Source organism: Roseibium sp. R5 (assembly GCF_055755305.1).
This window is the reverse complement of sequence record NZ_CM146910.1, coordinates 2223767-2281437: the sequence shown is the minus strand read 5'-3', so window position 1 is coordinate 2281437 and position 57671 is coordinate 2223767. Positions and strand designations below refer to the sequence as shown.

Here is a 57671-nt window from a genome sequence, read left to right as displayed (position 1 = left end):
TCACAAGGAGCGCGCGGGGTTGCATGTTCGCAAGGTCGGCCTCCGTAATGATGCCGTGCGTTTCTGGCTTCAACCGAACATGCAGGCTGACAATATCTGATGAGTTGAAAAACACCTCCCGGCTTTCGGCAACCCTTGCACCATCCTTGATCGCGCGCTCGCGGCCGGCGTCAGATGCCCACCATTGGACGTTCATTCCGATGGCTTCAGCATAGCTTGCAACGGCTTTGGCAATCCGGCCATAGCCATAGAGCCCGAGCGTTCTGCCCCGCAGAGTTCGTCCGACACCCATTTGCCATTCTCCGGCACGGACCGACGCCACCTGCTGTGGGATCTGGCGATAACTTGCCAAAATCAACGCCAAAGTCATCTCTGCTGCAGCGTAAGACGGTGTCCCGGAATGCATGTTGGAACACAAGAGAACGCCGTTGGCAGTGCAGGCCTCAACATCGATGTGCGGATAGACACTGCGCTGCGAAATCAATTTCAGATTCGGCAACCGCTCCAGCAAATCAGCAGTTATTCTGGTGCGTTCGCGAAACAGAACAACTGCATCAGCTTCCTGGAGCCTTTCGGAAAGCGCACCAACGTCTTCGATATGGTCGGTCCAGACAGTGACCTCGTGTTCCTTCAATTTTTGAAAACAAGGCAAACCGCGCAGCGTATCGAACCAGTCATCCAGTATGTGCACTTTCATTGATGTCACGCTCCAAACCAAAAGCTCAATTCTGTTGTTTCGGGATCAAATTGGTCAATTTCTCTGCCATACTGACCCGGGAATGAAGACTTCGCCGGTCGCAAGCTTGCGCGCGGTCCGCAAAAGACCAGCAGAGATGACTTCAAAGCGACCGTTTTCATCTTTGTAGTCAATCACGACTTCCATCCTACCCATTGGGTGCTCCAGTTTGAGGTCAGCTGGTGCACCTGGGCGCGGCTCCAACAAACCTTCAGCCACCGTGCCAGGCGCCAAAAGACAAGCAGCAAGACACTGCGACCCGGTGACTGCCAGGGTCGGATGACATTTCCAAGGCATGAAATACCGGACACAGGCAGAACCACCGCCCTTGGACGGAGCAAGCAGGCCGAATTTCGGCGTAACTGATTTGGTCACATCCCCGAGGCCCATACGCTCACCCGCAATCAGGCGAATAGCCTCCATCTTCGCAAAAAGGTCTGTGTTGGCATCAAGGTCCGCGGCACTTTCATACCCGGTGATCCCAAAATCGGACGCAAGGCCGATCACCATCGGCATGGCGACATCCATGCACGAAACGGTCACACCATTGATGACTTCCGTCCTGCTGCCGGTGGGAAAAAGAGCGCCAGTCAGGCTGCCTTCGACTTTCATGAACCGTAACTGGATTGGCGCCGCAGTACCGGGCACACCATCGATTGCGGCATTGCCATCATACTGCACAACGCCGCCGGGTGTTTGCACAAGTTCGGAAACCAGCGTCCCCGTATTGACGGCACGGATCCGCACTTCGGTGACATCACCGGCTGGTTCCACAAGACCCATTTCAATGGCTGCAGGTCCTACACCGACCAGAATGTTGCCGCAGGACGGCTTGTAGTCGACCAGTTTTTCCTCAACACCGACCTGAGCAAAAAAGTAGTCGACGTCGGCCCAATCGTCGTCCGATTTCGACAACATCGCGATTTTCGTGGTCACGGCAGTTCCGCCGCCGATGCCGTCGATGTTGAACGGATGCCCAGCACCAACGATCGATGTCAGAACGTTAGAAAGGTCATCCAGACTTTCCGGCAGATCGCTTCGCTTAAGGTAAGGACCGCGGGAAGACCCTCCACGCATGAAAATGAATGGGGTGGAAGTTTGCATCATGACCTCACCTCCTCATGAGATAGATGGCAGTACTTTTGAATGCGGATGCCCCGGGCGTGCTGGCGGCCAAAAGCGTCAACGGACCTAGCCAATGAAGCCCTGTTCAGAAGGACGCTTTTGGGTTGGATGAAACTCATGTCAGTGGCCACGGCAGCTTCACAACGGACTGAAGCAGTCCCGGCGGGAAGTCCCGGTTCAACAGCCAGGCCATGCCGCACATGAACGCGATTCCGCAGGCGGCGTAGCCAATCGCGTAGACCCAGTTTCGACCGGCTCTGAACCGAATGAACGCAACAAGAAACGCGCTGAGGGCAAGGATGAAACCGACCAGGGACGTAAGCAGCAAGAGCCCCGCAAACCAGGCGAGTGTTTGCCAGAGACCTCGCTGATTGCCATCTGCGTTGCCCACTTCGCCATCACAAAAGAGAGGATCGGATTCCGGCCGGAAACGCATCTGGAAAAGCAGGATCACACAGCCGACAATGGAAACGAGGCCGACGAACTGCGGGAAGACCCGGTCAGCGGACGCATAGTCCGGAATGAGCGAGGCATTGGTGAAAGCAAAGACCAGGTAACCCAGAACCGCCAGCAGGAAGATGAACGGCGCGCGCTTGGTTCCGTTCGGGATATCGCCCTCTGCGCGGATATTCTTTGACTGCTTGAGGCCGACGACAACAGAGACGACGGTAATGATGATCAAAATGATCACAATGGGCGAGAAGATGTAGTCGATCCCCTCCGCGAACCCTTTCCGGAAACGGGAAGCCGCGATCTGGACAGCCTGGTTTGTGTAGGTCTCAGCCGGATTTGACAGAACAAACCCGATCAAAAATGCCGGGCGAGACCAGTCGAACCGCCGCATCAAGATGCCGAGAAGGCCAATGGCAAACAGTGCCACAAGATCCATCAGGTTCTGGCCGGATTGAAACGCGGCAAACGAGATGATCATGAAAAGGAACGGCGCAAGCAATGCGAACGGGATCGTTGTGAGGCGCGCAATCACCCCGGATCCCCCAATGCAGATGATTGTTCCAACCACGTTGGCGAGTGCGAGCAGCCAGACGATCGCATAGGTGACATCAAGATTGTTCTTGAGCATCGACGGCCCGACTTCAATCTGCCCGGATCCGAGCAAAGCAACGGCCCCGATGAAAACGGCCATGGATCCGGACCCCGGGATGCCAAACAGGAGCGTCGGCACAAGGCCGCCGCCCTCTTTGGCATTGTTGGAGCTTTCCGGACCGATCACGCCCCGGATGTCACCCTTGCCGAACTTGGATTTGTCCTTCGATGTCTGCACCGTGTGGCCGTAGGCGATCCAATCCACGACAGACCCGCCAAGACCAGGAATGACGCCGACGGTCACACCGATCAACGAACACCGGATACTGAGCCAGATGTTTGAAAACCAATCACGCACACCATGGAGCCAGCCACCACCGAGCATGGAACGTTCAGAAATTGCCCGGTCCTGGCGCAGCAGAGCAACAATTTCGGGTATCGCGAAGATGCCAAGGCCGACGATGACGAGCTTCAGCCCGTCCGTCAGATACGGCATGTCGTAGGTTGCCATCCGTAATGCCCCGGCGCTGTCGCCTTCGCCGATGGTGCCAACCATCAACCCGAGGCCTGCAGCAACGATGCCTTTGATTGCAACTTGCCCTGCCAGAATGCCGACCATGGACAGCCCGAACAGGGTGATCATCAGAAGTTCAGGAGTGCGAAATTCCAGAACGACGGGTCGGGCAACAAGTATGAAAACAGTCAGAAACGCAGCCCCGACCAATCCGCCGAACAACGACGATGCGAAGGCAGCGGACAAGGCACGCGCTGCCTCCCCTTTCTTTGCAAGCGGAAATCCGTCGAGAACAGTTGCCTGCGACGCGGACGATCCGGGAATGCCCATCAACACCGACGCGAATGTATCGGACGTGGGAACCACGGCGACCATGCCGATCATGAGCGCAAGCCCCAAAACCGGGTCCATCCCGAACATGAAGGGCAGCAGCAGCGACAGGCCCGCAATTCCGCCAAGACCCGGGAAAACGCCGATACAGAGGCCCATGACCACCCCGAGAACCAGGTAGCCGAGAACCGCAGGTTGGAAAATCATCGCAGACGCCTGGGCGAGCGCAGGCATAGCGGTACCGAGAATGTCCACTGGATCGTCTCTGATTTTAATTTGGGAAATGAGCCCGCCCGATCACAACCGGGCGGGCATTTGGAAAAGCGCCGTTATTTCAAAGATACGCCGTAGCAATCCTGAAGCCATCCAACGACAAATTCTTTCGCGCTGGCCGGCACTTCAGTTGCACTTTTGAGAGCTGCATCCGCTTTGGCCCCTGTCATCTGCGGATACTTGCCGAGACGCCCAGCGGAGATTTCGGCGAAATCACCGCGCGCTTTGACAGCTTCAAACGCCTTGGCATAGGTGTTGATCGCGTCCTCCGATGCTCCGTTTGGCAAGAACACCATTTTCTGCGCGGGGAAACCTGCGATGAAGAACGCCTTCCAGGCATCCCACTTTTCACCGCTTGTTTCGCAACCATCGGTTGCCTCGCAGACTTCCTTGAAAGTCGGCATGTCTGGGAAGGTCGGATCTCGGACAATATTGCCCTCATCATCCAAGGCACCCCAGCTCATCATCGGAACGGCTGTTCCAGCTTCAACGAGAGGCGTCACACCTTTCAGGTAGGATGACGACGTTTGGTAGTCGATGTTGGCTTCGCCCCGCTCGAACATCAAACGGCCGTCGCCGCGGCCTTTGATACCGAACACTGGCTCAACATTGAGACCTAGCATTTCCCAGGCGAGAAGGGGAACGAGATCAAGACGGGTAGCGCCTTGTGATCCATAGATGAAGTCTGTTTCGCGTAGCGCGCTCGCATCGTTGCCGTTCATCTTTTCGGCAAGATCCGGCGGCAGGTAGGCAACGCCACCTGTGCCTGATGCGAGAACCACATTCCAATCCTTGTACTCGTACCGGACACGCGGATCGCCGAGCAGATATGGAAACTGCGTTGAGCCTGAAGACCCGAAAATCAGCGTTCCGTCACTGTCAGAGTATTCTTGTCCCTGGAACCAGTTGGCACCCTTTGTGGATCCGGCACCTGGCATGAACTTCACAACCACGGTCGGCTGTCCGGGCAGCGCTTCACTCAAAAGAGGTGCGTAGAAGTTTGCCCATTTTGCAGACCCACCCGTTTCAGAAAACGGGATAACCCACTCAACAGTTTTTCCGGTGAGATCGAGACCTTCCGCAAGCACCTGAGAAGGGGCAAGGGCGCAGGTAGCAAATGCCACACTCAGCGCAAGGCGCTGTGTAAGCTTCTTCAAAACCATAATTTCCTCCCAATGGCGCAGCAGTTTTGGTTTGACTGCCGCACATTCAGGCCACTCAAAAGCAGCTTGATGCCCTCAGATTTCCCTGCGAAGCTTGCAATAAGCTTTCATCGAAAAGAAAAAGAAACAAGTGATGCGGATTGCCCTCGTCGAAGACAACGTCAACCTTGCAAAGGGAATTGCCTATCAGCTCCGGGACGCCGGGCACTCGGTGGATGTGCTTCACCACGGCGACGATGCTGATACTTTCCTGAGGCAGGAAACAGGCGATCTCGTTATTTTGGATATCAACTTACCAGGTAAAAGCGGCCTGGACCTTCTTGCAGATCTCCGGGAACGGAGTGACCCGCGCCCGGTCATACTTCTGACTGCCCGGTCTGAAACACAGGATCGGGTAAAGGGGTTGGATGCAGGCGCAGACGACTACCTAGTAAAGCCATTCGAAATGGAAGAACTGGCCGCGCGCATCCGCGCACTCGGACGCAGAAACACGGCTGTATCTCCATCTCTGGTGAATGTGGGACCTCTGAAATTCGACGCGGGTAGCATGCAGTTGTTTGACGGTGATGTTGCACTGGAGGTCCCGAGGCGGGAACTGTCCTTGCTCTCCGCTTTGATCCAGGCAAACGGGCGCACCCTGTCAAAGGCCAGTCTGCTGGATCAGCTTTATGGAGCTGGAAGTGAAACCGATGAAAAGGTGATCGAAGTCTATGTCTCGCGCCTGAGAAAACGGCTTTCGTCGTTCGACATCAACATCCAGGTTCATCGCGGAATTGGATATTCGTTGAACAGAGCGTCCTGATGAAACGGTCCTATTCCCTACGCCTACGGCTGACCCTGATCATCCTCCTACCTCTTTTGTTGGTCGCGGGGCTCGCCGGCGTCTGGCAGCTTAACAATGCGCGCTCAACGGCGAGCGACGTATTCGACCGCAGCCTGCAGTCTGCAGCTCTTGCCGTTACCAACGACGTCGCGCTTTCCGGCGGTGATGCCTTGGTTGCCAACACGCGAAAAATCCTTTCGGATACCTCCGGCGGGCGGGTTTACTATCACGTCTACGCGCCAGATGGCGTAATAGTGGCCGGCTATGCGACGCCTCCAGTTGGCATCCCTACCAGTGCAGATGGTGACCTCAGCCCGGTTTACTTCGACGGTGAGTATCTCGGACGGGAGGTGCGCGGGTACCGAATGCGGACTCGAATGCAGGTCGATGGTTTCAGCGGAGTTTTCACGACGACTGTTTGGCAGGATGTCTCAATACGCGCTGCATTTGTCCGGGATCTGACCTTGAGGTCCCTCGCGGTGATTTCATCAATTATCCTGTCACTCGCATTGATCGTCTGGTTTGGCATTCGTATCGGTTTGTGGCCGCTCAGCGATTTACAACAGGCCATCGACTTGAGATCAGGTGAAGATCTCAAACCGATCCGGCGCCCGGTACCGGTGGAAGTGCAAGGCATCGTGCAAACACTAAACCGTCTGCTGGGGCAGGTTTCAGAAGCGATGGCAACTCAAAACGAATTCATCTCGAATGCCGCGCACCAACTGCGCAATCCCATCGCTGGTGTGTTGGCACTTGCGGAAGCCGTGAGATCCGCCAAATCGGAAGACGCAATGCGTGAAAGGGCGGAAGACCTCGTCAACGCTGTAAAAGACACAAGTCTTCTCGCTCAAAAACTGCTCACTTACGAACGCGCAAAGGCCATTGACCAAACGTCGCTAGAAGAAGCTTTCTCGGTCAATAAGTTGCTTGACCCTCTGGTGTCTGAGTACCGGAACCGCTTCCCGCCGGACGTCGAGATCATCTGGACACCAGCTACAGAAGACGTTCGCATTACCGGTGACCGGACAATGATCCGTGAAGCTGTGTCTAATCTCATCGACAACGCCTTCCGGCATGGCGGACCAAAGCTCGACACCATAACTGTCAGCTTTGAACGACTGGGCCCGGACCTTTCGATTACCATTGCTGACAACGGGGTGGGTCTAACGCCTGACCAGATCCGCACCGCTCGCATGCGGTTCGGGCAAGTTTCCGAAAACAGCGGTGGGAGCGGCTTGGGTCTTCCAATTGTGGAACGGGTCGCTGAACGTCACGGTGGCCGGTTGGAGCTCAAGGATCAAAACCCGGGGCTTGTGGTGCGAATGACTATCTCTGTAGGGACTTGCGCCTCTTCCAGTCAGCCCGCTGATTTCACTCCTGCGCAGCTTTCCGCTGCTCATCCCGAATGAGCGCAGCCAGCCGGTAAAACCCGTGGGCCATTTTTGTGTAGGGCGTCAGCAGGAAAAAGCTGAGCACCGATCCGAGGTGAATTGCAAGCATCAGCGGCATGATTTGCGTTCCGCCAAGCCAGTACAGCAGCAGGCCACTGAGAGCCACCAGGAAAAGGAGGAGGACAAAGCCCATTTCCCCGCCCCAGGCGGACGACGCTCCAAGGTTCCTGTCCGCCTTAAATTTTAGGCGTGCAAGCTCCACCGTTCCGAGAACCATCAGGATGCCACCTGGAACACCGAGTAATTTGGGAAGCGACCAGAGCGGGTAAGGTGCTGGCATATTGAAGACATAGTGAAGAATGGTCCCGGCCGATGTGGCTGCAAAGCAAAGAAGAAAGCCATACATCACTGCTTGGTGTGCCAGTCTCCGCGCATTGGAAAACTTGTCTTCGTCCTCGAAATTGCAGCCATCACCGTGTCCACCAGCTAGGTTTTTCATGTTGGCTGCCGATCCAAACGCACCGACGATGTGGGCCAGCGTGATACGTTTTCCGTCCGTGCCTTCCCAATATCGCCGAAGACCGATCGCAATGCTGAAAAGGGGAAACAGAAATGCCGGCAAGAAGATCGCCACCATCGCATTGTGGGAAAGCACTGCATAAAACCCGTCGCCGCCGGCAGATCCAAGCGTCCGCATCGCGAGAAACAAAACCGCGAAACCCAGAACAGTGGCGACAGCGATCATCACACCGTTTTTTTGAAAGATTTGCGCCAGTGGACCAGGCCAGGCGAAGCGCTCCCAACTGTCCTGACGAACTTCGGCCAAGGCCTTCGGAAGATTAAGATCGAACTCGTGCGGCGCAGTGTACTGGCAGGCATAATAGCAGCCCCGGCAGTTGTGACAGAGGTTTGCAAGCTGCGTGAGATTACCGTCTGTAAAAAACCGCTCTTGATGGAGCGCGGGAAAGACGGAGCAATACCCCTCGCAGTATCGGCATGCATTGCAGATTTCCGCTTGGCGGCGTGCTTCCTGGAGAAGATCAGTTTGCATAGTTTGCTGCCTCCCTTCCGGCAATGCGTCCGAAGACCGTCCCAATGGTCATGCCGAAACCGGCGAGGTACCCCTGCCCCAGGATGGAGCCGGCCATGGTTTCACCAGCTGCCCAAAGATTTGTGATAGGGCCATCTTGTGTGCTGCATTGCGCGTTCTCGTCGACCTTGAGGCCGAGATAGGTGAAGGTCACACCGGTCTTGAGACTGTATCCATAATAGGGGGGCTCATCGATCGGCCGGGCCCAATTCGTTTTCGGCAGGTTGATGCCGGTGGTCTTTACCCCGTCCAATTCTGTCGGATGGAACTTCGTCGTGTCTCCGCATGCCGCATTGAAAGTCTCAACCGTGTCTTTCAACTCCACAGGTGGCAGACCCAACTTTTCGGCCAGCTCTTCAAGCGTATCGGCCTTGATTGGTGGAAAGACGGACGGCATGAACAAGTCCAAAGACTTGGAATCGATGATCACATAGCCCACCTGGTCCGGCTGATTGGCGACCAGTCGCCCCCAAATCGCATAACGTTTCGGCCAGACGTCCTCGCCCTCGTCATAAAACCGTTCGGCATTCTTGTTGACCACGATGGAAAACGGAACACAGTCCAGACGCGTTACGATACCGCCGTCATATTTTGGCGCCCGTCCGTCGATTGCCACGGCATGACATTGGGTCGGATCACCAACTGATTGAACGCCCTGGTCCAGTAAATCTGCAAGAACGACACCCCGGTTATAAGGCGTTCCCCGGATCAGGAAATTCTTCGCAGGCGGCCCCCACGCACGCGTGAGCCAGTCCGTGTCTGCCTGAAATCCACCAGATGCGACAACGACGGCCTTGGGGGCGATCCGTTTGTTTTCGCCCTCATGCTCATAGTCGAGATGCGCAATCCGGTTCCCGTCCAATTCAAGATGCGTGACATTGGCCTCGTAAAGAACTTCAACGCCAAGTTCTTCGGCGGTCCGGTAATATGCATTCACCAGTGACTTGCCGCCCCCCAGAAAAAACGCGTTGGTGCGTGCAAGCGACAAGGTACCTGACAAAGAGGGCTGAAACCGAACGCCGTGCTCTTCCATCCAAGGCAAGCACTCTTCCGAAGTTCGGATGGCTAGCCGAGCAAGATGCTCATCTGTTTTTCCGTCGGTCACTTTTAGAAGGTCTTCAAAATACTCTTCTTCCAAATAGTCTTCAACAAGCGGGCCAAGCGGGCCTGAATGCATGCAACGGAAGTTGCGCGTGTGCCGGGAGTTGCCGCCTCGATAAGCCTTTGGCGCAGTCTCGAAAATGACGACGCGCGCGCCCAGTTCAGCGGCCGTGATTGCGGCGCACAAAGCAGCGTTCCCTCCGCCAATTACAGCCAGATCGTAGCCATGCTTCATGTCAGAAACCCTTTCCCGACCAGAGTAGGACAGCAGACATTGATTTGACTAATGATGATAGTTTCATAACTATTGCAAAATGCGCATCAATTACGATTTTACTGACTTGGAAGCCTTTTTGGCAGTGATGGAAACCGCGTCTTTTCATCATGCCGCTGAGCGTTTGAACCTGTCGCAGTCAGCGATCACCCGTCGCATTCAAAAGCTGGAAGAGGTTCTCGGCTCCCCCTTGTTCGAGCGAACCACGCGGCTTGTGAAACCGACTCTCGCGGCCAAACGCCTTTTTCCACGCGCCGAAGCGATATTGGATGGTGCCGAGGAAGCAACACGTGCAATGCGGGATGAGAGTGTCGCTTTCTCTCATCAACGAAATGCTGTGATAACGCTGGCAATGATCCCGACATTGATTGTTCCCCTTCTTCTTCCTGCACTGCGGATGGTTCAGGCAAAAGGTCTCGATCCACGTGTTCGAGTTCTGGATCATGCCGCAAATCAAGTTGCAGAAGCCGTCGCGCAGGGTGACGCCGATTTTGGCGTGTGTTCGGCGGGCGTAGCAGAACCCAACACGCTTTTTGAACCCCTTTTCGAAGACGAGATTGCCGTTGCAATACCTCCCGATCACAGATTTGCAGGCCGTGAGCATGTCTTGTGGTCAGATCTGCATCGTGAACCGCTAATTCTACCGGCCCGCGGAACAGGCAACCGACTCCTGATCGACGATGCAATGGCAGAAAACAGGCTTTCTGCCGCTTGGACGTATGAAGTTGGCCGAACAACCACTGCTATGGAGCTCGCACGCGCGGGTCTCGGATTGGCGCTGTTGCCGCGCACCGGGATGTATTCAGGAATAGGAAAACAACTTGATTTCAAAAACCTTCGCAGCCCGACCGTTAAGCGCCCAGTTGGTCTATTGTCACGGTTATCAGGCTCCGACAGCCCAACTGTTGCTGAACTGAAAACAGCCCTAAACAGCTGTGCAGCTGATCTAAGACGGCGACCTTAGGCGGGCCAGAAACCTATTCGCTGGTATTCAAACGTAGCTGCGTTCCTCCAAACGAACATGAACAATCATCCAGCCTGCCCCCTGGAATAGTTCTTACTTAATGATGCTTTCAGAACCGGGATTGCATCGTTGATCAAGACAGCGAACTCATTTCCAGACGTACTTTTGTCATTCGCTTGACCAATTTCAGCTACGCAAACTAATGTAATGTAAAAAATTGTCGCGCGGAAACATATGCAGATGTTTTTTTTCCGAAAATCAGCGGCTCATGATGCGAATGTACTGGAAAGGCAGAACAAGTGGTCGAGCGGAAGCTGAAGAATATGGAGGAGTTTGCAGCTGTCAGCGGCATCTCCCGGCCAACGCTCTCAAAGTATTTCAACAATCCCGAGAGCGTCCGCCAAACGACACGGTTGCGCATCGAAGACGCCCTGCAAAAATACGATTTCAGGCCAAACATTTTCGCGATGAACCAGAACCGCAAGCTGACCAAGAATGTCGGCATTGTGGTCCCTTTCCTTGCCGACCCGTTCTTCACGGAAATAGCAAGGAAGTTGGAGCAACGCTGTCTGGAGGCCGGGTTTCACCCAACCCTTTATAGTGCCCACGGCCAACAGCAGCTTGAGAATGAAATCCTTGATAGCCTTCGGTCTTTGAAACCGGCCGGGGTCCTGCTCGCACCGCTCGGCCGGGCGTCAGACAAACTGTCCGTTGAAAAATTCTGCCAGGATGTTCCGACAGTTCTGTTTGACAGTAACATTGAAGGCATCGGAGAAGCCTTTGTGGGATCTGACAATTTCAGTTTTGTCTCCCAGACTGTCGACTATCTTACCCGAACGGGTGAGCCACCAAGTTTCTTTGAAATGCGCACGCCAGCCAACCCGAACGCCAACAAACGGCGTGCGGCATATGAACAGCTGATGGCCGAGCGCAATCTCGAGCCGCGCATTCTGAAGATCGAGGGTGAGGGCTGGGCATTCGAACAAATTGGGCGGGACGGTGCGCTTCGCATTTTGGAAACCGGCGGATTTCCGACCAACACCGTATTGTGCAGCAACGATCGCCTGGCGATCGGCCTGCTATCCGCCTGTTATGAGAAAGGCTTGCGGGTCGGGCGCGGCGCTGGCTGCGCCTTAAGGGTTGCCTCTCACGACGACCACCCATTTTCAAAGTTCACCTGCCCGTCTTTGACAACGGCTGCCCATGATTATGACAGCGTTTCGGACCACGCCTTTAAGACCCTCAACAATCTTATAGAAGCGGGCGGGCGATTTGCACGCCGTGAAGAAACCGTCTTCTCAGCGCGCCTGGTCTTACGCAGTTCTGCGTAGCAAAAATTTTACGCGCGTAAATTTTTTATTGACTCGCCGTTACGGTAGCGCTTAGGGTTGGCCCAACATCCAGCCAAGGGAGGAGATCGGATGTACATAAAGAACGCACTTTGTGCGACGACTGCGCTTGTCGTGTTGACCGCAGCAGCAGCGCAAGCAGAAACACTCACCATCGCTACTGTGAACAACGGTGACATGATCCGCATGCAGGGTTACACCGACGATTTCACTGCAAAGACTGGCCATACCGTCGAGTGGGTCACTTTGGAGGAAAACGTACTGCGTCAGCGAGTGACCACCGACATTTCAACGAAGGGCGGCGCTTTCGACATCATGACCATTGGCATGTACGAAACGCCAATCTGGGGTGCCAACGGCTGGCTCGTTCCACTTGACGATCTCTCCGAAGAATATGATGCCGCTGACATCCTGCCCGCCATGGCTGGTGGTCTGAGCCACGACGGAACGCTTTATGCCGCTCCGTTTTATGGCGAAAGCTCCATGATCATGTACCGTACAGATCTGATGGCCAAAGCTGGTCTGGAAATGCCAGACGCGCCGACTTGGGATTTCGTCAGAGAAGCGGCTGCGGCTATGACCGACCGTGACAACGAAATCAACGGCATCTGCCTTCGCGGCAAGGCTGGCTGGGGTGAAGGCGGCGCATTCATCACAGCGATGTCGAATTCGTTCGGTGCACGTTGGTTTGACATGGACTGGAACGCTCAGTTCGATACCGAACAATGGGCCAATACGCTGAACTTTTACAAAGACATGATGGATGCCTCCGGCCCTCCAGGCTATGCGACCAACGGCTTTAATGAAAACCTGTCGCTCTTCCAGCAGGGCAAATGCGGCATGTGGATTGATGCCACGGTGGCAGCATCCTTTGTAACAAATCCGAACGACTCGACCGTGGCTGACTCTGTCGGCTTCGCTTTGGCCCCTGATACAGGGCTTGGCAAACGTTCGAACTGGCTGTGGGCCTGGGCGCTGGCAATTCCTGCCGGCACTCAAAAGGAAGCAGCTGCAAAAGAGTTCATCGAATGGGCTACGTCCAAATCCTACATTGAACTCGTAGCTGCCAAAGAAGGTTGGGCCAACGTTCCTCCAGGTGCACGGACGTCTCTGTACGAGACCCCAGAGTATCAGGCCGTACCGTTCGCCAAGATGACCTTGGATTCAATCCTGTCAGCTGATCCGAACAACTCGACCGTCGAACCGAGCCCATACGTTGGCATCCAGTTCGCTGCCATCCCGGAGTTTGCCGGTATCGCAACTGAAGTGAGCCAAGAGTTCTCGGCTGCCTATGCAGGTCAACAGACCGTCGAAGAGGCATTGGCCAAAGCTCAAGCTCTGACCAACGATGCAATGGAAGCCGCCGGCTACCGATAAGCTCGCGGTAACTTCCAGTTCCGGAGGGCGGGTTCGCCCGTCCTTCGGCCTCCTTCTGCCATTTCATTTTAAAGATATATTTCGAGACGGACCCGCGTCCGTCAACAGAGGAGATGTGTCATGGCCACTCAGCAATCACGTTCTGCCGCCCGGATGATGATGGCACCAGCAGTCGTTCTGCTCTTGGGCTGGATGCTGATCCCGTTGTGCATGACGCTGTTCTTTTCCTTCAAGAAATACCTGCCGCTGCGCGGCGACTCCATGGCCAACGGGTTGGAATGGGTCGGATTTACCAACTATGTCAGGTTCGTGAGTTCAAGCTCGTTTTGGCCCAGCATTCAGACCACGCTGATCATTGTCGGAGGCGTTCTGGTCATCACAATTGCCTTGGGAATTGCATTGGCGATCTTGCTGGATCAGCCAATGTGGGGTCAGGGCATTGTCCGAATTCTGGTTATTGCGCCTTTCTTCGTGATGCCCACCGTATCCGCGCTGGTCTGGAAAAACATGTTCATGGATCCGGTCAACGGCATCCTTGCACATCTCTGGAAGTTTTTTGGCGCCGAACCGATACAATGGTTGAGCCAGGCGTCCCTGCCATCGCTGATCATGATCGTCTCCTGGCAGTGGCTGCCATTCGCGACGCTGATCTTGCTGACTGCTATTCAGTCTCTCGACAGCGAGCAGCTGGAGGCCGCTGAAATGGACGGCGCCCCAGTCCACAAACGCTTCTTTTTCATCGTTCTTCCGCATCTGGCGCGAGCAATCACCATCGTGACCTTGATCCAGACCATCTTTTTGCTGGCGATTTTCGCGGAAATCTTCGTCACCACCGGCGGTGCCTTTGGCACCAAGACATTGTCTTACCTGATCTTCCAGCGGGTGCTGGAAAGCCAGAACGTTGGTCTCGGCTCTGCAGGTGGTGTCTACGCCATCATACTCGCCAATATCGTTGCGATCTTCCTGATGCGCATCGTCGGCAAAAACCTTGACGCGTGAGGAGTAATCAAATGGCCCGCGCAGTTACAACAAACCGGAAAATGATCAACACAGCCGTCGCCTGGTTGATAGGTTTGCTGATTTTCTTTCCGATCCTCTGGACGATCCTCACCAGCTTCAAAACCGAAGCACAGGCAATCGCCGATCCTCCGATATTTTTGTTCTTTGACTGGACCTTGGAGAACTATTCGGTGGTACAGGAGCGCTCGAACTACATGCGTTTCCTATGGAACTCCATATTCCTGGCTGGCGGCTCCACGATTTTGGGACTTATCATTGCAGTTCCGGCTGCTTGGTCGATGGCCTTCGTTCCTTCAAAGCGCACCAAGGACATCCTGTTGTGGATGCTGTCCACCAAGATGTTGCCGGCAGTTGGCGTGCTCTACCCGATCTACCTGCTCTTCATCCAGTTGGGCCTTCTTGACAGCCGCATCGGACTGACAATCGTCCTGATGTTGATCAACCTGCCGATCATAGTCTGGATGCTCTACACGTACTTCAAGGAAATCCCGGGCGAGATCCTGGAAGCCGCCCGGATGGATGGCGCAGGACTGAAGGAAGAACTCCTCTACATTCTCACCCCCATGGCCATACCGGGCATTGCGTCGACCATGTTGTTGAACTTCATCCTGGCCTGGAACGAAGCCTTCTGGACGCTCAACCTGACCGCCGTCAATGCGGCGCCATTGACAGCGTTTATCGCCAGCTACTCCAGCCCCGAGGGCCTGTTTTTCGCCAAGCTCAGCGCGGCCTCGACCATGGCGATCGCCCCCATCCTGATCCTTGGCTGGTTCAGCCAAAAACAACTCGTTCGCGGCCTGACATTCGGCGCGGTTAAGTAGGGAACACTGTCATGGGACAAATAACACTCAAGCAGGTGACCAAGAGGTTCGGCAACGTCGAAGTCATTCCCTCGCTCGATCTCGAAATCGGGGACGGAGAATTCACGGTCTTTGTCGGCCCATCCGGATGCGGCAAATCCACATTGCTCCGGCTGATTGCCGGTCTGGAAGACACGACCTCCGGACAGATCCTGATCGACGGGCAGGATGCGACCAGCGTCCCACCGGCCAAACGGGGTCTGGCGATGGTCTTCCAATCCTATGCGCTTTATCCGCATATGTCGGTCCGCAAGAACATTGCTTTTCCCCTGCGCATGGCAAAGCTCGACAAGGCCGAACAAGACCGCAGGGTCGAACAGGCCGCCGCTGTCCTGAACCTCACCGATTATCTCGACCGGCGCCCCGGCCAACTCTCCGGCGGGCAGCGCCAGCGTGTTGCAATCGGCCGGGCAATTGTCCGCGAACCATCCGCTTTCCTCTTTGACGAACCCTTGTCGAACCTTGATGCGGCTCTGCGGGTTGGCATGCGGCTGGAAATCTCTGAACTGCACGAACGTCTCAAGACAACGATGATTTACGTGACTCACGATCAGGTGGAAGCCATGACCATGGCGGACAAGATTGTTGTTTTGCGCGCCGGACACATCGAGCAGGTCGGGTCTCCACTTGAGCTTTACAAAAACCCGCGCAACCAGTTCGTAGCCGGGTTCATCGGCTCACCTAAAATGAACTTCATTGAAGGCGAAGAGGCCGCCAAGCACGGTGCCCACACCATTGGCATTCGGCCGGAACATATTTCGGTTTCCGAGACTGAAGGCTTGTGGTCCGGCGTTGTGAGCGTCTCCGAACACCTGGGCTCCGATACCTTCTTTCATGTTCACAACACCGGACTGGCAGACAGCATAACGGTGCGGGCCGATGGAGAAGTCGGATTCCGTCATGGAGACCGGATCCATATGACCCCACGCGACGATGTCATTCACAAGTTCGATGCCAACGGGTTGAGGCTTTCATGAAACGGCTGGACGGTAAAACCGCTCTGATCACGGGCGCAGCCCGTGGGATCGGCCTCGCCTTTGCAAAGGCCTATGTTGCCGAAGGCGCGAAGGTGGCCATTGCGGACATTGACAGCGCCCGAGCCCATCAGGCGGCAGCCGACCTGGGACCGGCAGCCATCGCCGTAGAAATGGATGTTACCCGGCAGGAAAGCATTGATACGGCCGTCAGCGAGACAGTGTCGCAACTCGGCCAAATCGATATCCTGATCAACAACGCAGCGATTTTCTCAGCAGCGCCCGTCGTCGAGATTGATCGCGCTGACTTCGCCAGGGTTTTTGACATCAATGTCGCCGGAACCCTGTTCACCCTACAGGCGGTGGCCAGGCATATGATTGAGCGCGGCGGCGGTGGCAAGATCATCAATATGGCGAGCCAGGCAGGCCGCCGGGGCGAGCCGCTGGTTGCGGTTTACTGTGCGAGCAAAGCCGCCATCATCAGCCTAACCCAGTCGGCGGCCCTCAATCTGATCGAGCATGGCATCAATGTGAACGCGATCGCGCCGGGTGTTGTCGACGGCGAGCACTGGGATGGCGTCGATGCGTTCTTTGCCAAATATGAAAACAAGGCGCCCGGTCAAAAGAAAAGGGAAGTCGGCGAGGCTGTCCCCTTTGGCCGGATGGGAACGGCAGAAGACCTCACGGGCATGGCCGTGTTTCTCGCAAGTGAAGACGCCAATTACATCCTTGCACAGACGTACAATGTGGATGGCGGGCAATGGATGAGCTGATCACTCTTTCAGATGCGACGTTGACCGCGGTTTCGTCCGGGGTCACCAAGCCAGGATATGATCGCTCTGCCCTAAGACCCGGAATTGTCCATATCGGTGTCGGCAATTTCCATCGGGCTCATCAGGCCTGGTATCTGCATCGCTTGATGCAGGAAGGGCACGCCCACGACTGGGCCATTATCGGTGCAGGCGTTCGGCCGTATGATGCGGCAATGCGGGACAAGCTCATTGCCCAAGATTGCCTGACGACGCTGGTTGAACTGAACCCTTCGAAAACGTCTGCAGAAATCGTTGGATCCATGATCGACTACCTGCCGATTACCGCGGACAACAAACCCCTCATTCAGAAAATGGCTGACCCGGCCATACGCATCGTTGCCTTAACGGTCACCGAAGGCGGTTACTACACCGATCCGGTCACGAAGGAATTCGATGCCCGGCATGCGGATATCCAGCACGATGCGCAGCATCCGGAAACGCCAAAGACCGCCTTTGGCGCTTTGGTAGCAGCTTTAAAGCGCCGGCGAGATCAGGGGCACGGCCCTTTTACCGGACTAAGTTGCGACAATCTCTTGGCCAATGGCCAGATCCTGCGTCAGACCGTGTTGGGACTCGCCCGTCTTTCGGATCCGGATCTAGCGGACTGGATTGATGCAAACTGCACCTTTCCAAACTCCATGGTCGATTGCATTGTTCCAGCAACCGGCCCTCGGGAGATCGCACTTGCCCGCGAATTCGGCCTGGATGACCAGGCACCGGTTTCTCACGAAACCTTCCGCCAGTGGGTTTTGGAAGACAGGTTTTGCGCGGGCCGTCCCGATTGGGAGAAAGTCGGGGCAACATTTACCGACGATGTCCACGGCTACGAGATGATGAAGTTGCGGCTGCTGAATGCCGGGCATCAGGTCATTGCAAACGCCGGAGAGATCCTGTCCCTGAGCACCATAGCAGACTGCATGGCGCATCCTCTGATATCAGAACTGTTCTCAAGAGTCCTGAAAGACGAGATTGTTCCGCATGTTTCTGCGGTTCCGAACATGACCCCTGCCCAATATGTCGACCTCATTCGGAGCCGTTTCTCAAACCCGGCCGTCTTGGACACCACGCGGCGCGTTGCCTTTGACGGGTCTTCCCGGCACACAGGCTTTGTGCTGCCGGCTATACGAGATGGTCTTGAGAACGGCACGCCAATCGAGGGATTGGCCCTCGTGGAAGCCCTTTGGGCCAGAATGTGCGAAGGGTCGAGAGAAGATGGGTCGCGGATAGAGCCCAACGACCCCTTTTGGTCACAGCGCACGGACGCGGCGCAAAACGCGCGCTTAAGACCGCTCGCGTGGTTAGAACAGTCCGACGTCTATGGCGAGATTGCCGCAAACGAACGGTTTGCCGCTGCATTCGAACACTGGCTTGGGCGCATCTGGTCAAACGGTTGCGAGACCGCACTGCGGGAGTATTTGCAAATAGCCCAGACTGCGACCGCAAGGACTGCTAGCAACCCTGGCTAAATCCAGGCATCCATCTGATACGGTTAAGATGAGGCACGACTCTTTGGTTCGAAGGGGCAACCGGTTCTGTCCCGACAAAAATTCAACGGTCCTTTCGAACACCCGCGCAGCTTTCTCTGACGATGAGATCGCCGTGAAGGAGATGTGTCTGGACTGAGAGGGTGCGATTGGCCAATCGATCTAGCAAGAGGGACATTGCCATCTCGCCAATGTGCTGGCGGGGTTGGCGTATCGTTGTGAGACCCGGCGTGAAGTTGTTGGCGAAAGGAATATCGTCGAACCCCAGAACAGAAAAGTCCTCCGGGACGCGGTATCCGCGCATCTGCAATGCTGAAATCACACCGATGGCCGTATTGTCGTTGAAACAGAAAAACGCAGTCGGAAGGTCATCCTTGATGAACAAGCGCTCGACAGCTGCCCGGCCACTTTCCGCTGACCCGTCCCCTTCCAGGCGCCAATCTCGTAAGGAAACAGCGGATTCCATCAAGCCCTTCTTATAGCCGGAATGCCTGAGATCGCTGCGCACATCGGCAGGACCGCCAGAAATGAAAACAATCCTCCGGTGGCCAAGAGAAATCAGGTATTCGGTCGCCATCTTTGCACTAGCGACATCATCAACACCGACATAACTGATGTCGCCCCGGTCAACTGGCCGTTCAGTCGCAACAATCGGCGGAAGAGCTGTCAAAGGTGTTTGCGGTTCACCAGCAACGGGAATGTGTCCCGTCAACAGAATGAGACCGTCCGCCATGCCTGTTGACAGGAAGCGCAGATAGTTTTGCTCAAGACCCGTTGTTCCTTCGGTGTTACCGATAAGCACTCCGTACCCTCTGTCATTGGCTGCTTTTTCCAAGCCTGTGAGAATGCCGGCGAAGTTTGGATCGGCAATCGCAGAAGCCAGCACCAGGACCATCTGGGAGCGCTGCATCCGAAGGTTCTGCGCCATCGCGTTGGCGGTGTAACCGGTTCTTGCAATGGCCGCCGTTACTTTTTTCCGGGTACTCTCGGCAACCTTTTCCGGGGACCGGAGCGCACGGCTGACTGTCGCGATAGACACGCCCGCAAGCTTTGCGACGTCTTCAATGGTCGCCGGCCGGCTGCCCGGATCATCCATTATTTTACCCCGGTTTTGTTGCGGTGCGGCGTTTCATTAACCTCATGAAATTCAACACCTCTCTACGCTGTATAGGTTCTTACATGCCCTTTGAAAAGGTTTACAATCTAAAATGTAAAGGTTTACATCACAGCTGAAAACGTTTACATAACCTTATGACAGCGAGGAAAAAAAGAACGCTGCTGTCTGGGAGGAACTCTGAGATGCAACACCATTCGCCCCCGATGGAGGCGGTGATTGAGGCCGTCAACATCAGCAAATCCTTTGGGCCGGTGCCAGTGTTGTTCAGCGTCAGCATGGACATCCGGGCGGGCGAGGTTCATGCGCTGATCGGCGAGAATGGCGCGGGCAAGTCAACCTTGATGAAGATCCTGTCCGGCTTCCACGACCCGACAACCGGTCACATCAAGCTCAACGGCACGACGACCGAACTCCCTCCCAATGGCGCTGCAGAAAAACTTGGCGTCGTTCTGATCCACCAGGAACTCAATCTTGCAGAACAGATGACGGTCGAAGAGAACGTCTTTCTCGGTCGGGAATTGAAATCAAATGGATTTCTAGACCGGGCGGGCATGAGATCTCTTGTCCAAAAGTACCTGGATGATGTCGGTCTCGACATCTCCCCTTCTGACCGAATTTCAGATCTCACAATTGCACAAAAGCAAATGGTCGAGATCGTCAAAGCTGTCAGCAGAAACGCACGCATCCTCATTATGGACGAGCCAACGGCCGTTCTGACGGAAGAGGAAACGGAGATCTTCTTCCGGCAAGTCCAGAAGCTGAAACAAACTGGCGTCGGCATTGTGTTCGTGTCGCACAAGCTGAATGAAGTTAAAGCTATTGCGGACCGGGTGACCGTCCTGCGCGATGGCCAATGGATCGACACGCGCCTGGCGAACGAACTGACCCCAGATGCCATGGCCCAGATGATGGTCGGCCGGGAACTGTCTGACCTTTATCCGCCGATGCACGAAGCGGACGTAGACGCAGACCTGGTTCTGGAGGTTCAAAACCTTTCAACACCCGGCGCGCGCAATGTCAGCTTCAACCTGCGCAAGGGTGAAATCCTGGGGTTTTCGGGACTGATCGGGTCAGGCCGAACAGCGGTCTTTGAGGCCATTTGTGGATTGGCGCCTGTCGAGAGCGGCCGGATCCGGCTCTTTGGAACCGAAGTAAGAGCCCTGTCCGTTGCCGCAGCAAGAGACGCAGGGCTTGCCTACCTGACGAAGGACCGGAAGGAGAAAGGGTTGCTTCTGGACAAGAAGATGCAGCCCAACCTGACCCTGTTTGCCTTGCCGAAATTCATCAAAAACTTCACGCTCGACAGCACCGCTGAAGCCAATGCGCTCGAGCGCGCCATCCGGCGCTTCGATGTCCGGGCACGGGATCAGGACATCGTTGTCGGAAAGCTCTCCGGCGGCAATCAGCAGAAGTTGCTGCTCGCGAAAATCATGGAATGCGATCCGAAGATTGTTGTCATAGATGAACCCACCCGCGGGATCGATGTCGGCACCAAACAACAAATTTATCATTTCATCGCTGCGCTGGCAGCGGAAGGCGTTTCGGTCGTGGTGATCTCCTCGGAGATGCCAGAAATCATCGGAATTTGCCACCGTGTTGTGGTCATGCGGGAAGGCCAGATCACCGGAGTACTGACCGGAGATCACATCAACGAAAACGAAATCATGCGCTATGCCGCCGGGCTGAAACGGGAGGAACTCCATTGACCATGTCGAGCGTATCGGAAAACAACGCGGAAAAGACACCCAAGCGCATTGCGATTGACTTCAAGACGCTGGGGCCAGCGTTGGCTCTTCTCCTGCTTTGTGTGATTGGTTTCCTACTCAACCCCGCCTTCGTGAGTGAAGGCAACCTGACCAACTTGCTGACGCGGTCAGCGTTTATCGGCATTATTGCCGTGGGCGCGACCTTCGTCATCACCGCTGGCGGGATCGACTTGTCGGTGGGCTCAATGGCAGCGGCCATTTCCGGCGTGATGATCATTGTCATGAACAATGCCGTTGAAACGCTCGGGACCGGTGTGCCAACCGTCCTGTTTGGGTGTGGCTTGGCGATCCTCCTCGGCATCGGCGCAGGCTGGATCAATGGAGCCCTGACCACCAAGGGGAAGATCGAGGCGTTTATCGTGACGCTGGGCACCATGGGGATCTACCGGTCTTTGGTGACCTATTTCGCGGACGGCGGCACCCTGTCGCTCAACTTCGATATTCGGGGCACGTACCGGCCGGTCTACTATGACAGTTTTCTGGGACTGCCGATCCCGGTCTGGGTCTTCATCGCGGTCGCAATCTGTGGCTGGCTGCTCTTGAACCGGACAGCGTTCGGACGCTACTGCACGGCTATCGGATCAAATGAAGCCGTCGCCAAGTACTCGGCAATCAATGTCGATCGGGTCAAGACGCTGACATACATCATCCAAGGCCTGTGTGTGTCCTTTGCGACCATCATTTATGTCCCCCGCCTTGGTTCTGCCTCAGCATCGACAGGCGTGTTATGGGAGCTGGAAGCCATCGCGGCCGTGATCATCGGCGGAACGGTCCTCAAAGGCGGTTACGGGCGCATTGGCGGCACGATCCTGGGTGCGCTCATTCTGACCACCATCGGCAACATTCTGAACTTCACGGACATGATTTCAAACTACCTCAATGGAACCATGCAGGGGTTGATCATCATCGTTGCTGTGCTGCTGCAGCGCAGTGACTGGAAACTCAAAAAGAACGGCTGAGCACGGCCCACTAGATCCACGGAATAGGGACCCGTCCCCAATTTGAACCGGCTCGCACCGGACGGGAGAGGTGCGCCTTGAGGAAAGCATCGGAGGAGGAAACTATGCTAGGAAGAAAAACACTGGGTGCGATGGCACTGACGGGGCTGATCGCCCTTAGCGGAACGGCAGTCGCAGAAGAAAAGATCAAGATCGGTGTCAGCTACCCAACACCGACCCACGCCTGGGCCGCCGGGATGAACTGGCACGCGGAGCAGGCCGAAAAACGTCTGGAGGCTCTTTATCCGGACGTGGACCTGATCCTCGTGAACTCTCCGGACCCAGGCGCACAGGCAAGTGCGCTGGAAGACCTCGTATCGGTCCATCAGATCGATGCACTCGTCGTTCTGCCGTTTGAATCCGAACCGCTCACCGACCCGGTCCTGAACGTCAAGAAATCCGGAGCCTGGATCACCGTTGTCGATCGTGGTCTCAGCCAACCGGGCATCGAAGACCTCTATGTTGCTGGCAACAATCCTGAGCTTGGCCGCGTGTCGGCCCAGTACATGAAGGGCCGCCTCAAGGACGGCGACAACATCGTTGTCTTGCGCGGCATTCCAACCGTGATCGACAACGAACGCTTTGATGCGTTCATGGCGGAAATCGAAGGCTCTGGTATCAACGTTCTGGATCACAAGCATGCCAACTGGAACCGTGACGACGGTTTTGAAGTCATGCAGGATTTCCTGTCCCGCTTCCCGGACATTGATGCGGTGTGGGCACAAGACGATGATATCGCGATCGGCGTGGTCGCAGCATTGAAACAGGCAGGCCGTGACGGCAACGGCATGTTTGTTGTCGGAGGTGCTGGCATGAAGGAAATCATCAAAGGCATCATGGATGGCGATGAGCTGATCCCTGTGAACGTCCTCTACCCGCCGGCAATGATTGCAACCGCGATGGATGCAACGGTCAACGCTTTCAAGTCGAATGGCCCTGTGGCCGGCCGGTACATTCTCGGGGCGACACTCATCACCCGTGAAAACGCAGAAAGCTACTACTTCCCAGAGTCGCCATTCTAAGACGTCGCTTCGTGCGGGCCGGGGTTCAGTCACGTATCCCGGCCCTCAAAAACTCTATTTCATTCAAGAGGTCGTCATGAAAACGATAAAGGGGCCTGCGCTTTTTCTTGCCCAGTTTGCAGGAGATGAAGCGCCGTTCAATTCCTGGGACGCGATTACGAAGTGGGCTGCCGATTGCGGATACAAAGGGGTGCAGGTCCCAAGTTGGGATGGCCGGCTCATTGATCTGGAAAAAGCCGCCAGCTCGAAGGGATACTGCGACGACTTTGCCGGACAAGCTCGAGAGAACGGCGTTGAGGTCACCGAGCTTTCAACCCATCTGCAAGGTCAGCTTGTGGCCGTCCACCCGGCTTATGACACAGCCTTTGACGGTTTTGCAGCTCCGGAAGTCCGGGGCAATCCGGCCGCGCGCCAGGCCTGGGCCGTGGATCAGGTCAAGCAGGCGTTAACGGCCAGCCGCAACCTTGGCATCACCGCCCATGCGACGTTTTCCGGCGCTCTGGCGTGGCCTTACATCTATCCCTGGCCGCAGCGACCGGCTGGACTTGTTGAGACCGCGTTTGACGAACTTGCCAAGCGCTGGCGGCCAATTCTGGATTATGCGGACGATATGAGCGTGGATGTTTGCTACGAGATCCATCCAGGCGAGGATCTTCATGATGGCGCAACGTACGAGATGTTCCTGGAACGCGTTAACAATCATGCTCGCGCAAAGATGCTCTATGACCCGTCGCACTACGTGCTTCAGTGTCTCGACTATCTCGACAACATCGACATCTACAAGGACCGGATCGGCATGTTCCACGTCAAGGATGCCGAGTTCAATCCGACCGGCCGCCAGGGCGTTTACAGCGGCTATCAGCCCTGGGTTGACCGGGCTGGGCGGTTCCGCTCCTTGGGCGACGGACAGGTCGACTTCGGCGCTATATTTTCCAAGATGGCAGCCAACGACTTCGACGGCTGGGCGGTCGTCGAATGGGAATGCTGCCTGAAGCACCCGGAAGACGGTGCCCGGGAAGGCGCGCAATTTGTTGCCGACCATATCATCCGCGTCACTGAAAAAGCCTTTGATGACTTTGCCGACGGCGGGACCGATGAAGCGGCAAACCGCAAGATGCTGGGTATTGGATAGGAGCACGACATGGCCATTGAAGGAACAGAAGTCACATTCCAACGCCCGCTCCGCCTCGGCATGGTCGGCGGCGGCAAGGATGCCTTTATCGGCGCGGTTCACCGGATCGCAGCACGGCTCGACAACAGTTTTGAACTGGTCGCAGGCGCCTTGTCCTCCACACCGGACAAGGCCATCGCCTCCGGGCAGGCTCTCGGCCTCAAGGCAGACCGGATCTATAGTTCCTTTGAAGACATGGCCAAACGGGAGGCCCGGCTGAAGGACGGGATCGAGGCCGTTGCCATCGTGACGCCGAACCATGTCCACTATCCGGCTGCCAAGGCGTTTTTGAAACGCGGCATTCACGTCATCTGCGACAAGCCGATGACCTCCACGCTGGCGGACGCCAAAAAGCTGGCCAAAGCGGCCGGGAACTCCCAAGCCCTCTTTATTCTGACCCACAATTACACCGGCTATCCGATGATCCGCCAGGCGCGGGAGATGGTTCAAAACGGCGATCTTGGAACAATCCGGGTCATTCAGGTCGAATACCCGCAGGATTGGCTGACGGTCGAACAGCACAACAAGCAAGCCGACTGGCGCACGGACCCTGCCCGGTCCGGTGCAGGTGGTGCGACAGGAGACATTGGCACCCACGCCTACAATCTGGCTTGCTTTGTGACCGGCCTGCGCGCCGAGAGCCTTGCCGCCGATTTGCAGTCCTTCGTCCCAGGCCGTCAGGTTGATGACAACGGCCACGTCATGTTGCGCTTTGACGGCGGGGCACGCGGGATGCTCTGGTGTTCACAGGTCGCACCGGGCAATGAGAACAATCTCAAGCTCCGGGTCTATGGCGACAAGGCCGGCATTGAATGGCATCAGGAAGATCCGAATTATCTGCAGTATTCGCCGTTCGGAGAACCAGCCCAGCGCCTGACAAGAGGCGGCGCGGGCATGCTGGAGAGCATCGCGCCCACCACACGGATCCCGCCCGGACACCCGGAAGGCTATCTGGAAGGCTTTGCCAACCTCTACCGGGAAGCCGCCGACGCAATCCGGGCTCATGCGAAAGGCGAGACACAAACAACGCTTTTGCCCGGCATTCAAGAGGGCCTTGCAGGCGTTGAATTTGTCGACGCCTGCGTAAGATCATCAACCAGAAATGCGGCTTGGGTGAAACTAGGGTGACATCTGAACGTTAGGGAAACCCGTCTCCCAGATCCCAGAACAAGCCTGTCATCATCTCCAGTCCTTCTTTCATCAGATGAGGCAGGACGTGTTCGTTGGGGGCGTGCTGGGAACAGCCGGTGTAACTGTGTGGAACCCAGAGCGTTGGCATGCCGATGGTGTTGAGAAAGATGTCGTTTGGCAGGGAACCACCGGCATTCGGGATAACGGTGACCGGTTTTCCAGTCGTCTTTTCAATTGAAGTGACAGCCCAGGCAACGGCCGGATGTTCCGGATCGAGCCGTGAAGCGCGCAGCATCGACATCCGGGCCGGTTCAACCGTGATGCCATCAAACCCGTTGTCTTTCAGGTGTTGCTGAATCAGAGGTAAGAATGTGTCGGGGTCCGTATCCACCACAAAGCGGATCTGGCAGATGGCTTCGGCAAAGGGGGGAACAGCGTTTTGCGGTTTCTCCGGATCTCCTGCAATGAAAGACAGGACTTCAAATGTATTCCAGCCAAAGACTTTTTCCGCGCTGCTCAAGCCCGGCTCTCCCCACCAGGGATCAATCTCCGGATCATCCGGTCCGGATGTAACCGTCACCTTGGCAAGCGCGTCGCGCACGGAATTCTTGATATGGGCAGGTTTCAGGCCGGGATGAAGGATTTCGCCGGTTCGGCTGACCAGGGTCGTGAGCGCATGCATGAGCACGATGGCCGGATTGGCAAGGAGTCCTCCCCAATTGCCGGAATGGTGGCCACCTTCCCGGTATTCCAGACGGAACCTCAGGTTCAAACCGCCTCGCGTACCAAGTTTGATATCCGGCGCATCTGTTGAAAACCGCGGACCGTCCGATGCAATCAACAGATCGGCTGCCAGCATATCCCGGTTGTCCCGGCAAAATTCATAGAGCCCGGGCGAGCCCATTTCTTCTGCCATCTCGATCAGGAACGTGGCGTTGTAACCAAGACGGCCGCGCGTATCGATCACATGGCGCATGGCTTCCATATTGATGGCATGCTGCGCCTTGTTGTCGGCTGTGCCGCGGCCATACCAGCGGGGACCGGACGGTGGTTGCGCGACATCCAGCGTCCAGGGATCCCGGTCCTCGTTCCAGCGGCCTTCTTCTCCAGGAACCGTGTCCCCGTGTCCGTAGCAAAACAGTGTAGGCAGGCTTGGATCCTCGATCCGCTTGGCAACGAGAAAGGGCGCCCGGTCGAGCATTTCATTGGGGTGGATGTCGACAGCAAATCCCATCGCTTCGAACCGCTTACGCATCTCTGTCTCCAGATAGCGCGTCAGGTCGGGCCGGTGCTCCTCCTCCCGGCTGGATGTTTGGACAGCGACCAGCGCAGTTAGATCCTTCTGAAAACTGCCATCTTCGAAACTCTTTGCCGCTGCCTCAATTGCCGCGCTGCGTGTTGTCATGCCTCAATCCTTGTCTGTATCTCTTTGTTTGCAATTGTTCGTCGTGGCTGATCGCCGGTCAAACGGCTTCTGAGTAGTCATCGGCCGGTGTGGTCGATTTGATGTATTCCATGAACTGCTGAGCGAGCTCTGACGGTTGGCGCCCCGCGGGCAACACGAAGCTGGTATCATAAGTGATCGGTGCGTCGAATGGCCGGACAGAGATGTTCGGCACACCAACGGAAAGTACGGGAAAGGGATTGAGTACGGTCACACCCAGCCCTTCACGGACAAGCTCCAGTGCGGCCATGTTCGTCGCCGTTTCCGCAACCGTTCGGGGTTTGACACCAGAGCGGGCAAACAACTGTTCGGTGATCGCGCGGGTGCCGAGCCGCCTTAGAAACTCGATCAACTCTACACCTTCCAGATCCGCAGGAGTGACGATTTCCTTCGCCTCAAGGGGATGCCCTTTGGGCATTGCGCAAACCACATGGGAGCGGAGCCACGGCACGAGAGTGACACCAGAGCGCTGAATCATCGCGCTGGTCAGCCCCAGGTCATAACGCAGATCCAGGATACCTGAGACCAACACATCCGTTGCCTGAATATCCAGCTGCAGGTTCTTGCCCGGGTTCTGTTTCAAGAACGCGGCCACTCTTGTGATGATGAAGTTATGGGCAAGTGTGGGCGGAACAATGAGGCGCAAGGGCTCTTCATCGGCCTCCGCCCATTCCGCGCCTTCAATCAGAGCGAGCGTTTCAAAAAGTGGATCAAGCTGCTCGTTGAGCCTGAGCGCCGCGGCGGTCGGTTCGATTTTGCCGGCGCTCCGCAAAAACAGAGTCCGGCCAACCCGCTGCTCCAATTGCCCCAACGCGCGACTGACAGAGGACTGCGAAACACCGAGGCGCCGCGCGGCACCAATGGTCGTGCCGGTGGTCACGAGCGCACGGAGCGCTTCCATTTCCCTCAGTCTGTGCCGTGGCTCTGCCATAGGTTGAGATCTGCCTTATAAATGGTCATGCCTACAAGATGAATTAAGCTATGCAAAAATGGATTAAATTCTCTGTTGGCAATGAATTTTCTGCAAGCTACCATCCTTTTCAGCGTGCGGCAAAAAGGTCCGGCAAAAGGACACCGCGCCTTCCGAGGGAGTTATATTGTCATGAGAAAACTTACTGCCGCAGCCGCGGTGTCTGTAAGCGTGTTTGCCTTGTTGACCGGGGCAGCATCCGCGGAAAAACTGACCATTGGGTTGGCCTCCGAGCCAACAGCGATGGATCCTCATTTCCACAATCTGGGTCCGAACAACGCGATCTCGTATCACCTGTTTGATCGCCTGATTGCGCAAGACGAAAAGCAACGTTTGTCGCCGGGCCTTGCCGTTTCTTGGCAACCGATCGATGAGTTGACATGGGAATTCAAACTGCGCGAAGGCGTGAAATTCCATGACGGCAGCGACTTCAATGCCGATGACGTCATTTGCACTATGGAGCGGGCTCCCGATGTCCCGAATTCCCCATCTGGCTTCGGCACCTATTTGAAGGGCAAAACCTTCAAGAAGATCGACGACTACACGGTCCACATCTCCACCGAAACGCCGTATCCGCTGATGGCGAACGACATTTCGACGATCCCGGTGATCTCGGACAGCGCGGGATGTGGCGCGGCGACAGAAGACTTCAACACTGGTACCGCTGCGATTGGCACCGGTCCGTTCAAGTTCGGAAGCTACAAGCCGGGTGAAAGCATCACCATGGCGCGCAACGATGACTATTGGGGCGACGCTCCGATCTGGAGTGAAGTCGACTTCCGCCCGATCAAATCCGGTCCGAGCCGTGTCGCCGCTCTGCTTGCTGGTGATGTCGATATGATTGCAAGCGTTCCGACGACAGATATCGGCGTGCTTGAAGGCAAGGACGAGATCCAGCTCAGCCAGGGTGTTTCCAACCGGGTCATCTATCTCCATTTGGACCAGTTCCGCGAGAACTCCCCCTTTGTGAAGGGCACTGACGGCAGCGAGATTAAGAACCCGCTTCTGGACCAGCGCGTACGTCTGGCAATCTCCAAGTCTATCAACCGGAATGCGATCGTCGACCGGGTGATGGAAGGCGTGGCACTGCCAGCCGGTCAGCTGTTGCCGGAGGGTTTCTTTGGCGTTTCGGAAAACCTGCAGCCGATTGATTACGACCCGAACGGTGCGAAGGAACTGTTGGCAGAAGCCGGATATCCGGACGGTTTCCAATTGACCATTCATGGCCCGAACGATCGCTACATCAATGATGCGAAAATCGCCGAGGCGATCGGTCAGATGCTGACACGGGTCGGCATCAAGACTGCCGTCGAAACCATGCCGCGTTCCGTCTATTTCGGCCGCGCGTCCCGTGGCGGTGCCGATGGTCAGCCGGAGTTCAGCTTCATCCTGGTCGGCTGGGGTGCCGGTTCGGGCGAAGCTTCATCTCCGCTGAAGTCCCTGATCCACACATACGACAAGGACAAGGGCTTCGGGTCATCAAACCGTGGGCGCCACTCCAATGCGGAAATCGATGCGAAGATCGAAGAAGCATTGAGGACCGTTGATGATGAAAAGCGTCAGGACCTGCTCGCGGAAGCCACCGAGATGGCCATCAATGATGTCGCGATCATCCCGACCCACTTCCAGGTCAACACCTGGGCGGCCAAGAAGGGCCTGAAGTATATTCCCCGCACCGACGAGTACACGCTCGCCATGGGTGTCGTGAAGGAATAACCAGCGATTTCCGGGCCGCTGATCTCAGCGGCCCGGAATTTCCCTGAACCTGGAACTCCTTATGTCTGTTTTTGTCATCCGCCGGCTGATGCAGGCGTTCCTCGTCGTGTTTCTCATGTCGGTGATCGTCTTCTTCGGTGTGAACATTGTTGGCGACCCGGTCTATATGCTGGTCAGCCCTGATGCCGATCAGGCCGACATCGAGGCCGCAATCCGCCGGCTTGGTCTCGACCGTCCAATCTGGGATCAATATCTGCTGTTTCTGAAGGGCGCCGCACAGGGCAACTTGGGCGATTCCTTCATCTTCGGCGAACCAGCCTTGAAGCTGATCCTGCACCACATGCCCGCCACACTGGAGCTTGCGTTCAGTGCATTGATGCTTGCCATTGTCATTGGCATTCCGCTTGGTCTATTTTCCGGGCTTTATCCGGACAACCCGATTTCCAAGGGAATCATGGCCGGATCCATTCTCGGGTTTTCCCTGCCGACATTCTGGGTCGGTTTGATGCTCATATTGCTGTTCGCCGTTGAACTCGGATGGCTGCCCTCAACAGGGCGAGGTGACACGGCCACGATTTTCGGGATTGAGACAAGTCTGGCGACCTGGGACGGTCTCCGGCACATATTTCTGCCCGCGCTTAATCTGGCACTTTTAAAAATTTCGCTTGCCATCCGCTTGACGCGGGCAGGTGTGCGGGAAGCGATGAGCCAAGACTACGTGAAATACGCAAGGGCCAAGGGCATTTCGACCAGGCGGATCATCTTTGTTCATGTGATGAAGAACATCATGATTCCTGTTGTGACAGTCATGGGCCTGGAATTCGGCAGCCTCATCGGATTCTCTGTTGTGACAGAAACGATCTTTGCCTGGCCAGGAATGGGCAAGTTGCTGATCGACGCCATTCTTCAACTCGACCGGCCCGTCGTCGTCGCCTACCTGATGATCATGGTGCTGTTCTTCGTGGTCATCAACTTGGTCGTTGACATCCTTTATTCAATTCTGGACCCGCGTGTCCGTTTGCAGGATCAGGGCGCATGACAGACACCACACTGCAATCTCCAGCACCTGCCAAAGTTAAGGTTGAGACACCGTTTCAACGGTTCAGGGCTGAGTTTTTCGAAAGCCGAATTGCGGCAACGGCGTTCTTCGTGCTCGTGATCATCATGGCCCTTGCCGTACTTGCGCCCTGGATCACGCCGCAAAACCCCTATGACCTGGCGCAGGTCGATGTTCTGGACGGACGGCTGCCGCCCGGATCGGAAGCATTCGCCGGATATACCATGTGGCTGGGCTCCGATGGCGCAGGCCGGGATCTTTATTCGGCTATTCTTTATGGGCTCAGGATTTCCATCTCTGTGGGCTTGGCGTCCGGCGTGATCGCGTTGTTTGTCGGGATGGTCGTTGGCCTGATCGCCGCTTACGCTGGTGGCAGGACGGAAGCCGTCATCATGCGGGTTGTTGACCTTCAATTGTCGTTCCCGGCAGCCTTGGTGGCCCTGATGCTGGTGGCCGCATTAGGCAAGGGCATCGACAAGATCATTCTTGCGCTTGTTGTCGCCCAATGGGCCTATTACGCGCGAACTGTTCGTGCGACGGCCTTGGTTGAGCGTGGCAAGGAATACGTTGAAGCAGCGCAGTGTCTCGGGCTTTCCAAGACAAGGGTTGTCTTCCGCCACATCCTACCGAACTGCCTCGCCCCTCTGATCGTGGTTGGAACAGTGCAGACAGCGCATGCGGTTTCGCTCGAGGCAACGCTCTCTTTCCTTGGGGTGGGTCTGCCGCAAACTGAACCGTCACTTGGCGTTCTGATTGCCAACGGTTTTGAGTACATGCTGTCGGGCCGTTACTGGATCTCTGTCTTTCCCGGGATTGCGCTTCTGCTGACCGTTGCCTCGATCAATCTCGTCGGCGATCAGCTGCGCGACGTTCTCAATCCGAGGATGAAGAAATGACGGCGGTTCTCGAAGTTGCCGGATTGAAGACGCATTTCTTCACCCACGCGGGTGTCGTCAAAGCCGTGGATGGCGTTGATTTCACCGTCAACAAGGGCGAGGTGATGGGTCTCGTCGGGGAATCGGGGTCAGGCAAGTCCATCACCGGGTTCTCCATTCTGGGCCTGATCGATCAGCCGGGACGGATCGTCGAAGGCTCGATCCGCTTCAACGGCGATGAGATTGCCAATGCACCGGAAGAGACGCTGAAATCCATCCGCGGCAATCGGATATCGATGATCTTTCAGGATCCGATGATGACGCTGAACCCGGTTCTGCGTATCGATTCCCAGATGATGGAAGCTATCTTTGCACACGAGAAAGTCTCGAAGAAAGAAGCCTGGCAACGGTCGCGGGATGCACTGGGCCTTGTCGGCATCCCCTCCCCCGAAGAGCGGCTAAAAGCCTATCCGCACCAACTGTCCGGCGGCATGCGCCAAAGGGTATCGATCGCGATCGCATTCCTCAACAAACCGGATTTGATCATCGCCGACGAGCCAACGACGGCGCTGGATGTCACAATCCAGGCACAGATCATCCACGAAGCGCAGAAGCTGACGCGCCAAACGGGCACTGCGATGATCTGGATCACGCACGATCTCGCCGTCGTCGCGGGCCTCGCCAACCGGATCTCTGTGATGTACGCGGGCCGGATCGTCGAGCAGGGTCTGACCGACGATGTCATAGACCGCCCGCTGCATCCCTACACGGTCGGGCTCCTCGGATCTGTTCCAACCGCAAACAAGCGCGGCGAACGATTGTTCCAGATTGAAGGTATGACGCCGAACATGCTGGCCCTCCCCGAAGGCTGTGCCTTTGCCCCGCGGTGCAGATCAGCAAGTTCAGCCTGCAAAGCCCCGCCGCCGATCACTCATGTCGCGAACCGGGATATCCGCTGTTTTAACCCTCAGGCACAGGCTGCAGCCGAATGAACGCGCCACTTGTTGAGATCAAAGACGTTTCGAAACGTTTTGCCAAACGGCTCGATATTGCCGAAATAGTCGCGCAAAAACTGGGTGCTGGCATCCGGGAGGAAATCGTCCACGCCGTCGATGAAGTGAACCTCACCGTCAAGGAAGGTGAAGTGCTGGGTCTTGTCGGCGAATCTGGCTGCGGCAAATCAACGCTTGGCCGTGTTGTTGCAGGCATTCATGCCCCAAGCTCCGGACAGCTGCTGTTTCAGGGCCAGGACGTCGCCACGATGTCGCGCGCTGACAAGAAAGCGGCAACACTCGCCATTCAGATGATTTTTCAGGATCCCTTCGCCAGCCTCAATCCACGGATGCGTGTGGAAGACATCATTGGCGAAGCGCCGCAAGTCCACGGTGTCGTTTCAAGGTCAGAAGCCTCTGACTACGTCGACGACATCATGAAGAAGGTCGGTCTGGATCCATCTTTGAAACGGCGATACGCGCACCAGTTTTCTGGAGGCCAGCGTCAGCGCATCGGTATTGCCCGGGCCTTGGCGGTCAAGCCGAAGTTTCTGGTGTGCGATGAGGCGATTGCGGCCCTGGACGTGTCGATCCAGGCGCAGGTTATCAACCTCTTCATGGATCTGCGCGAAGAGTTTGGCCTGACCTATCTTTTCATCAGCCACGATCTCAGCGTTGTCGAACACATCGCGGACCGGGTCGCGATCATGTATCTCGGCCGGATTGTCGAAAGCGCCTCGACCGAAGAGATCTTCAGCGCGCCGAAACACCCCTACACAAAAGCCCTGCTTGCAGAAGCACCCCGGCTGGATCAGCGAAAGCGGGACTTTGCGCCGATTGAGGGCGAAATCCCGTCTCCACTGGATCCGCCGAAAGGATGTTTCTTCAACCCGCGTTGTCCACATGCACAGGACCTCTGCCGCCAGGAACAGCCGGGCCTTGAGACATTTGGCGACGGCCATTCGGTCGCTTGCCACTACTGGAAGACGCTCTGATCCCGGCAGTCGGGATTGCCAATACGAAAACCTGCCCCGTGCCGCATTTGTGCGGCGCGACGGGACTCTGCTGACCTTTTGGGAGGACACAATGAAAAATACGGATCGCGTGTGGGATCTGGTCGACAGCCGCCGGGAGGACTACATCGGCCTTTCCGACCGTGTCTTTGACCTGCCGGAAATTGCCTATACCGAATTCAAGTCCGTTGCTGAGCATAAGAAAATGCTGGAACAGGAAGGGTTCAAGATCACAGAAGGTGTCGCCGGCATTCCAACGGCGATCGTGGGCGAAGCAGGCGATGAAGGTCCGGTCATTGCCATTTTGGGCGAGTTCGACGCCCTTCCCGAACTTGGTCAAGTTGCTGGTGTTGCCGAACATCAGCCGGTCGAGGCTGGCGGCCCCGGGCATGGGTGCGGCCACAACCTTCTCGGCTCCGCGGCCTTGATGGCGGCCTCTGCTGTGAAGGACTACCTGGCAGAACGCGGGCTCAAAGGACGTGTGCGCTACTACGGCTGCCCCGCCGAGGAAGGTGGCGCTGCCAAAACCTTCATGGTCCGCGCGGGTCTGTTCGACGACGTCGATGCAGCAATCTCCTGGCATCCGGCTACCTTCACCGGGGTCAACGAAGCCAAATCCCTTGCAAACACGCGGATCGATTTCACTTTCCATGGCCGCGCGGCTCATGCGGCCGGTGCCCCTGAACTTGGCCGCAGTGCTCTCGATGCAATCGAACTCATGAACGTGGGCGTAAATTACATGCGCGAGCACATGCCAGACGATGCCCGGGTACATTACGCCTATCTGGATGCCGGCGGGATTGCGCCCAACGTCGTCCAGTCCAAGGCAACCGTGCGCCAGCTGGTGCGGGCGCGGAACCTCAAAGAACTGCGCGACCTTATCGGGCGGGTGCGCAAAATTGCCGAAGGTGCAGCGCTCATGACCGAGACAACAGTCGAGACCAGTGTTGTTAGTGGCGTCTCCAATCTGCTTGGCAACCGCCCTTTGGAAGAAACCATGCAGCGCAATCTGGACCGGTTGGGCGCCCCTGGTTTCGATGAAACAGACCGCATCTTTGCAAACAAGATCCGTGAGACGCTCAGTGAGGACAATATCAACGTCTCGTTCCGCCGCATTGGGGCAGAAGTTGATCCAGATCTCGCGCTGTGTGATTTCGTTGCCCCGCTGGATCGCCAAAGCGAAGGTGGAGAAGGGTCCACCGATGTTGGCGATGTAAGCTGGGCTGTGCCGACCGTTCAAGCCCGCGTTGCCACCTGTGCAGTTGGCACTCCGTTCCACACATGGCAGCTGACCGCACAAGGAAAGGCACCGGCTGCACACAAGGGCATGGTCCACGCTGCAAAGATTATGGCAGGCACAGCGGTTGATCTCTTTGAGGACGCTGGTGTTTTGAACCAGGCCATTGATGCACACAAGGTGACGCTGGCCAAAGACCCCTATGCCTGCCCGATCCCGGATGAGGTTGGACCTCCGCTGAAAGCCATGAGCAATCAGTAGGTACAAACAGACACTTTGTGAGCGCTGGCCGGCAATTGTCTTGCTTCTATGCGAAACACGTCCGGCCAGCCGCAATCAAAAAATCGCTGGGGCAGATCACCCTCACTCGATGGGCACCTAGCAGCAGGTTCATGCTTCCCAGCGGTTTGCGCTTGGCATCCAACATGATTTGGAATGCCCCTGAAGCGCAGCGGATCTACTGCAGTTTGCTGCGCAGCCAGTCGGTTATGAATTCCATCACGAGCACGATCACGAAGATCACCAAAATAATCGCGGACGCATTCTTGTACTGGAAGAGATCGAAGGCCGCCTTCAATTCCTGACCGATCCCGCCAGCACCGACAAGACCCAAAACGACGGAAGACCGGACAGCTTTTTCCAACGCAAACAGGGCTGTGTTGATCATTGATGGTGCGGCATCCGGCAATATTCCACCCATGAGGATAGACACCTTGTTGGCACCGATCGCTGCGAGCGCTTCCTGCGGCTCCTTGTCGGCGTCTTCCATGGCTTCCGCGAAAAACCGGCCGCAAAACCCGATTGTGTCGACAACGATCGTCATGGTGCCGGCAACGGCGCCCAGCCCGACTGTCACCACAAATAAAAGCGCCCAAACCAGATCGGGGATAGTCCGAAGTAGAGAAATGATAGCTTTCACCAGCCAGAATGCCGGACCGATGGGAGACACTTTTTTCGCAGCCAGCCATCCAATCGGCAGACTGAGAGCAATCCCGATCGCGGCACCCGCCAAGGCAATTTGAAATGTCTCGACGAGGCGCATTCCCACCCGCGTCAGGAAATTGGCGTCCGTGTTGGGCGGCCACATGCGGTCAAGCAGGTTGATCATACTCGGCAACCCATCCGCCAATTGGCCAAGTGATGGCGCAACAGAGTTGATGGAACTCAGAACAATCGCCGCAACAACAAGGATCAGCACGAAGTTGATCGACGACATTCCAGAAAAACGGGACCGGAGGTCTGGGGACACACCACTCATTGGAATGTGTCCCGAAGGTCTTGGTCAGAGACTTCGCGCGAGGCTTTGTCAAACAGGATTTGCCCATTTTTCAGAGCCACGATCCGATCGGAATACGCCGCAGCGTGGTCCATGTCATGGCTGGTGAAGAGCAAGGTAATCCCGTGCGCCTGAGCAAGTTCAGAGAATAGGCGCATGACCTCTGAACCAGATACAGGATCAAGGCTGGCGGCCGGCTCATCGGCAATGATCAGCCGTGGCCCACGCACGATTGCGCGCGCAATTGCAACACGCTGTTGCTGCCCTCCTGACAACGCATCAGCCCGGTTCCGCGCCCTCTCGGCCAGATTAACATCCTCAAGGGCTGACATCGCTTTCGCGCGCCAACTCGAAGGCGCCGTCGCCTGATTGAAGGCGCGCCAACTGCCGGGCAAACCCAGCATGCCGTGGACAACATTGCTTAAAACCGAGTGCCGTTTCACCAGACAGTGTTTTTGAAAGACAAAACCGGTCTGCTTGCGCAATTGTGCGCGCTGCGCAGCGGTCGGCATGGAGCCAAAGGTTTCACCCAGTGTCTGGACTGATCCCTCGTTCACAGCATGCAACCCGATAAGGCACTTCAACAAAGTCGATTTGCCGCTGCCATTGGAGCCGATCAATGCGACACGCTCGCCGTGGCGGATGGTCAAGTTGACGCCCTTCAGGACCGGAAACTGGCCATTCTTGTACTGTTTCTTAAGTGCCGACGTTGCAATCGCAACATCTTTGGTATCGGCGAGAGGCGTGTGAAGCACCGCGCGGTCCTCAGGATTCTCTGTGTCAATTTTCGGTGCAAGACACAGCGACAGCACCGGAAAGGAGCGCGATCGCCCGCGCTCCCGCTATCTTCAAGAGGAGGTTAGTCACCAACGAATGAAGAGGTGTCGACACCAATGGTCTGGTACATGTCGCGAACGTAGTTGTAGTTCTCATCGTTCACGCCGGTCAGGAAGAAGCCACCACCATACTTTTGGTTGTCTTCGCCCTTCAGAACAGCAGCCATCAGCGCTCCGCTGTTTTCCAGGAACGCAGTCTTGATTTTTTCCAAAGCATCACGATCCATGTCCGGACGAGCGACCAGGATGTCGTTCGGAAGATCACGGCCCCGGGCAATGACCTTGAAGGCTTCGCCAGGGAACGCATCGCGAATGCGGCGCAAGTGGCTGTCGTTCATGCCAACAGCCTGTACATCGCCACGGATCAGAGCTTCGATGGCCACGTTGCGGGAAATAATCTGCGGCGTGTAGTCAGTGCCGTAAGCAAGACCGAAGTCAGCGAGAACCTGCGCCGGGCCAAGGTGCTGAGACGTTGAGCCGACACTCCCGAAAGTCACGGTCTTGCCCTTGAGGTCCTGTGGCCCGTCAATCTCACCTTCTGCCATCACCACGATCTGGGCGAAGTAGTTGGGACGCTGCCAAGCAACCACGATTTCCGCGTTGGTCAGTTCCTTCATCACGACATATTCAGCCGGACCGGTCAGAACCAGATCGACCTTATTCTGGTTCATGGACTCAACGGCGGACGTGCGGGAGCTGACCGGAAACAGTTCGATGTCCAAACCTGTTGTGTCTTCCAGAGCCTTTTCAAAGGCAGAAAATTCCTGCTGCAGGGCTTCCAGGCCTTCGATGTCGGTGACCGCAAAACGAACAGGTTCAGCGGCAACAGGGAGCGCGAAAATCATTGCAGCTGCAGCAATGGCAGAACGAAGCATGTTGAATTCTCCAATGGCTATTCCTGTGTACACAGGAGTGTCATACAGCCTCCCTATAGATCTCCGTCGATAACGGTTTCATGACGTAGCCGCCCTATTGTTAAAATATTCGAGGGTTCGAAATTGACTTCCATAAGTATTCTTGGTGGCAACGCTCTGAAAAACGATGAATTCATTTGTGAGCCGGTTTACATTCACTCGGGCGTTTTCGTTGATTCATCAAAGAATTTTAGCGAAACAATTGACGCATCGGGCTGCTATGTTCTCCCTGGTATCATAGATGTACACGGGGATGCTTTTGAACGGTCAATACAGCCGCGGCCGAATGTCGACTTCCCGCTTCCAATTGCGCTGGCGGATGTTGACCGGCAGTTGATCGCCAATGGCATTACCACCGCTTATCATGGGCTGACTGTTTCCTGGGAACCGGGCTTGCGCAGCTATGAGGCTGCCGCCAATTTCCGAATGCACCTGAAAGCCCTGCGGGGGACCTTTTCCTCAGACATGCATTTGAACATCCGGTGGGAAACCTTTGCACTGAACCATGTCCAGGACATGATTGACTGGGTTCAGGACGACCCCAAGTCCGTTCTGTCACTCAACGATCACACGACCGCCTATCTGGACCTGCCGAAAACCTCATCGAAGATCAGCCGGATGGCCGGCAGGTCCGGTCTTTCAGAAGACCAGTGCAAGACCCTGATCAACCAGGTATGGGAACGGCGCAACGAGGTCCCAGCTGCGATCGAAGCCATCTGCGCAGGAGCTCGGGATGCTGGCTGCTCCGTCTTCGCACATGACGAGTTAACCCCGGAAACCCGCACGGAACACCGCCGCTTGGGCGTCTCCGTGTCCGAGTTTCCTATGACCATTGCAACTGCCAAAAGCGCTGCCGAAGAAGGTGAACACGTGGTTTTGGGCGCTCCCAACATCGTACGAGGCGGTTCCCAGAACAACGCCATCGACGCAAGGGAGAGTGTGGCGTGCGGCCACTGCACCGTTCTGGCATCGGACTACTATTACCCAGCTCCATTGGCAGCTGCGTTCAAACTGGTTGATGACGGTGTTCTTCCGCTGGAGAAGGCATGGAACCTCATCTCCAAAAACGCGGCAACGGCGGCAAAACTGGCAGATCGTGGCGAGATAGCAGAAGGAATGCGGGCGGATTGCATTCTGGTGGACAAAAAGACCCGCAGCATCCGGATGGTGATTGCCAACGGCCGGGTGAAATATACCTTCAATTCAGGAAATCAAAGCCACCAGGTGTGATGTGACCGATCTGGAATTGTTTCGAACTCTCGCGCGCGAACCCTATCGAGCCAAAGGCGAAAAAGCCATCTGGCTGCAGATATGTGACCGTCTTCAGTTCGCGTATGAAAATGGCGAGCTGGCACCTGGCATCAAGCTTCCCGGAGAAGTTCATCTCGCCGAAGTCTTTCAAGTCAGCCGGATCACCATCCGCCGGGCACTTTCCAAATTGCAGCAGGAAGGTCATCTTCACGCCAGAAAAGGTGTTGGCGTCTTTGTCCGCCAAAGACCTGAACGCTATGAAGTTGAGAGTAATATGAGGTTCGCCGACGGTTTCAAGGTCGCCCCGGATCGGGTGACCACCGAGACATTGAACCTCACACGCGGCGATATCTCGTTTGAAGGCGGAGCTGCCCTTGAACTGCCGGCCGGAACCCAAGTCATTAAGCTGCTCAGACGCCGCATTCTGGATGGCGAGCCAATTTATCTGACCGCCAAAGAGTTCCCGGCAGCGAGGTTTCCGGACTTCGAAGCCGTCTACAACAAAACGGGCTCAGTGACAGAGGTTTACAAAGCGCACGGTGTCGAACGCTACGAGCGCGCCGAAACAAGAATTGCGGGCGGATTTGCAACGACGCGGCAAGCGGATGGGCTGAACCTCAGTCCGCGCACGCCCGTTTTGGAAGTGGTTGCGATCAATTGCGATCCAACCGGCACCCCAATCGAATACAATGCTGGCTGCTGGCCACTCTCTAGCGTCGAAATTGTATTTCCAGGCGCGGTACCCACCAAGGCTTGATTGTATTGGCAATCTCTCGACGGTCGGGTTAGCGATCGGCTGCCAACTTTAGTTTGCTAGAGTTTTTCAAACAGAACCTCAGCCGCCGCGATTGGACCGGCGGGCGTTTCCGCAGCCTTTGCACCATAGTTGATCCAGATGCGCGTGCCTTCGGTGTCGCGGCACCGGACGCCATCTTTCAAATCGAAGGTCGGTATGTCCGCCTTTGCGCAAAGGTGCTCAAAAAGCCGTCGCCAAGCCGCATCATCACACCATCCGCCAACGTATGTGAGATGATCGGAGCTGACAGCAGCCGGTTCTCCGGTATCCAGTTCGAATAGCGTTTCGGCAGCGCTTTCCAGTTCCTCGCGGTACCCGGTAAAGACCCCGCCCCCCTTGAGGGGCATTGGCATGTCCGGACGCAGGCTCTCGACCCGTGCAACGGTAACATCCAGACCCGGCATGTCCGGCGGCAGGGGGACCGGCATGACCATATCCGCGTCTCGTGCTGCAGTTCGGGGACCAAGAACCACTTCCGCGTCACACTCTGCAAGGGCGGTCTTCAGATCGTTCGGCATGGTGATCATGCCGGGTGCGGCAACGATTTTGTAGCCGCTGAAATCGCGGGTTTCAGGACGCAGAATATCTATGGACAACCCGAGCTTGCGCAATGCCTTGTAGGCGTCGAACACCAGCTGGAAATAGCTGAGCCCGGCACCGTGCGGCTGGGTGGCCCAGGCAAAGTCTGCGTCATAGTCGAAGATCAAGGCAACCGGTGCTTGGCGCACAGACACATCCGGCGCGGCCCGCAATTCGTCCGCGACCTGCCGAGCCTCGATCAGGGCCGGTGCATCGGCATTGTCCGGCCGCAACATGCCGGCGTGCATCTGCTCCTGGGCAAACGGGGCCTGCCGCCAGCGGAAGTAACAGACAGCCTCCGCCCCATGGGCATAGGCCTCCCAGGCCCAAAGCCGCATCATGCCCGGCAACGGCGCCGGATTATAGGGCGCCCAATTGACCGGTCCCGGCTGCTGTTCCATGACCCACCAGCGCCCCTTACCGACAGCGCGGTAAAGGTCGTGATGGAAGGCCTGAAAATCGGGATCTCCCTGACGGGCATAGGTGCGCTGATGCTCGGCCGATGCCCCGACCCGGTCCTCAAGGAACCCGAGCGGGTAACTGTCCCAGGTGGCGATTTCCAGGTCGTCGCCCACCTTGAAGTGATCGAAATCAGTGATCCTGCCCATGTAGTTGTGGCTGATCGGAGCATCGGAATTCGCCCGGATGATCTCAACCTGCCGCTTGTTGAAACTGACCACCTGGTCTGACGAAAACCGCCGGAATGCAAGCGCATGAGACGGGTTCGGTTCGGTGACCGTCAAGTTCGGCAGGTCGATCTCGGCAAAGGTGCGGTACTCCATGGACCAAAAGACATTGCCCCAGGCGCGGTTGAGCGCACCGATGGTGCCGTACCGTTGTTCCAGCCACACCTGGAAGGCACTGCGGGCGGCGACGGAATAGGAAATCGTGGTGTCGTGACAGCCGTATTCATTGTCGGTTTGCCAGGCGGCGACATACGGGTTTCGGCCATAGCGTTCGGCAACCAGTTTGACGATCCGGTCGCTTTCGACCCGGAAGCCCTCATGGGAAAAGCAATAGTGACGCCGGGAGCCGAACTTGCGCGGCTGACCGCTTGCGTCAATGGCGATCATGTCAGGATGCTTGTCGATAACCCAGCGGGGCGGTGTTGCGGTCGGTGTGCCCAGGACAATTTTCAGGCCGGCTGTTCCGAGAGTGTCGATGGCCCTATCCAGCCAGTCGAACTGAAGGTCCCCCGGCGTGGGCTCCAAACGCGACCAGGAAAATTCACCGATGCGAACCCACGTCAGGCCGGCGTCCTTCATCCGGCGGGCATCGGCCTCCCAGATTTCCTCAGGCCAGTGTTCGGGATAATAACAAGTGCCAAGTGTGCGTTTCATGATTTTCTCTAAAGCCGGACACGGTGTTCCGCTTGACCACTGGTCGATGTCTCAGCGGCAAAGGTCTTGCCGTCGCTGTCACCAGTCCGCCCACCTTCAGTCGCGGTTGTTCCGAAAAGAGTTTTCAGATCGGCACCACCGAAGGCCGGACAGGAGATCTGTTCAGCGGGAAAATCAATTGCTTCGATGAAGGATCCGTTCGGCGCATACCGAGCGACCCGGTGGGCACCCCATTGTGCATTCCAGAGATATCCGTCCGCATCGACGACCGAACCGTCGGGGTTCAGTCCCTCGGTTCTAAGGTCTGCAAAGACGGTTGGCTCGCCCACCGGCCAGCCATAGGGGTCGAGCGCGGCTTTCTGAATGATGCCCGTTACCGTGTCGGTGAAATAGGCGGTTTCGCCGTCCGGGGAAAAGCAGATCGAATTGGTGATCGTCAAACCGGAATAAAGCTGACGCAACTCTCCGCGAAAGTACCGGTATATACTGCCTGCACCAGTTTCAGCACTTTTTCCCATGGTTCCGATCCAAAACCCGCCATAGGGGTCTGCGCGGCCGTCATTGGACCGGGTGACCGGATTGTCTGGCTCCAGCGGGCACAACATCTGCTCGGCCCCGGTTTCCAGGTCGAACAGAAAGAGCTTGCTTTCACTGGCGATCACCAGGGCATGTTCACTGATCCACCCTGCGGCAGAAACATGTTCCGGAAATTGCCATGAGAGTTCTTCATCGCCTTTCCGGCTCAGCAATGTTTTGTTGAGAATGTCGAACCAAAACAACTGCTGGCGCTGAGGGTGCCAGATTGGCCCTTCTCCCAAAAGGCATTGCCTATGATCGTAGATCGACGCCATGTCCCTACTCATTTGATGTTACGGCAGCATCATACGCAGTGACGATGGCCTTAGCCCGGGCTTTGATCTCATCAACCGTAAACCCCGGCTTGAACAGCGCCGTCCCAATACCAAAACCTGTCGCGCCAGCTTTTAGCCAATGTTCGAAATTGTCCGGCCCGGCTCCACCAACCGCATAGGTCTTCGTTCCCTTCGGTAATACGGCAAGCATGGCCCTAAGCCCATCAGGACCGATGAGCGTGGCAGGGAAAAACTTCAAACCATCAGCTCCGTTGCGGAGCGCGCTGAAACATTCGGTGGGTGTCATCACACCCGGAAAGGATGACATGCCCTCCGCCTTTGTGATGCGGATGACGTCCGGATTGCAATCGGGCGAGACGATCAATGTGCCACCGGCCGTTTTAACCTGATGAACCTGTTCAGCCTCCAAAACAGTTCCAGCACCGATTTCAGCTCGCTCGGAATAGGCTTTCGCCATGGCCTCAATACTCTTGAGCGGCTCCGGTGAATTGAGAGGAACCTCGATCTTGGTGATGCCCGCCTCTATCAAGATCTCTGTAACCGGCAAGGCCTCAGAAGGCATTAGTCCCCGCAGGATCGCGATGATGTGTCGGCTCATTTTGTTTCTTTCAGGTGTGCTTCATAGGCCAAGCTTAGACCCTTGACCGTATAACTTTCAGCGTCCAGCAACGCGCTCTGGTGCCCAAGGATACCAAGCGCTGCTCCATAAACTTGGGAGAGCTGATCCTTGCCCAAAATCGCAGTGTTCTGAAGATCAAACTCTGATGCGACTGCGGCAAGTTCAGCTCCGATAAGCAGACCTGAAAGGCGACCAGTCGCTGCTTCGGGAGTTTGCCCTGCAATCAGACTGGAGGCGCGAATTCCAAAGAGCTCGCCTGTCAGTCGCTCAGGCGACTTGGTGATCTCTTTGACAGCTACCTCAAAGCTTGCGTCGCAAAACCCTTCTTGCGCCAGGCTATGCTGCAGGACGGATTTTTCTTTCAAAAGGGCGAAGACTTCGCCCGTCATACACGTGCGAAACCCGGTAATGGTCCCCTCCTCCAATACCACCCACTTGGTATGGGTCCCGGGCAGGCAGATCAGACCGGTAAATGAGGGATGATCAGACAGAAAACCGGCAATCTGGGTTTCTTCGCCGCGCATCACATCTGCGGGCGCCATCTGTTTGATGCCGGGAAGGATGTGGACTGAAAGCCGTGGATCGGCCGGCTCAACGATTGTGGCTTTGCCGACACCGGGAGGCGCACAAGGTGTCTCACGATAAGGCGCCTCCCGCCATCCTTGCCGCGACCCGGCCATACCGCAAATGATGACAGGAGTTGTTCGGTTCTCCGGCAGGCACTCGTCGATCAGCTCCAGAAGAGCACCTTCAAAGTCTTCCGGCGCGAGTGTGCTCATTCCTCTGGCCGACGCTTTGTGCAAAACCGTATTGTTTGCAGCGTCAAGCGCCCAAATCCGCAGATTGGTCGTTCCCCAATCCGCGGCGATCCAGGCAATGTCATCCTGTCCACTCATCCGGTCACCACAACCCCACCATCGACCACGAGAGACTGACCGGTCATTGCCTTGCTTGCTTTTGAGGCAAGAAACAGCACAGGGTCGACCATATCTTCAGGCGCCAACTCCTCCTTGAGACACTGGCGATCAATATGTGCAGCAAGGCCTTCCGGAGTGACCCACATGTCCTTTTGCTTCTGGGTGAGAACCCAGCCGGGAGCTACAGCATTGACGCGAATGCGGTCCGGGCCGAACTCCCGCGCCAGGCTCCTGGTCATGCCGTTGATACCAGAGTTGGCCGTGGTGTAGGCCGGGTATCCTGCGTTGCCCATCATGTAGGAAATCGATGTGAAGTTGATGATCGATCCGCCGCCCGCCGCTCGCATGCCGTCGACGACGTGCTGGCACGCAAAGAAATAGGCCTTCAGGTTGATCGCCTGGGACCAATCCCAAAAGTCCTCGTCAACCTCTTCCGTAGTGTGGCGCTTGTCATTGGCAGCGTTATTGACCAGAACCGAGATCGGCCCGTTTGCCTTCATTGCCTCATCCATTGAGGCCTTGAGCGCACTCATGTCGGTGATATCGCACGGCAAAAACACTGGCCGGTTGCCATGTTTTTCTTCCATTTCATCGCAAAAAGCAGTCGCATCAGACCGCTGCACGAAGGCAACCTTGGCCCCTTGCGCCAAGAAACCATCCGTCAGAGAGGCGCCGATGCCGGACCCACCGCCGGTGATGAAAACCGAGCTGTCTTTGAGATCCGGAAAATTCGCGTACATCAGTGGGTCCCTTGTGTTTGCGGCTCAATAATACCGAAAAGACATGTTCAATTTGGCAGACGCTGGCCTTCGATAACCCAGATTGTCTCCGGGAACCGCCAGGGCAGGGTCAGGCCGTGCGACATCAAATACCGACCGCTGACCGTGAGATCTTGATACTTCAAGAGCGGCGCGCCACGGGACAAGCCGGTCGTCTCGTCCCGGTTCGTCAGCGTGATCTTGTAGACAGCATCTGGGTCCAGACCCGTCAAACGTATCGGGTGCGGCAGGATCTGGTCGGAAGGCCGGGTCAGGGCGGCGAAAGCTGCAAACCGGTCCCCGGTTTCCGCCACTTGTATCTCCGCGATGATTGCCGGATCGGTCGTATCGAGACGCAGGATGTCCGCCTCCATCAACCAATCCCGGTTGGCCTTCCACCAGTCGGTCACGGCCTTCAGCGTCCGTGCTTCATCATCGGTTAGCTCGCGCGGGTCCATTTCAAAACCCATGTGCCGCTGGGCTGCGGTCCAGGCGCGCATCGACATGCCGATCACCCGGCCTGAAGTGTGGCAGTGACGTGGACCGACATGCGATCCAGTTACGGACGCGGGCAGGAAAAGCGCTGCATCGTGCTGAATACGTTGACGCTCCAGCGCGTCGTTGCTGTCGGATAGCCAGACCCGCTGCGTGCGTTCCAAAATGCCGAAATCGATCCGGCCTCCGCCGGACGAGCAGCTCTCAAATTCAACATGCGGGAAGGCTCTGCGTAGCTGATCGATGAGGGTGTAGACACCTTCGGTTTGCGCCGCATCGACAACAGGCAAAACCCGGTTGTGATCCCATTTGACATAGTCAACGGCATAGCTGCCAAGAACTGCCGACATTTGGTCAAAGAGGTATTTGCGAACGTCCTCGCGGGCCATGTCGAGCACGAGCTGCTGGCGGCCCCGTGTCTGGTCTTCCGGCCCCAGGATCCAGTCCGGATGAGCGCGGTAGAGATCGCTGTCCTCATTGACCATTTCCGGCTCGTACCAGATGCCGAATTCCATGCCCAAAGACGTGATGTGGTCAATGAGCGGCGTGAGCCCATCCGGGTATTTGCGCGGATCAATGGTCCAGTCCCCAAGAGAGGACGTGTCATCGTCGCGTTTGCCGAACCAGCCGTCGTCAAGTACGAAGCGTTCCGCACCAAGCTCTGCGGCCCGGTTGGCGATGGCCTTCAGCTCATCTAGTTTGTGGCCGAAATAAACCGCTTCCCAACAATTGTAATGCACCGGGCGCGGCGTTCGAGCATTCTTGACAATCTGCGTGCGGACATGCCGCTGAAACCGGACTGCGGCTCCGTTAAGGCCATCGTCAGAGTAGGTCGCATAAAGGGGCGCTGTCTCAAACGACGTGCCCTTGCGAAGGCTGGCCGACGCGTGTCCGAACTGGATCAGCCGCCTGCCATCCGCCAATTCCTCTGCGACCATTTTATGGCCTCCGGACCAGCCATAGTGAAAAGCATAGGCGTCACCCGCGGTATTGGAGGCTCCAGAATTACACACGATCAAGCCCGGAAAGTGGGCATGATCGGTTCGGCCGGTCCGATTGTCCCGGACGCGTGCGCCGGGGGCAAAGGGCAGGCGGTTGGTCAGGAATTCCGAGCACCAGCGGCCGGAAAACTCGATCATCTCGTCAGTGTATGCCGGAACCGGCAGGACAGGAGCAGCCAGCCAGTCGACAACGATGTCGTCATTGCTGCGAAGATGGCTTTGTAGTTTCAGGAGCGAGGTGTCGGTCGTCAGGCTAAGACCAAATGTCAGTGACAGACCGCAGTCTTCATCAGAGTAAACCAGTGACAACGCATTGCCGGACTGCTCTTCCGATTGAAAGCTAAAGCGTGGGGCCAAAACCTTCCCAGCAGCGTCTCGTGCCGCAAGCCCTGTCTGTCCGGGAAAGGTTCTTGAAGTTTCCGGATTCAAACTGATTGGTGCATTTTCATCCACCATGCCGCCGGTCACATCCATGACCGAGGCTTCCACCAGAATCCGCAGATTCTCCCTTTCCGGCAGGACCGGACCCCAGTAGACAACCTCCGGCAGACCAGCATTGCGGCATGCCAGGACCAGACACTGATGCTGGTCGCCAAGATGCCAGGTCCTGATCATTTCACAGCTCCAAGCGTGAGGCCGGCGATGAAGTGCTTCTGCATCATGAAAAACATGGCAACCGGGGGCAGAGCTGCGACGATGGAGCCCGCGCTCATCAGGTGATAGGCGGCCCGGTATTGGGCATTGAACGAGGTGATCCCAGCGGTGACGGGCTGGCTTTCCACGCCTTGGGTCAGTACTATCGCCCAGAAATAATCGTTCCAAATGAAGGTGAAGATCAGCACTGAGAGCGCGGCAATCGCTGGCTTCATCAGGGGCAGGACGACAAACCAGAAGATCCGCCATTCTGCAACACCTTCCACCCGTGCTGCTTCGATCAACTCAAACGGCAGGGCGCGGATGAAATTGCGCATGAAAAGCGTGCAGAACCCGGTCTGGAAGGCAATGTGAAACAGCACAAGTCCGGTGATCGTGTTGTAGAGTCCCAACTGCAGAGTGAGATCGCGGACCGGGACCATGAGGATCTGGAACGGCACGAAATTGCCGGCCACGAACATGAAGAAGATCCAGATGTTGGCTCTGAACTTATAGATACCGAGCGCAAACCCTGTCATGCAAGACAGCGCCACAGCACCTATCACGGTCGGAATCGTGATCTTGAACGAGTTCAGGAGATACTGCGGCATGTCCGATCCGGTAAAGACCAGACCGTAATTTGTGAAACCCTCAAAAGACGACGGCCAGCCCCAATAATTGGCATTCGCAAAATCAGCGTCAGGTTTGACCGAGAAAATGGCGACGGCGATCAGGGGCAGCAGCCAGAGGATCAGCGCAAGCGGCAACAAGGTCTGATAGGTAATCTGCCAAGAGCGCGGTGTGCGTTCGATGGGTGTCGGAAACATCTCAGCGCGCCTTTTCTTCCTTGTACATCGACCATAGGAAGTAGGCGATGAACATCAGCATGATCAGGAAAAGAACAACCGCAATTGCCGCGCCATATCCCATCCGGAAACCGTATTCAGACAGGGCAACCTCGAACATGTAGAAGCTGAGCACGCGGCTTGCGCCAAACGGTCCGCCGTTGGTCATGATCGAGATCAGGTCAAAGGACCGGAGCGCACCGATAATGGTCACGACAAAGGCAATGAAGGTTGCCGGACGCAGCTGGGGAATGATGATGTACCAAAGCATCCGCCAGCCTTTGGCACCATCAAGACGCCCCGCCTCAATCTGTTCCGGATCAACAGCATTTAAGCCCGTCAGATACAGGATCATGCAATACGCAGTTTGCGGCCAGAGCCCGGCAACAATGATCCCGATGGTTACCCAATTCTCGTCCCCCAGAACATTGATCGGCGGGAGACCGACAGATCCGAGCAAGACGTTCAAGATGCCGAAGGTTGGGTCATAGAACCAGGTGAAGACCAGTCCGACGACCACTTGAGAAATCACGAAGGGAAAGAAAAACAGCGACTTGTAAAGCCGGATACCTGTCACTGTCTGGTTCAAAAACAACGCAATGAAAAGGCCTGCAGGGATCGCGGCCAGATAGAGAACGAGCCAAATGACGTTGTTTTTGAGGGACGTATAAAACGCATCATCCCAGTAGAGCTCTTCGTAATTGTAAAGACCAACGAACTCCGCTTCTCCAAGTCCATCCCACTCGTAAAGCGACAAGTTGAAGGACTGGAAGATTGGAAAGATGACGTAAAACAGGAAAAACAGGATTCCCGGGGCTAGAAAGAGCCAAGGCGTCAACTGTTGCTGGTTCCTGTGCCACCAAGATGTTTGGTGGCCGTCTGTCGTGTAGGCCATTCGGAAACTCGTTGGAAGAGATCGTCTCTGGCTCTGCCGGCTGGCAGAACAGGAGGTTAAGGCAGGGTGCCGAAACACCCTGCCCGTTTCATCAGATCAGAGTTAGTCCTTGTAAATGCGCTTGGCCGACCGGTCCAAACGGGCCAGGATCTTGTCCAGATTGTCCGGCTTGACCATGAACTCCTGCATGCCCTCCATGGCAACTTTTGCCATTTCAGCCGGAGCATCACGATCGAAGAACTGCGCGACACCGCCAGGCGAGTTTGTCGACAGCATTTCAAATCCCTGCTCCAGGAACTTGTCCTGATCGACGGAGGATTGGGCGTTCACCGGAAGCTGCCCAAGGTTCTTACCGTCGTTGATCCATGTTTGGACGTCCGGAGACACCACATACTTCAGGAACTCGCGGGCATTCTCTTTATTCTGCGCATTGGCGGGAATGTGGAAGGTATCGGTTGGCGCATCCTCGGCCTTTTCAATACCCGGCGTGATTTCGACAAACTGATAGAAATCCAGCTGATCATCAGTCAGGCCAGCATCGCGCAGCGGTGCAACGGCGAAATTGCCCATCAGATATGCTGCAGCATCGCCCTGAACCATGAACGGCAACGCTTCCTGCCAGCTGTAGGTCTGGTGATTGTCGATGAAGGCGCCCATGTCGATCAGCTCGCGCCAATTGGCGAATGTCGCACGGACCTTTTCAGAATCCCACTTTTCCTTGCCCTGCAGCAGGTCCATGTGAAAATCGAAGCCATTGGTGCGCATGTTCAAGTAGTCGAACCAGCCACCAGCCGTCCAAAGGAACTTGGTGCCGATCGTGTAGCACTTTTTGCCAGCATCAATGATCTTCTGGCAGTTGGCTTTTTCCTCTTCCCAAGTGGTCGGCTCAGTAAGGCCCAGCTCGTCGAAGATGTCTTTCCGGTAGTAAACCCCCCATTGATAGTAGGTGTAAGGCACACCCCACTGCTTGCCATCAATGGTCAGCGCACCTTTTGTGGATGCAAGGTTTTCGCCGATTTCGGTACCATCCCACAGGTCGGACACATCTTCGAACAGCCCAGCTTCGACATAGGGGCGCATCCGGTTTGCCGCATACCAGGTTGCAACATCCGGAGCGTTTGCCGTCAGAAAGTTGCGGATCTGGGTCTTGTAAGCTTCCCGGTCAATCACTGTGGTCTCAATGTTGAGATCCGGATTTTCTGCCTGAAAATCGGCAATCATCTTTTCCATCGTCGCCCGAGGAGCCGGGTTGGATGTATCCAAGAAGATTTTGAGATCACCGGTCAGGCCGTCAGCAAATGCGCCGCCGGTCGCCGTTGCAAAAAATGCAAGAGCCGCCGCGGACGTCTTCAACATGGAACGCATGGTTTCCTCCCTAAAGGTTCCATTATTTGAAACTTAGTTTTGTATATTGATACCTTGCGGGTGAGCGGTTACGTTGTCAACAGGCTCGACGATAAGAAACGGGTCAGGAGGAGAGCTCACATGAACAAACACGCCACCGGAGATGGGACGGTCGGCAAAGCACTTGATGTGCTGGAGATGGTGTCAGCCAAGGGCCGGCCGGTCCGGTTCTCCGAATTGCTCAATGAAAGCCCCCTGCCCAAGGCAACGCTCTACCGGCTGCTGCAAACCCTGGTGAGCCAAGGCATGCTCTCCTACGGCGATGGGCAGCAGACCTATGCGTTGGGTATCCGCCTTGTCCGGCTTGCCCATCAGGCCTGGCGCCAAAGTTCCATTGCACCTATTGCGCGGCCCATCGTTTCCGCTTTGTCAGAGACCGTCGGCGAGACGGTACACCTGGCGCAATTGGACAACGGACAAGTGCTTTATGTCGACAAACGCAACGCAAAAGATCCGATCGACATGTATTCACAGGCGGGAAAGGTCGGCCCTGGATACTGCACGGGGGTCGGCAAGGCCCTGATGGCGTTTCTCGAGCCAGGTGAACTCGATCAGGTGATCGCCAAACAATCCTTCTATCGCTACACCCCGGCAACGCTGGCCGACGAAGCCTCACTACGCGCTGATTTGGACACTATCCGCCAAGAGGGCATTGCTTACGACCGGGAAGAGCATGAACCGGAAATCATCTGTATCGCAGCACCGATCTTGGCACCAAAGGGCCGTCCGATTGGCGCGCTTTCGGTGACAACATCAACCCGGCGCAAAAGCCTTGATGAATTGAACGAAGCAAAGCCTGCGCTTTTGAAGGCTGCATCTGAAATTGCCGCAGCTGTCTCGGACTGGCAGTTTCCAGGATAATTGTTCCCAGGGAGGGGAGAAGAACTTCATGTCTGGTGTCACCTTAGACGGAGCCGTCAAAAAATACGGTGAGGTTCAGGTCATTCATGGTGTCGATCTTCAGATTGAACATGGTGAGTTCTGTGTATTTGTCGGACCGTCCGGCTGCGGAAAATCCACGCTCTTGCGCATGATTGCCGGCCTTGAGGAAACGACAGGCGGAAAAATTTCCATCGGCCAGAGGGATGTGACCAAATCCGATCCGGCCGAACGCGGTGTCGCGATGGTGTTCCAGACCTACGCCCTTTATCCGCACATGACGGTCGAGGAAAACATGGGCTTCGGCCTCAAAATGAACGGGTACCCGAAAGCCGAGATCAAGGAGAAGGTCGGCGAAGCGGCGCGCATCTTGAAACTCGAGCCCTATTTGGCGCGCAAACCAAAGGCCCTTTCGGGCGGCCAACGCCAGCGTGTTGCCATCGGACGCGCCATTGTTCGCGGACCGGAAGTCTTCCTGTTCGATGAGCCGCTGTCGAACCTTGATGCGGAGCTGCGCGTTGATATGCGGGTCGAGATTGCCCGGCTGCACAAGGACATCGGCGCCACCATGATCTATGTGACCCACGATCAAGTCGAGGCTATGACCCTGGCCGACAAGATCGTGGTTCTGCGCGCCGGGCGGATCGAGCAGGTCGGCTCCCCAATGACGCTCTACTCCGATCCGGACAACAAGTTCGTTGCCGGTTTTATTGGCTCACCGTCGATGAATTTCATTGAGGGGACCGTGCAAGATGGCAGCGTTGCCATTCCGGCATTTGGTGGTTTGACGGTCGAGCCATCCGTTGCACTTCCAAAAAATGACGAAAAGGTTCTGGTCGGCCTCCGCCCGCAGCATCTGGTGATCAGCGAGACGGACGAGGGCGCGAAGGTTGATCTTTCCGAACAACTGGGCGGTGTCGCGTACTCCTATCTTGTTTGCCAAACGGGAGAACGCGTCATCATTGAAACGAAGGGCGAAGACGTCCCGAGACCGGACAGCGCCGTTGCAATCACGTTTGATCCCGCCAACGCCTTTTTCTTCGATGCCAAGACCGAACAACGGCTCCGTTGAGTGCAAGTTTTGCGCTTTGCGAATTTTCCGATGGAAGACGCCAATACGCAGTGGTTTTAACGCCGAGGCGTCAAACTGAAAATTTGCTTGTGATCACAAGCTTCAAGTCGATCATTTTAAGTTGACCGGCCGACGGCCATCGGCTTTTTTAGCGATGATGGTTCTCAGACGCCCAAGGCCGACGAGATGAAAAGGGAACACGGTGCGGCGTAGCCAGTAGGCACCAAATCCGTGACTGCCCCCGCAACTGTGAGCGGTGAGCGACCCCGAAAGACACCACTGGACACATCGTCCGGGAAGGTTCGGGAGAGTTACGACCCGCGAGTCAGGAGACCTGCCATCACCGGTGCAGTTGCTGCACCGGTTCTTCAACTTGATGCGGGCGGGGCGCCCGGCTCGGAGCATATGATGGCAAAGCGGTCACCACCGCCACCACGTCGTTTTGTTTGGCGCGCCCTTCTTTGTGGCGGAGGGCCAAATGAACCATCGTATAACTGTTTGCACATCCTGCCGGCGAAAGGGCACGGAAACACGTCCGGGTTTTGAGCTGATTGAACGGCTCCGAAACGCCTTACTTGCTGCTGACGACACAATGCCCGAAACCTTCGACGTTTCAGGTGCCGCCTGCATGGCGGGGTGCGATCGGCCGTGTACGATCGCCTATCACGGCACGAGCAAGGCCTCCTACCTTTTCGGGGACATTGATCCAGAGACCGATGTCGACGATCTCGTCGCGTTTGCAAAACAATACGCCTATCTCGGCGACGGATGGTGTTCGTCTGTCGACCGTCCAGGCAAGTTGCGGAAGTCTACGCTAGCGCGGATACCCGCCACCGGTTCGGCGCTCGAAGAGCAGAAAGCGCGCGCTTCGTGACCGCAGCAACCCTCACCGCCAAAGACCTGTCTTGGTCGCCAAAGCACCATGGTGACATCCTGCTGCGATCGACCAGCTTCCACCTTGAAGCGGGCCGTGTGCTCGGAATTGTTGGACCGAACGGTGCCGGCAAAACAACCCTGCTCAGACTGCTTTACAGGTTTTATCGACCGGTCACAGGTCAGGTTCTGATTGACGGCGAGGACATCTGGAGTCTCTCCGCGCGAGAGACTGCACAGCGGATTGCCGCCGTCTTGCAGGAACAACCAAGTGACTTTGCACTCACTGTCGGTGAGATCGTGGCACTTGGCCGGACACCGCACCGGCGCGGGTTTGCCGGGGCGACAGGCGCTCATGACCGGGATATCATCGAGAACGCCTTGGACCGGCTGGACTTGCACGGACTGGCCGGCCGCCAACTTGGAACCCTCTCAGGCGGAGAGCGTCAGCGTGTCATGGTGGCCCGCGCCTTGGCGCAACAACCTCGGCTGTTGATCCTGGATGAACCAACAAACCACCTCGACATCCGTCATCAGCTGGAAGTTCTGGACCTTATCCGCAGTTTGCCCCTGACGATCGTCACCTCGCTGCACGATCTGAACCTTGCTACTGGGTTATGCGACGATGTTGTGCTTCTCCAATCGGGCCGTCAACTCGGCTTCGGATCCCCTGCGCATGTTTTGACGGAAACGGCTGTTTCCCAGGCTTTCCAGGTTGACGCCCGGCGCGAGCGCCTCACCCCCAGCAACAATGATCATCTGACTTTTCATATTCAAAAACAGGGAATTTAACTCATGAAGAAAACACTTTTGACCGGCCTGGCACTTGCTCTTTCTGCTGGGATTGCGGCCGCGGAAACCAGCGTCCAGAGCTGCGACCGTGTGGTGACCTTCGATGCGCCACCGCAACGCGCCATATCCAACGACGTCAATTTGACAGAGATGATGCTGGTCCTCGGTCTTGAGGACCGAATGGTGGGCTATACCGGGATCTCGGGCTGGAAAACGCTTGATGAAGAAATGCGGGCAGGTGTCCAGGAACTTCCGGAGCTGTCTTCCAAATATCCGTCCAAGGAAGTGATTATCGGCGCGGATGCCGACTTCTTCTTTGCCGGCTGGAACTACGGAATGAAAGTCGGTGGTGAGGTCACGCCAGAAACGCTCGAACCTTTCGGCGTGAAGGTTTATGAGCTCACCGAATCCTGCACCCACATTATGGACAAGGACAAAGCCAGCATCGAGGACATGTATGCTGACCTGTTGAATTTGGGACGTATCTTTAACGTTGAAGAGCGTGCCGAAGACCTCGTGGAAGGATACCGGTCGGATCTTGCCGCGTTCAAGCAGGACCTCAAAACAGGCGAACCACTGCGCGTGTTTGTTTATGACAGCGGCGAAGACACCCCGTTTACCGCCGGGCGCTATGCCATGCCGACCGCACTCATCGAAGCTGCGGGCGGCAAGAACATCATGGATGATTTTGAAAAAAGCTGGGCCACCGTCACATGGGAAGAAGTGATTGAACGCAATCCGGAAGTCGTCGTGATCGTCAACTACGGCGAAGTCACTGCAGACCAGAAACGTGCGTTCATGATGTCCAATCCAGCTTTTGCAGATCTCGATGCCGTCAAGAACGACCGCTTTGTAACGCTGGAGTATGTCGAGGCAACGCCGGGACCGCGCAACATCAGAGCGATCAAAACACTCGCCGATGCCTTCTGGAGCGAGTGAACCCGTGAGCGAGACGAGGACTGTTCAAGCAAAATCGCTGTTGTCTGGAAACAAGCTGATAGCCGGTCTTGGCGGGCTGGTACTGCTCCTTGTCTCGCTCTCTTTCGCGGTTTCGGTGGGCGCTGTTCAGATCGACCTTGGAACCGTTTGGGGCGTATTCCTCAACAAACTGTCTCCTGGAATGATTGAACAGACTTGGTCGCAAGGCCGCGAAGCGATTGTCTGGGAAATCCGTTTTCCAAGAGCCCTGCTTGCGATGATGGTAGGCGCGGGGCTGGCCATTGTGGGAGCAAGTCTCCAGGCCGTAACCCGCAATCCGCTGGCGGACCCTCACCTTTTGGGAATTTCTTCTGGCGGCGCTTTTGGCGCAATTCTGGCCCTGCTTCATACCGGTTTGTTCATTGGTTTATTGACGGTCCCTCTGTTTGCATTTCTGGGGGCTCTGGGAGCCACCGCCATTGTGCTAGGTGTTTCGCGGTTTGCCGATGCGACAAGCGCGGACCGTTTGGTGCTCGCAGGTGTGGCCGTGTCCTTCATTGTCATGGCAGCGGCAAACGGGTTGATTTTCTTAGGCGACCCTCGCGCAACTCATACGGTTGTGTTCTGGATGCTGGGAGGTCTGGGGCTTGCGCAGTGGAGCCAGCTTATCTACCCGTTTGTCATCCTGCTTGCATGTGGTGCCTGGCTGATGTCGCAGGCGGCAGCTCTGAATGCCATGACGGTTGGCGACGAAACAGCCTCCACCCTCGGCATTCCAGTCGCCCGCTTCCGTCTCATCGTGTTTGTTGTCGGGGCCTTGATTACCGGCGTGATGGTCGCGTTCTCCGGCATCATCGGCTTTGTCGGCCTGATGGTCCCGCATGTTGTCAGACTGATTGTCGGCGGCGACTATCGCCGTGTTTTATTGGGCTCCGCGCTGATTGGCGCTGTCTTTCTTCTCTGGGCTGACATCGCAGCCAGGACCATCATGGCCCCTGAAGACATGCCCATCGGCATCGTCACCGGCCTGGTCGGGGGCATCTTTTTTGTTTGGCTCTTGCGGGGGAAAAGAGCGGCATAAGACACGCTGCTCTTTCTGACTTTCGATCTCGGCCGCGCAATCATCAGAACGCGATTTCCGGGCATCTAAAGCTGCCCTGCTGCCGTGGCGATTGCTGCGTCGGTTTGCTGTAAATCCTCAGCGGACAGGGCCAAATGTGCGTAGAGCTTGCTGTCGGGTTTCAAGATCCCGCTTTGGCGGAGTGATCCGTTAAACGCTTTGGCCTGCGCCGCGTTGTTCTTCAGCGTATCACGGTAGTCGCGCACCGGGTCTTCGGTAAAGACGACATCGAACAACATGGGTTCGCCAACGATCTGGTGAGGAACGCCTGCGGCCAAAAGATGCGTCGCGTAGCTTTGCATCAATCGCTCACCGTTTTTCTTGATCTCCTCGTAGGCGCCAGGACGCCGCAGGATTTCCAAAGTCTTCAAGCCTGCCACACTGGCAACGGGGTTGCCGCTCAGCGTTCCAACCTGGAACGTGAAACTCTTGTCACCGACAATGGCCTTGTCGAAATGGGCCATGATCTCGGAGCGGCCCGCAATCGCGGCTAGAGGAAAACCGCCGCCAATGATCTTGCCGAGCGTGCACAGATCGGGCACGACGCCGTAGTACTCCTGCGCCCCGCCATAAGCGAACCGGAAGCCGGTGACCACTTCATCAAAGATCAGGACGATTTCGTGCTTGGTTGCCAGATCCCGCAAGGTCTGCAGAAACCCCGAAGCGGGTGGGATCAACCGCTGCAAGGGTTCCACAATGATACAGGCAATTTCGCCGGCAAATTCCTCAACCAGTGACGTGACGAAATCTGCGTCGTTGAACGGTGCAATCAGCATGTTGTCACGCACGCTTTCCGGGATTCCGGCGGAATCTGGAACGGCTTGCGGGAAATTGACAAGCGTCTTCGGCGAAAGGCTCATCAAGGCTTCGCCGGACATGCCGTGGTAGCCACCCTCGAATTTGAGGATTTTGTCTTTCCCCGTAAAGGCGCGGGCCAGCCGCATGGCGTACATGTCCGCTTCTCCGCCCGTCGACACGTACCGGACCTGCTCGGCGCAGGCCATAGCCTCGACCAAGACTTCAGCAAGCTCAATGCCGGCGGCATTGTTGGTGAAGAACGTCATGCCCTTACCGAGCTGTTCTTGCACCGCGTCCAGAACTTCCGGATGACCGTGACCCAAGATCATGGGGCCGGACCCGATCAGATAGTCGATGTACTCTTTGCCATCTTCGTCCCAAACTCGCGAGCCCTTGCCTTCGCGCAAGATCAAAGACGGATCGAAATTTCCAAACCCGGCCGCAGGCAGGACTTCTGCTGCACGGTTTTTCCAATCGGATTGCGAGATATTCGTTTTCATGGGCGTGCCTCTCAGGCTGGCATTATGCCACTAGGTCGAGAATGGGATCTCCGAGCACATCCGGATCGGGCGATA

General features: G+C 56.3%; 52 protein-coding genes and 1 riboswitch (2 of these 53 running past the window's edge). Of the genes, 29 read left to right on the top strand and 23 right to left on the bottom strand.

Annotated elements, in window-relative coordinates:
• The 4 genes from AC0J4F_RS10540 to AC0J4F_RS10525 form a co-directional block, all read right to left on the bottom strand.
• Positions 1-697, bottom strand: the 5' portion of a protein-coding gene (locus AC0J4F_RS10540) for a D-2-hydroxyacid dehydrogenase family protein (RefSeq protein ID WP_473026195.1). 272 nt of this gene lie to the left of the window's left edge; 697 of the gene's 969 nt are visible here — the first part of the coding sequence; the start codon lies at positions 695-697; the stop codon falls past the left edge of the window.
• Between the two features lie 54 nt (positions 698-751).
• Positions 752-1843, bottom strand: coding sequence for a 4-oxalomesaconate tautomerase (locus AC0J4F_RS10535; protein ID WP_473026194.1), 1092 nt, complete (start codon positions 1841-1843; stop codon positions 752-754).
• A 133-nt stretch (positions 1844-1976) separates the two neighbouring features.
• A complete protein-coding gene (locus AC0J4F_RS10530) occupies positions 1977-4004 on the bottom strand; it encodes a tripartite tricarboxylate transporter permease (RefSeq protein WP_473026193.1) in 2028 nt (675 codons plus the stop codon).
• Positions 4005-4078: 74 nt separating this feature from the next.
• Positions 4079-5185, bottom strand: coding sequence for a tricarboxylate transporter (locus tag AC0J4F_RS10525; RefSeq protein WP_473026192.1), 1107 nt, complete (start codon positions 5183-5185; stop codon positions 4079-4081).
• A 133-nt stretch (positions 5186-5318) separates the two neighbouring features.
• On the opposite strand from AC0J4F_RS10525, the gene AC0J4F_RS10520 reads away from it, so the two are divergent.
• Both AC0J4F_RS10520 and AC0J4F_RS10515 read left to right on the top strand, forming a co-directional pair.
• The gene (locus AC0J4F_RS10520; protein WP_008190006.1) at positions 5319-5987 is read left to right on the top strand and encodes a response regulator transcription factor; all 669 of its coding nucleotides are present in this window, start codon (positions 5319-5321) and stop codon (positions 5985-5987) included.
• A complete protein-coding gene (locus AC0J4F_RS10515; protein WP_473026191.1) occupies positions 5987-7417 on the top strand; it encodes a sensor histidine kinase in 1431 nt (476 codons plus the stop codon). Before AC0J4F_RS10520 ends, AC0J4F_RS10515 begins: the two co-directional genes overlap by 1 nt.
• Here AC0J4F_RS10515 and tcuB read toward each other — a convergent pair.
• Both tcuB and tcuA read right to left on the bottom strand, forming a co-directional pair.
• Complete coding sequence (gene tcuB, locus AC0J4F_RS10510) at positions 7380-8450, bottom strand: tricarballylate utilization 4Fe-4S protein TcuB (RefSeq protein WP_473026190.1); 1071 nt, start codon at positions 8448-8450, stop codon at positions 7380-7382. The genes AC0J4F_RS10515 and tcuB overlap by 38 nt on opposite strands.
• Entirely contained in the window at positions 8440-9825 is a 1386-nt protein-coding gene (tcuA, locus tag AC0J4F_RS10505) for an FAD-dependent tricarballylate dehydrogenase TcuA (protein ID WP_473026189.1), read from the bottom strand. Before tcuA ends, tcuB begins: the two co-directional genes overlap by 11 nt.
• A 127-nt stretch (positions 9826-9952) precedes the next feature.
• Here tcuA and AC0J4F_RS10500 point away from each other — a divergent pair, with 127 nt between their 5' ends.
• The 8 genes from AC0J4F_RS10500 to AC0J4F_RS10465 all read left to right on the top strand — a co-directional run bounded on the left by AC0J4F_RS10500 (position 9953) and on the right by AC0J4F_RS10465 (position 18686).
• Positions 9953-10828: a LysR family transcriptional regulator gene (locus tag AC0J4F_RS10500; protein ID WP_473026421.1), complete on the top strand. Its 876-nt coding sequence runs from the start codon at positions 9953-9955 to the stop codon at positions 10826-10828.
• A gap of 299 nt (positions 10829-11127) precedes the next feature.
• On the top strand, positions 11128-12159 hold the full coding sequence (locus AC0J4F_RS10495; RefSeq protein WP_209174464.1) for a LacI family DNA-binding transcriptional regulator: 1032 nt from the start codon (positions 11128-11130) through the stop codon (positions 12157-12159).
• A gap of 90 nt (positions 12160-12249) precedes the next feature.
• Positions 12250-13554, top strand: coding sequence for an ABC transporter substrate-binding protein (locus AC0J4F_RS10490; RefSeq protein ID WP_133953215.1), 1305 nt, complete (start codon positions 12250-12252; stop codon positions 13552-13554).
• A gap of 120 nt (positions 13555-13674) precedes the next feature.
• Entirely contained in the window at positions 13675-14553 is an 879-nt protein-coding gene (locus tag AC0J4F_RS10485) for a carbohydrate ABC transporter permease (protein ID WP_473026188.1), read from the top strand.
• An 11-nt stretch (positions 14554-14564) separates the two neighbouring features.
• Entirely contained in the window at positions 14565-15395 is an 831-nt protein-coding gene (locus tag AC0J4F_RS10480; RefSeq protein ID WP_133953211.1) for a carbohydrate ABC transporter permease, read from the top strand.
• Positions 15396-15406: 11 nt separating this feature from the next.
• Positions 15407-16411 (top strand): ABC transporter ATP-binding protein, encoded by a 1005-nt coding sequence (locus tag AC0J4F_RS10475; RefSeq protein WP_133953209.1) that lies wholly within the window; start codon positions 15407-15409, stop codon positions 16409-16411.
• Complete coding sequence (locus AC0J4F_RS10470) at positions 16408-17181, top strand: L-iditol 2-dehydrogenase (protein ID WP_473026187.1); 774 nt, start codon at positions 16408-16410, stop codon at positions 17179-17181. Before AC0J4F_RS10475 ends, AC0J4F_RS10470 begins: the two co-directional genes overlap by 4 nt.
• Positions 17169-18686: a mannitol dehydrogenase family protein gene (locus AC0J4F_RS10465; protein ID WP_473026186.1), complete on the top strand. Its 1518-nt coding sequence runs from the start codon at positions 17169-17171 to the stop codon at positions 18684-18686. The genes AC0J4F_RS10470 and AC0J4F_RS10465 overlap by 13 nt, the downstream gene beginning before the upstream one ends.
• Positions 18687-18768: 82 nt before the next feature.
• Here AC0J4F_RS10465 and AC0J4F_RS10460 read toward each other — a convergent pair whose 3' ends face one another.
• Complete coding sequence (locus AC0J4F_RS10460; RefSeq protein ID WP_473026185.1) at positions 18769-19800, bottom strand: LacI family DNA-binding transcriptional regulator; 1032 nt, start codon at positions 19798-19800, stop codon at positions 18769-18771.
• Between the two features lie 203 nt (positions 19801-20003).
• Here AC0J4F_RS10460 and AC0J4F_RS10455 point away from each other — a divergent pair, with 203 nt between their 5' ends.
• The 5 genes from AC0J4F_RS10455 (at position 20004) to AC0J4F_RS10435 (ending at position 25906) form a co-directional block, all read left to right on the top strand.
• Positions 20004-21527 (top strand): sugar ABC transporter ATP-binding protein, encoded by a 1524-nt coding sequence (locus AC0J4F_RS10455; RefSeq protein ID WP_473026184.1) that lies wholly within the window; start codon positions 20004-20006, stop codon positions 21525-21527.
• Positions 21528-21529: 2 nt separating this feature from the next.
• Complete coding sequence (locus AC0J4F_RS10450) at positions 21530-22546, top strand: ABC transporter permease (RefSeq protein WP_133953199.1); 1017 nt, start codon at positions 21530-21532, stop codon at positions 22544-22546.
• A 104-nt stretch (positions 22547-22650) separates the two neighbouring features.
• Positions 22651-23607, top strand: a complete 957-nt coding sequence (locus AC0J4F_RS10445) for a substrate-binding domain-containing protein (protein WP_133953197.1) — start codon at positions 22651-22653, stop codon at positions 23605-23607.
• A gap of 76 nt (positions 23608-23683) precedes the next feature.
• Positions 23684-24739 carry a sugar phosphate isomerase/epimerase family protein gene (locus tag AC0J4F_RS10440; RefSeq protein ID WP_473026183.1) on the top strand — a complete coding sequence of 352 codons (1056 nt, stop codon included), beginning with the start codon at positions 23684-23686 and terminating at the stop codon, positions 24737-24739.
• A 9-nt stretch (positions 24740-24748) separates the two neighbouring features.
• On the top strand, positions 24749-25906 hold the full coding sequence (locus AC0J4F_RS10435; protein ID WP_133953193.1) for a Gfo/Idh/MocA family protein: 1158 nt from the start codon (positions 24749-24751) through the stop codon (positions 25904-25906).
• 10 nt (positions 25907-25916) lie between these two features.
• On the opposite strand, the gene AC0J4F_RS10430 is transcribed toward AC0J4F_RS10435, so the two are convergent.
• Together AC0J4F_RS10430 and AC0J4F_RS10425 are read right to left on the bottom strand one after the other, a co-directional pair.
• Positions 25917-27314, bottom strand: a complete 1398-nt coding sequence (locus tag AC0J4F_RS10430; RefSeq protein WP_473026182.1) for a M20 family metallopeptidase — start codon at positions 27312-27314, stop codon at positions 25917-25919.
• Between the two features lie 58 nt (positions 27315-27372).
• On the bottom strand, positions 27373-28284 hold the full coding sequence (locus AC0J4F_RS10425) for a LysR family transcriptional regulator (protein ID WP_209002789.1): 912 nt from the start codon (positions 28282-28284) through the stop codon (positions 27373-27375).
• 171 nt (positions 28285-28455) lie between these two features.
• Here AC0J4F_RS10425 and AC0J4F_RS10420 point away from each other — a divergent pair, with 171 nt between their 5' ends.
• The 6 genes from AC0J4F_RS10420 (at position 28456) to AC0J4F_RS10395 (ending at position 35474) form a co-directional block, all read left to right on the top strand.
• Entirely contained in the window at positions 28456-30039 is a 1584-nt protein-coding gene (locus AC0J4F_RS10420; protein WP_473026181.1) for an ABC transporter substrate-binding protein, read from the top strand.
• 61 nt (positions 30040-30100) lie between these two features.
• On the top strand, positions 30101-31078 hold the full coding sequence (locus AC0J4F_RS10415) for an ABC transporter permease (protein WP_133953187.1): 978 nt from the start codon (positions 30101-30103) through the stop codon (positions 31076-31078).
• Positions 31075-31992 carry an ABC transporter permease gene (locus AC0J4F_RS10410; RefSeq protein ID WP_473026180.1) on the top strand — a complete coding sequence of 306 codons (918 nt, stop codon included), beginning with the start codon at positions 31075-31077 and terminating at the stop codon, positions 31990-31992. Before AC0J4F_RS10415 ends, AC0J4F_RS10410 begins: the two co-directional genes overlap by 4 nt.
• Positions 31989-32963, top strand: a complete 975-nt coding sequence (locus AC0J4F_RS10405) for an ABC transporter ATP-binding protein (RefSeq protein WP_473026179.1) — start codon at positions 31989-31991, stop codon at positions 32961-32963. Before AC0J4F_RS10410 ends, AC0J4F_RS10405 begins: the two co-directional genes overlap by 4 nt.
• Positions 32960-33958, top strand: coding sequence for an ABC transporter ATP-binding protein (locus AC0J4F_RS10400; protein WP_473026178.1), 999 nt, complete (start codon positions 32960-32962; stop codon positions 33956-33958). The genes AC0J4F_RS10405 and AC0J4F_RS10400 overlap by 4 nt, the downstream gene beginning before the upstream one ends.
• Positions 33959-34049: 91 nt before the next feature.
• The gene (locus tag AC0J4F_RS10395; protein WP_473026177.1) at positions 34050-35474 is read left to right on the top strand and encodes a M20 family metallopeptidase; all 1425 of its coding nucleotides are present in this window, start codon (positions 34050-34052) and stop codon (positions 35472-35474) included.
• A gap of 196 nt (positions 35475-35670) precedes the next feature.
• On the opposite strand, the gene phnE is transcribed toward AC0J4F_RS10395, so the two are convergent.
• The 3 genes from phnE to AC0J4F_RS10380 form a co-directional block, all read right to left on the bottom strand.
• On the bottom strand, positions 35671-36471 hold the full coding sequence (gene phnE, locus AC0J4F_RS10390) for a phosphonate ABC transporter, permease protein PhnE (RefSeq protein WP_473026176.1): 801 nt from the start codon (positions 36469-36471) through the stop codon (positions 35671-35673).
• Positions 36468-37244 carry a phosphonate ABC transporter ATP-binding protein gene (locus tag AC0J4F_RS10385; protein WP_473026175.1) on the bottom strand — a complete coding sequence of 259 codons (777 nt, stop codon included), beginning with the start codon at positions 37242-37244 and terminating at the stop codon, positions 36468-36470. Before AC0J4F_RS10385 ends, phnE begins: the two co-directional genes overlap by 4 nt.
• A gap of 104 nt (positions 37245-37348) precedes the next feature.
• Positions 37349-38200 (bottom strand): PhnD/SsuA/transferrin family substrate-binding protein, encoded by an 852-nt coding sequence (locus AC0J4F_RS10380; RefSeq protein ID WP_209174482.1) that lies wholly within the window; start codon positions 38198-38200, stop codon positions 37349-37351.
• Between the two features lie 123 nt (positions 38201-38323).
• Here AC0J4F_RS10380 and AC0J4F_RS10375 point away from each other — a divergent pair, with 123 nt between their 5' ends.
• The gene (locus AC0J4F_RS10375) at positions 38324-39469 is read left to right on the top strand and encodes an alpha-D-ribose 1-methylphosphonate 5-triphosphate diphosphatase (RefSeq protein WP_473026174.1); all 1146 of its coding nucleotides are present in this window, start codon (positions 38324-38326) and stop codon (positions 39467-39469) included.
• A gap of 1 nt (position 39470) precedes the next feature.
• The gene (gene phnF / locus AC0J4F_RS10370; RefSeq protein ID WP_473026173.1) at positions 39471-40247 is read left to right on the top strand and encodes a phosphonate metabolism transcriptional regulator PhnF; all 777 of its coding nucleotides are present in this window, start codon (positions 39471-39473) and stop codon (positions 40245-40247) included.
• A gap of 56 nt (positions 40248-40303) precedes the next feature.
• Here phnF and AC0J4F_RS10365 read toward each other — a convergent pair whose 3' ends face one another.
• The 9 genes from AC0J4F_RS10365 to AC0J4F_RS10325 all read right to left on the bottom strand — a co-directional run bounded on the left by AC0J4F_RS10365 (position 40304) and on the right by AC0J4F_RS10325 (position 50605).
• Positions 40304-42205: a beta-galactosidase gene (locus tag AC0J4F_RS10365; protein WP_473026172.1), complete on the bottom strand. Its 1902-nt coding sequence runs from the start codon at positions 42203-42205 to the stop codon at positions 40304-40306.
• Positions 42206-42213: 8 nt separating this feature from the next.
• Positions 42214-43056 carry an SMP-30/gluconolactonase/LRE family protein gene (locus tag AC0J4F_RS10360; RefSeq protein WP_473026171.1) on the bottom strand — a complete coding sequence of 281 codons (843 nt, stop codon included), beginning with the start codon at positions 43054-43056 and terminating at the stop codon, positions 42214-42216.
• Between the two features lie 4 nt (positions 43057-43060).
• A complete protein-coding gene (locus tag AC0J4F_RS10355) occupies positions 43061-43675 on the bottom strand; it encodes a 2-dehydro-3-deoxy-6-phosphogalactonate aldolase (RefSeq protein WP_473026170.1) in 615 nt (204 codons plus the stop codon).
• A complete protein-coding gene (locus AC0J4F_RS10350) occupies positions 43672-44592 on the bottom strand; it encodes a 2-dehydro-3-deoxygalactonokinase (protein WP_473026169.1) in 921 nt (306 codons plus the stop codon). The genes AC0J4F_RS10355 and AC0J4F_RS10350 overlap by 4 nt, the downstream gene beginning before the upstream one ends.
• A complete protein-coding gene (locus AC0J4F_RS10345) occupies positions 44589-45353 on the bottom strand; it encodes an SDR family NAD(P)-dependent oxidoreductase (protein ID WP_473026168.1) in 765 nt (254 codons plus the stop codon). Before AC0J4F_RS10345 ends, AC0J4F_RS10350 begins: the two co-directional genes overlap by 4 nt.
• A gap of 47 nt (positions 45354-45400) precedes the next feature.
• Positions 45401-47482, bottom strand: coding sequence for an alpha-galactosidase (locus tag AC0J4F_RS10340; RefSeq protein ID WP_473026167.1), 2082 nt, complete (start codon positions 47480-47482; stop codon positions 45401-45403).
• Complete coding sequence (locus AC0J4F_RS10335; RefSeq protein ID WP_008195769.1) at positions 47479-48327, bottom strand: carbohydrate ABC transporter permease; 849 nt, start codon at positions 48325-48327, stop codon at positions 47479-47481. Before AC0J4F_RS10335 ends, AC0J4F_RS10340 begins: the two co-directional genes overlap by 4 nt.
• A 1-nt stretch (position 48328) precedes the next feature.
• Positions 48329-49240, bottom strand: a complete 912-nt coding sequence (locus AC0J4F_RS10330; RefSeq protein WP_306147458.1) for a carbohydrate ABC transporter permease — start codon at positions 49238-49240, stop codon at positions 48329-48331.
• 102 nt (positions 49241-49342) lie between these two features.
• Complete coding sequence (locus AC0J4F_RS10325) at positions 49343-50605, bottom strand: extracellular solute-binding protein (protein WP_133953151.1); 1263 nt, start codon at positions 50603-50605, stop codon at positions 49343-49345.
• 120 nt (positions 50606-50725) lie between these two features.
• On the opposite strand from AC0J4F_RS10325, the gene AC0J4F_RS10320 reads away from it, so the two are divergent.
• From AC0J4F_RS10320 to AC0J4F_RS10295, 6 genes are all read left to right on the top strand, one after another.
• Complete coding sequence (locus AC0J4F_RS10320) at positions 50726-51505, top strand: IclR family transcriptional regulator (protein WP_133953149.1); 780 nt, start codon at positions 50726-50728, stop codon at positions 51503-51505.
• 28 nt (positions 51506-51533) lie between these two features.
• A complete protein-coding gene (locus AC0J4F_RS10315) occupies positions 51534-52595 on the top strand; it encodes a sn-glycerol-3-phosphate ABC transporter ATP-binding protein UgpC (RefSeq protein WP_133953147.1) in 1062 nt (353 codons plus the stop codon).
• Positions 52596-52736: 141 nt separating this feature from the next.
• A riboswitch (cobalamin riboswitch) is annotated at positions 52737-52951 on the top strand.
• A gap of 122 nt (positions 52952-53073) precedes the next feature.
• Complete coding sequence (locus AC0J4F_RS10310; RefSeq protein ID WP_133953145.1) at positions 53074-53469, top strand: DUF1636 domain-containing protein; 396 nt, start codon at positions 53074-53076, stop codon at positions 53467-53469.
• On the top strand, positions 53466-54260 hold the full coding sequence (locus AC0J4F_RS10305) for an ABC transporter ATP-binding protein (RefSeq protein WP_473026166.1): 795 nt from the start codon (positions 53466-53468) through the stop codon (positions 54258-54260). The genes AC0J4F_RS10310 and AC0J4F_RS10305 overlap by 4 nt, the downstream gene beginning before the upstream one ends.
• A 3-nt stretch (positions 54261-54263) precedes the next feature.
• Positions 54264-55199 carry an ABC transporter substrate-binding protein gene (locus AC0J4F_RS10300; protein WP_133953141.1) on the top strand — a complete coding sequence of 312 codons (936 nt, stop codon included), beginning with the start codon at positions 54264-54266 and terminating at the stop codon, positions 55197-55199.
• Between the two features lie 4 nt (positions 55200-55203).
• Positions 55204-56259 carry an iron ABC transporter permease gene (locus tag AC0J4F_RS10295; RefSeq protein ID WP_133953139.1) on the top strand — a complete coding sequence of 352 codons (1056 nt, stop codon included), beginning with the start codon at positions 55204-55206 and terminating at the stop codon, positions 56257-56259.
• Positions 56260-56324: 65 nt separating this feature from the next.
• Here AC0J4F_RS10295 and AC0J4F_RS10290 read toward each other — a convergent pair whose 3' ends face one another.
• The gene (locus AC0J4F_RS10290) at positions 56325-57596 is read right to left on the bottom strand and encodes an aminotransferase class III-fold pyridoxal phosphate-dependent enzyme (protein WP_133953137.1); all 1272 of its coding nucleotides are present in this window, start codon (positions 57594-57596) and stop codon (positions 56325-56327) included.
• Positions 57597-57618: 22 nt separating this feature from the next.
• Positions 57619-57671, bottom strand: the final stretch of a protein-coding gene (locus AC0J4F_RS10285; RefSeq protein ID WP_473026165.1) for a mandelate racemase/muconate lactonizing enzyme family protein. Its footprint extends 1072 nt past the window's final position; 53 of the gene's 1125 nt are visible here — the last part of the coding sequence; the start codon falls outside the window, past its right edge — the gene reads right to left on this strand; its stop codon occupies positions 57619-57621.

Excerpts from the sequence above, each read along its gene's own strand:
- AC0J4F_RS10345 (WP_473026168.1), bottom strand. The coding sequence starts at position 45,353 with ATGTACGCGAATTTTCCGGATCTCAAAGACAGCTCGGTTTTCATCACC.
- AC0J4F_RS10290 (WP_133953137.1), bottom strand. The coding sequence starts at position 57,596 with ATGAAAACGAATATCTCGCAATCCGATTGGAAAAACCGTGCAGCAGAA.
- AC0J4F_RS10395 (WP_473026177.1), top strand. The coding sequence starts at position 34,050 with ATGAAAAATACGGATCGCGTGTGGGATCTGGTCGACAGCCGCCGGGAG.
- AC0J4F_RS10475 (WP_133953209.1), top strand. The coding sequence starts at position 15,407 with ATGGGACAAATAACACTCAAGCAGGTGACCAAGAGGTTCGGCAACGTC.
- AC0J4F_RS10300 (WP_133953141.1), top strand. The coding sequence starts at position 54,264 with ATGAAGAAAACACTTTTGACCGGCCTGGCACTTGCTCTTTCTGCTGGG.
- AC0J4F_RS10455 (WP_473026184.1), top strand. The coding sequence starts at position 20,004 with ATGCAACACCATTCGCCCCCGATGGAGGCGGTGATTGAGGCCGTCAAC.
- AC0J4F_RS10420 (WP_473026181.1), top strand. The coding sequence starts at position 28,456 with ATGAGAAAACTTACTGCCGCAGCCGCGGTGTCTGTAAGCGTGTTTGCC.
- AC0J4F_RS10340 (WP_473026167.1), bottom strand. The coding sequence starts at position 47,482 with ATGATCAGGACCTGGCATCTTGGCGACCAGCATCAGTGTCTGGTCCTG.
- AC0J4F_RS10445 (WP_133953197.1), top strand. The coding sequence starts at position 22,651 with ATGCTAGGAAGAAAAACACTGGGTGCGATGGCACTGACGGGGCTGATC.
- AC0J4F_RS10535 (WP_473026194.1), bottom strand. The coding sequence starts at position 1,843 with ATGATGCAAACTTCCACCCCATTCATTTTCATGCGTGGAGGGTCTTCC.
- AC0J4F_RS10515 (WP_473026191.1), top strand. The coding sequence starts at position 5,987 with ATGAAACGGTCCTATTCCCTACGCCTACGGCTGACCCTGATCATCCTC.
- phnE (WP_473026176.1), bottom strand. The coding sequence starts at position 36,471 with ATGAGTGGTGTGTCCCCAGACCTCCGGTCCCGTTTTTCTGGAATGTCG.
- AC0J4F_RS10485 (WP_473026188.1), top strand. The coding sequence starts at position 13,675 with ATGGCCACTCAGCAATCACGTTCTGCCGCCCGGATGATGATGGCACCA.
- AC0J4F_RS10400 (WP_473026178.1), top strand. The coding sequence starts at position 32,960 with ATGAACGCGCCACTTGTTGAGATCAAAGACGTTTCGAAACGTTTTGCC.
- AC0J4F_RS10480 (WP_133953211.1), top strand. The coding sequence starts at position 14,565 with ATGGCCCGCGCAGTTACAACAAACCGGAAAATGATCAACACAGCCGTC.
- AC0J4F_RS10365 (WP_473026172.1), bottom strand. The coding sequence starts at position 42,205 with ATGAAACGCACACTTGGCACTTGTTATTATCCCGAACACTGGCCTGAG.
- AC0J4F_RS10335 (WP_008195769.1), bottom strand. The coding sequence starts at position 48,327 with ATGTTTCCGACACCCATCGAACGCACACCGCGCTCTTGGCAGATTACC.
- AC0J4F_RS10350 (WP_473026169.1), bottom strand. The coding sequence starts at position 44,592 with ATGAGTGGACAGGATGACATTGCCTGGATCGCCGCGGATTGGGGAACG.
- AC0J4F_RS10500 (WP_473026421.1), top strand. The coding sequence starts at position 9,953 with ATGGAAACCGCGTCTTTTCATCATGCCGCTGAGCGTTTGAACCTGTCG.
- AC0J4F_RS10310 (WP_133953145.1), top strand. The coding sequence starts at position 53,074 with ATGAACCATCGTATAACTGTTTGCACATCCTGCCGGCGAAAGGGCACG.
- AC0J4F_RS10425 (WP_209002789.1), bottom strand. The coding sequence starts at position 28,284 with ATGGCAGAGCCACGGCACAGACTGAGGGAAATGGAAGCGCTCCGTGCG.
- AC0J4F_RS10315 (WP_133953147.1), top strand. The coding sequence starts at position 51,534 with ATGTCTGGTGTCACCTTAGACGGAGCCGTCAAAAAATACGGTGAGGTT.
- AC0J4F_RS10380 (WP_209174482.1), bottom strand. The coding sequence starts at position 38,200 with ATGCTTCGTTCTGCCATTGCTGCAGCTGCAATGATTTTCGCGCTCCCT.
- AC0J4F_RS10415 (WP_133953187.1), top strand. The coding sequence starts at position 30,101 with ATGTCTGTTTTTGTCATCCGCCGGCTGATGCAGGCGTTCCTCGTCGTG.
- AC0J4F_RS10410 (WP_473026180.1), top strand. The coding sequence starts at position 31,075 with ATGACAGACACCACACTGCAATCTCCAGCACCTGCCAAAGTTAAGGTT.
- AC0J4F_RS10460 (WP_473026185.1), bottom strand. The coding sequence starts at position 19,800 with ATGGATGATCCGGGCAGCCGGCCGGCGACCATTGAAGACGTCGCAAAG.
- tcuB (WP_473026190.1), bottom strand. The coding sequence starts at position 8,450 with ATGCAAACTGATCTTCTCCAGGAAGCACGCCGCCAAGCGGAAATCTGC.
- tcuA (WP_473026189.1), bottom strand. The coding sequence starts at position 9,825 with ATGAAGCATGGCTACGATCTGGCTGTAATTGGCGGAGGGAACGCTGCT.
- AC0J4F_RS10330 (WP_306147458.1), bottom strand. The coding sequence starts at position 49,240 with ATGGCCTACACGACAGACGGCCACCAAACATCTTGGTGGCACAGGAAC.
- AC0J4F_RS10470 (WP_473026187.1), top strand. The coding sequence starts at position 16,408 with ATGAAACGGCTGGACGGTAAAACCGCTCTGATCACGGGCGCAGCCCGT.
- AC0J4F_RS10435 (WP_133953193.1), top strand. The coding sequence starts at position 24,749 with ATGGCCATTGAAGGAACAGAAGTCACATTCCAACGCCCGCTCCGCCTC.
- AC0J4F_RS10490 (WP_133953215.1), top strand. The coding sequence starts at position 12,250 with ATGTACATAAAGAACGCACTTTGTGCGACGACTGCGCTTGTCGTGTTG.
- AC0J4F_RS10450 (WP_133953199.1), top strand. The coding sequence starts at position 21,530 with ATGTCGAGCGTATCGGAAAACAACGCGGAAAAGACACCCAAGCGCATT.
- AC0J4F_RS10360 (WP_473026171.1), bottom strand. The coding sequence starts at position 43,056 with ATGGCGTCGATCTACGATCATAGGCAATGCCTTTTGGGAGAAGGGCCA.
- AC0J4F_RS10320 (WP_133953149.1), top strand. The coding sequence starts at position 50,726 with ATGAACAAACACGCCACCGGAGATGGGACGGTCGGCAAAGCACTTGAT.
- AC0J4F_RS10405 (WP_473026179.1), top strand. The coding sequence starts at position 31,989 with ATGACGGCGGTTCTCGAAGTTGCCGGATTGAAGACGCATTTCTTCACC.
- AC0J4F_RS10355 (WP_473026170.1), bottom strand. The coding sequence starts at position 43,675 with ATGAGCCGACACATCATCGCGATCCTGCGGGGACTAATGCCTTCTGAG.
- AC0J4F_RS10440 (WP_473026183.1), top strand. The coding sequence starts at position 23,684 with ATGAAAACGATAAAGGGGCCTGCGCTTTTTCTTGCCCAGTTTGCAGGA.
- AC0J4F_RS10325 (WP_133953151.1), bottom strand. The coding sequence starts at position 50,605 with ATGCGTTCCATGTTGAAGACGTCCGCGGCGGCTCTTGCATTTTTTGCA.
- AC0J4F_RS10465 (WP_473026186.1), top strand. The coding sequence starts at position 17,169 with ATGGATGAGCTGATCACTCTTTCAGATGCGACGTTGACCGCGGTTTCG.
- AC0J4F_RS10525 (WP_473026192.1), bottom strand. The coding sequence starts at position 5,185 with ATGGTTTTGAAGAAGCTTACACAGCGCCTTGCGCTGAGTGTGGCATTT.
- AC0J4F_RS10520 (WP_008190006.1), top strand. The coding sequence starts at position 5,319 with ATGCGGATTGCCCTCGTCGAAGACAACGTCAACCTTGCAAAGGGAATT.
- AC0J4F_RS10430 (WP_473026182.1), bottom strand. The coding sequence starts at position 27,314 with ATGACAACACGCAGCGCGGCAATTGAGGCAGCGGCAAAGAGTTTCGAA.